The sequence below is a fragment of the Spiroplasma poulsonii genome (assembly GCF_009866525.1).
Lineage (GTDB): Bacteria > Bacillota_I > Bacilli_A > Mycoplasmatales > Mycoplasmataceae > Spiroplasma > Spiroplasma poulsonii.
This window is the reverse complement of the sequence record NZ_CM020866.1, coordinates 1,660,603-1,718,273: the sequence shown is the minus strand read 5'-3', so window position 1 is coordinate 1,718,273 and position 57,671 is coordinate 1,660,603. Positions and strand designations below refer to the sequence as shown.

At 26.7% G+C, this 57,671-nt stretch carries 67 protein-coding genes and 2 pseudogenes (2 of these 69 only partly in view); 55 read left to right on the top strand and 14 right to left on the bottom strand.

Annotated features, from left to right (window positions below; all coding sequences use genetic code 4):
* Nucleotides 1-68, bottom strand: partial view of a hypothetical protein gene (locus MSROBK_RS09740; protein ID WP_105629022.1) — the 5' end (the start) only. Its footprint begins 394 nt before the window's first position; only the first 68 of its 462 coding nucleotides appear in the window; its start codon is at nucleotides 66-68; its stop codon lies beyond the left edge, outside the window.
* 560 nt (nucleotides 69-628) lie between these two features.
* Here MSROBK_RS09740 and MSROBK_RS09735 point away from each other — a divergent pair.
* Complete coding sequence (locus MSROBK_RS09735; RefSeq protein ID WP_040094340.1) at nucleotides 629-1,636, top strand: hypothetical protein; 1,008 nt, start codon at nucleotides 629-631, stop codon at nucleotides 1,634-1,636.
* A 16-nt stretch (nucleotides 1,637-1,652) separates the two neighbouring features.
* The gene (locus MSROBK_RS09730) at nucleotides 1,653-2,192 is read left to right on the top strand and encodes a lipoprotein (protein WP_040094339.1); all 540 of its coding nucleotides are present in this window, start codon (nucleotides 1,653-1,655) and stop codon (nucleotides 2,190-2,192) included.
* A gap of 29 nt (nucleotides 2,193-2,221) precedes the next feature.
* Here MSROBK_RS09730 and MSROBK_RS09725 read toward each other — a convergent pair whose 3' ends face one another.
* Nucleotides 2,222-2,479: a hypothetical protein gene (locus MSROBK_RS09725; RefSeq protein ID WP_040094337.1), complete on the bottom strand. Its 258-nt coding sequence runs from the start codon at nucleotides 2,477-2,479 to the stop codon at nucleotides 2,222-2,224.
* A gap of 402 nt (nucleotides 2,480-2,881) precedes the next feature.
* Here MSROBK_RS09725 and MSROBK_RS09720 point away from each other — a divergent pair, with 402 nt between their 5' ends.
* The 41 genes and pseudogenes from MSROBK_RS09720 (at nucleotide 2,882) to MSROBK_RS09530 (ending at nucleotide 38,066) form a co-directional block, all read left to right on the top strand.
* A complete protein-coding gene (locus MSROBK_RS09720) occupies nucleotides 2,882-3,121 on the top strand; it encodes a hypothetical protein (RefSeq protein ID WP_040092486.1) in 240 nt (79 codons plus the stop codon).
* A gap of 690 nt (nucleotides 3,122-3,811) precedes the next feature.
* Complete coding sequence (locus MSROBK_RS09715) at nucleotides 3,812-4,000, top strand: hypothetical protein (protein WP_133165036.1); 189 nt, start codon at nucleotides 3,812-3,814, stop codon at nucleotides 3,998-4,000.
* Nucleotides 4,001-4,002: 2 nt separating this feature from the next.
* Entirely contained in the window at nucleotides 4,003-4,140 is a 138-nt protein-coding gene (locus MSROBK_RS09710; protein WP_157944213.1) for a hypothetical protein, read from the top strand.
* Nucleotides 4,141-4,142: 2 nt separating this feature from the next.
* Nucleotides 4,143-4,844, top strand: a complete 702-nt coding sequence (locus tag MSROBK_RS09705) for a hypothetical protein (protein WP_040092600.1) — start codon at nucleotides 4,143-4,145, stop codon at nucleotides 4,842-4,844.
* A gap of 1 nt (nucleotide 4,845) precedes the next feature.
* Entirely contained in the window at nucleotides 4,846-5,682 is an 837-nt protein-coding gene (locus tag MSROBK_RS09700; protein ID WP_052443554.1) for a recombinase RecT, read from the top strand.
* A gap of 26 nt (nucleotides 5,683-5,708) precedes the next feature.
* The gene (locus tag MSROBK_RS14255; protein ID WP_040092446.1) at nucleotides 5,709-6,161 is read left to right on the top strand and encodes an IS5 family transposase; all 453 of its coding nucleotides are present in this window, start codon (nucleotides 5,709-5,711) and stop codon (nucleotides 6,159-6,161) included.
* Entirely contained in the window at nucleotides 6,146-6,526 is a 381-nt protein-coding gene (locus MSROBK_RS14250; protein WP_416375054.1) for a transposase family protein, read from the top strand. Before MSROBK_RS14255 ends, MSROBK_RS14250 begins: the two co-directional genes overlap by 16 nt.
* Before the next feature lie 247 nt (nucleotides 6,527-6,773).
* Nucleotides 6,774-7,397, top strand: coding sequence for a uracil phosphoribosyltransferase (gene upp, locus MSROBK_RS09690; protein WP_040094332.1), 624 nt, complete (start codon nucleotides 6,774-6,776; stop codon nucleotides 7,395-7,397).
* The gene (locus MSROBK_RS12405) at nucleotides 7,366-7,827 is read left to right on the top strand and encodes an MG406 family protein (protein ID WP_133165081.1); all 462 of its coding nucleotides are present in this window, start codon (nucleotides 7,366-7,368) and stop codon (nucleotides 7,825-7,827) included. The genes upp and MSROBK_RS12405 overlap by 32 nt, the downstream gene beginning before the upstream one ends.
* The gene (locus MSROBK_RS09680) at nucleotides 7,817-8,638 is read left to right on the top strand and encodes a F0F1 ATP synthase subunit A (RefSeq protein WP_084218053.1); all 822 of its coding nucleotides are present in this window, start codon (nucleotides 7,817-7,819) and stop codon (nucleotides 8,636-8,638) included. The genes MSROBK_RS12405 and MSROBK_RS09680 overlap by 11 nt, the downstream gene beginning before the upstream one ends.
* Nucleotides 8,639-8,689: 51 nt before the next feature.
* Nucleotides 8,690-8,977, top strand: a complete 288-nt coding sequence (atpE, locus tag MSROBK_RS09675) for an ATP synthase F0 subunit C (RefSeq protein WP_040094327.1) — start codon at nucleotides 8,690-8,692, stop codon at nucleotides 8,975-8,977.
* Between the two features lie 61 nt (nucleotides 8,978-9,038).
* Nucleotides 9,039-9,554 (top strand): F0F1 ATP synthase subunit B, encoded by a 516-nt coding sequence (gene atpF, locus MSROBK_RS09670; protein ID WP_227991256.1) that lies wholly within the window; start codon nucleotides 9,039-9,041, stop codon nucleotides 9,552-9,554.
* Nucleotides 9,555-9,560: 6 nt separating this feature from the next.
* Nucleotides 9,561-10,106 (top strand): F0F1 ATP synthase subunit delta, encoded by a 546-nt coding sequence (locus MSROBK_RS09665; protein WP_040094323.1) that lies wholly within the window; start codon nucleotides 9,561-9,563, stop codon nucleotides 10,104-10,106.
* A 17-nt stretch (nucleotides 10,107-10,123) separates the two neighbouring features.
* On the top strand, nucleotides 10,124-11,695 hold the full coding sequence (atpA, locus tag MSROBK_RS09660) for a F0F1 ATP synthase subunit alpha (RefSeq protein WP_040094320.1): 1,572 nt from the start codon (nucleotides 10,124-10,126) through the stop codon (nucleotides 11,693-11,695).
* A 15-nt stretch (nucleotides 11,696-11,710) separates the two neighbouring features.
* The gene (gene atpG / locus MSROBK_RS09655) at nucleotides 11,711-12,568 is read left to right on the top strand and encodes an ATP synthase F1 subunit gamma (RefSeq protein ID WP_040094318.1); all 858 of its coding nucleotides are present in this window, start codon (nucleotides 11,711-11,713) and stop codon (nucleotides 12,566-12,568) included.
* Nucleotides 12,569-12,583: 15 nt separating this feature from the next.
* Entirely contained in the window at nucleotides 12,584-13,981 is a 1,398-nt protein-coding gene (gene atpD / locus MSROBK_RS09650; protein WP_040094317.1) for a F0F1 ATP synthase subunit beta, read from the top strand.
* A gap of 1 nt (nucleotide 13,982) precedes the next feature.
* Nucleotides 13,983-14,246 (top strand): FoF1 ATP synthase subunit delta/epsilon, encoded by a 264-nt coding sequence (locus tag MSROBK_RS09645; protein WP_040094315.1) that lies wholly within the window; start codon nucleotides 13,983-13,985, stop codon nucleotides 14,244-14,246.
* Between the two features lie 106 nt (nucleotides 14,247-14,352).
* Nucleotides 14,353-15,183: a Cof-type HAD-IIB family hydrolase gene (locus tag MSROBK_RS09640; RefSeq protein ID WP_040094314.1), complete on the top strand. Its 831-nt coding sequence runs from the start codon at nucleotides 14,353-14,355 to the stop codon at nucleotides 15,181-15,183.
* A gap of 146 nt (nucleotides 15,184-15,329) precedes the next feature.
* A pseudogene (locus tag MSROBK_RS09635) lies at nucleotides 15,330-16,049 on the top strand (HAD-IIB family hydrolase); the annotation flags it as partial.
* Between the two features lie 84 nt (nucleotides 16,050-16,133).
* Nucleotides 16,134-16,430 (top strand): preprotein translocase subunit SecG, encoded by a 297-nt coding sequence (gene secG, locus MSROBK_RS09630; RefSeq protein ID WP_040094313.1) that lies wholly within the window; start codon nucleotides 16,134-16,136, stop codon nucleotides 16,428-16,430.
* A 79-nt stretch (nucleotides 16,431-16,509) separates the two neighbouring features.
* The gene (rnr, locus tag MSROBK_RS09625) at nucleotides 16,510-18,627 is read left to right on the top strand and encodes a ribonuclease R (RefSeq protein ID WP_040094310.1); all 2,118 of its coding nucleotides are present in this window, start codon (nucleotides 16,510-16,512) and stop codon (nucleotides 18,625-18,627) included.
* Entirely contained in the window at nucleotides 18,624-19,076 is a 453-nt protein-coding gene (gene smpB / locus MSROBK_RS09620) for an SsrA-binding protein SmpB (protein ID WP_416375053.1), read from the top strand. Before rnr ends, smpB begins: the two co-directional genes overlap by 4 nt.
* A 117-nt stretch (nucleotides 19,077-19,193) precedes the next feature.
* Entirely contained in the window at nucleotides 19,194-19,961 is a 768-nt protein-coding gene (locus MSROBK_RS09615) for a hypothetical protein (RefSeq protein WP_040094306.1), read from the top strand.
* A gap of 102 nt (nucleotides 19,962-20,063) precedes the next feature.
* Nucleotides 20,064-21,065 carry an alcohol dehydrogenase catalytic domain-containing protein gene (locus MSROBK_RS09610; RefSeq protein ID WP_040094304.1) on the top strand — a complete coding sequence of 334 codons (1,002 nt, stop codon included), beginning with the start codon at nucleotides 20,064-20,066 and terminating at the stop codon, nucleotides 21,063-21,065.
* Between the two features lie 28 nt (nucleotides 21,066-21,093).
* A complete protein-coding gene (gene ftsY / locus MSROBK_RS09605) occupies nucleotides 21,094-22,080 on the top strand; it encodes a signal recognition particle-docking protein FtsY (protein WP_040094302.1) in 987 nt (328 codons plus the stop codon).
* Nucleotides 22,080-22,400 (top strand): YlxM family DNA-binding protein, encoded by a 321-nt coding sequence (gene ylxM, locus MSROBK_RS09600; protein ID WP_040094300.1) that lies wholly within the window; start codon nucleotides 22,080-22,082, stop codon nucleotides 22,398-22,400. The genes ftsY and ylxM overlap by 1 nt, the downstream gene beginning before the upstream one ends.
* Nucleotides 22,401-22,412: 12 nt before the next feature.
* Nucleotides 22,413-23,213 (top strand): TIGR00282 family metallophosphoesterase, encoded by an 801-nt coding sequence (locus MSROBK_RS09595; protein WP_040094297.1) that lies wholly within the window; start codon nucleotides 22,413-22,415, stop codon nucleotides 23,211-23,213.
* 16 nt (nucleotides 23,214-23,229) lie between these two features.
* The gene (locus tag MSROBK_RS09590) at nucleotides 23,230-24,171 is read left to right on the top strand and encodes an alpha/beta fold hydrolase domain-containing protein (protein WP_040094294.1); all 942 of its coding nucleotides are present in this window, start codon (nucleotides 23,230-23,232) and stop codon (nucleotides 24,169-24,171) included.
* A gap of 256 nt (nucleotides 24,172-24,427) precedes the next feature.
* Nucleotides 24,428-25,579: a methionine adenosyltransferase gene (metK, locus tag MSROBK_RS09585; RefSeq protein WP_040094292.1), complete on the top strand. Its 1,152-nt coding sequence runs from the start codon at nucleotides 24,428-24,430 to the stop codon at nucleotides 25,577-25,579.
* A 44-nt stretch (nucleotides 25,580-25,623) separates the two neighbouring features.
* Entirely contained in the window at nucleotides 25,624-26,445 is an 822-nt protein-coding gene (locus MSROBK_RS09580; RefSeq protein ID WP_040094290.1) for a Cof-type HAD-IIB family hydrolase, read from the top strand.
* Between the two features lie 115 nt (nucleotides 26,446-26,560).
* The gene (locus MSROBK_RS09575; protein ID WP_040094289.1) at nucleotides 26,561-27,094 is read left to right on the top strand and encodes a helix-turn-helix domain-containing protein; all 534 of its coding nucleotides are present in this window, start codon (nucleotides 26,561-26,563) and stop codon (nucleotides 27,092-27,094) included.
* Nucleotides 27,095-27,114: 20 nt separating this feature from the next.
* On the top strand, nucleotides 27,115-28,167 hold the full coding sequence (potA, locus tag MSROBK_RS09570; RefSeq protein ID WP_040094286.1) for a spermidine/putrescine ABC transporter ATP-binding protein: 1,053 nt from the start codon (nucleotides 27,115-27,117) through the stop codon (nucleotides 28,165-28,167).
* 12 nt (nucleotides 28,168-28,179) lie between these two features.
* Complete coding sequence (gene potB / locus MSROBK_RS09565; RefSeq protein WP_040094284.1) at nucleotides 28,180-29,148, top strand: spermidine/putrescine ABC transporter permease; 969 nt, start codon at nucleotides 28,180-28,182, stop codon at nucleotides 29,146-29,148.
* 85 nt (nucleotides 29,149-29,233) lie between these two features.
* Complete coding sequence (locus MSROBK_RS09560) at nucleotides 29,234-31,744, top strand: ABC transporter permease subunit (protein WP_227991253.1); 2,511 nt, start codon at nucleotides 29,234-29,236, stop codon at nucleotides 31,742-31,744.
* Nucleotides 31,745-32,033: 289 nt separating this feature from the next.
* Nucleotides 32,034-32,372 (top strand): hypothetical protein, encoded by a 339-nt coding sequence (locus tag MSROBK_RS11905; protein WP_227991251.1) that lies wholly within the window; start codon nucleotides 32,034-32,036, stop codon nucleotides 32,370-32,372.
* A gap of 422 nt (nucleotides 32,373-32,794) precedes the next feature.
* Nucleotides 32,795-33,643: a ComEC/Rec2 family competence protein gene (locus MSROBK_RS11900; RefSeq protein WP_052443552.1), complete on the top strand. Its 849-nt coding sequence runs from the start codon at nucleotides 32,795-32,797 to the stop codon at nucleotides 33,641-33,643.
* A gap of 66 nt (nucleotides 33,644-33,709) precedes the next feature.
* Nucleotides 33,710-34,162, top strand: a complete 453-nt coding sequence (locus MSROBK_RS14245) for an IS5 family transposase (RefSeq protein WP_040092446.1) — start codon at nucleotides 33,710-33,712, stop codon at nucleotides 34,160-34,162.
* Nucleotides 34,147-34,545 (top strand): transposase, encoded by a 399-nt coding sequence (locus MSROBK_RS14240; protein WP_416375030.1) that lies wholly within the window; start codon nucleotides 34,147-34,149, stop codon nucleotides 34,543-34,545. The genes MSROBK_RS14245 and MSROBK_RS14240 overlap by 16 nt, the downstream gene beginning before the upstream one ends.
* 203 nt (nucleotides 34,546-34,748) lie before the next feature.
* Nucleotides 34,749-35,504 (top strand): ComEC/Rec2 family competence protein, encoded by a 756-nt coding sequence (locus MSROBK_RS09540; RefSeq protein WP_105629020.1) that lies wholly within the window; start codon nucleotides 34,749-34,751, stop codon nucleotides 35,502-35,504.
* A gap of 79 nt (nucleotides 35,505-35,583) precedes the next feature.
* Nucleotides 35,584-36,549, top strand: coding sequence for a DNA polymerase III subunit delta (gene holA / locus MSROBK_RS09535; RefSeq protein WP_040094278.1), 966 nt, complete (start codon nucleotides 35,584-35,586; stop codon nucleotides 36,547-36,549).
* A gap of 29 nt (nucleotides 36,550-36,578) precedes the next feature.
* Nucleotides 36,579-38,066 carry a hypothetical protein gene (locus MSROBK_RS09530; protein WP_040094276.1) on the top strand — a complete coding sequence of 496 codons (1,488 nt, stop codon included), beginning with the start codon at nucleotides 36,579-36,581 and terminating at the stop codon, nucleotides 38,064-38,066.
* Between the two features lie 77 nt (nucleotides 38,067-38,143).
* Here the strand turns inward: MSROBK_RS09530 and rpsT are convergent, their stop codons facing one another.
* On the bottom strand, nucleotides 38,144-38,395 hold the full coding sequence (rpsT, locus tag MSROBK_RS09525; protein ID WP_040094274.1) for a 30S ribosomal protein S20: 252 nt from the start codon (nucleotides 38,393-38,395) through the stop codon (nucleotides 38,144-38,146).
* 382 nt (nucleotides 38,396-38,777) lie between these two features.
* Here rpsT and MSROBK_RS09515 point away from each other — a divergent pair.
* From MSROBK_RS09515 to MSROBK_RS11890, 4 genes and pseudogenes are all read left to right on the top strand, one after another.
* A pseudogene (locus MSROBK_RS09515) lies at nucleotides 38,778-39,613 on the top strand (IS5 family transposase).
* Between the two features lie 348 nt (nucleotides 39,614-39,961).
* The gene (rpiB, locus tag MSROBK_RS09510; RefSeq protein WP_040094269.1) at nucleotides 39,962-40,393 is read left to right on the top strand and encodes a ribose 5-phosphate isomerase B; all 432 of its coding nucleotides are present in this window, start codon (nucleotides 39,962-39,964) and stop codon (nucleotides 40,391-40,393) included.
* Between the two features lie 8 nt (nucleotides 40,394-40,401).
* Nucleotides 40,402-41,118 (top strand): MFS transporter, encoded by a 717-nt coding sequence (locus MSROBK_RS11895; RefSeq protein WP_227991249.1) that lies wholly within the window; start codon nucleotides 40,402-40,404, stop codon nucleotides 41,116-41,118.
* A gap of 437 nt (nucleotides 41,119-41,555) precedes the next feature.
* Nucleotides 41,556-41,897, top strand: a complete 342-nt coding sequence (locus MSROBK_RS11890; RefSeq protein ID WP_227991243.1) for a hypothetical protein — start codon at nucleotides 41,556-41,558, stop codon at nucleotides 41,895-41,897.
* Here MSROBK_RS11890 and MSROBK_RS09500 read toward each other — a convergent pair.
* Complete coding sequence (locus MSROBK_RS09500; RefSeq protein WP_040094267.1) at nucleotides 41,890-42,117, bottom strand: NifU family protein; 228 nt, start codon at nucleotides 42,115-42,117, stop codon at nucleotides 41,890-41,892. The two genes, MSROBK_RS11890 and MSROBK_RS09500, sit on opposite strands and share 8 nt — an antisense overlap.
* Before the next feature lie 136 nt (nucleotides 42,118-42,253).
* Between MSROBK_RS09500 and MSROBK_RS09495 the strand changes: the two genes are divergently transcribed.
* On the top strand, nucleotides 42,254-43,282 hold the full coding sequence (locus MSROBK_RS09495; protein WP_040094265.1) for a ribose-phosphate diphosphokinase: 1,029 nt from the start codon (nucleotides 42,254-42,256) through the stop codon (nucleotides 43,280-43,282).
* A gap of 130 nt (nucleotides 43,283-43,412) precedes the next feature.
* Here the strand turns inward: MSROBK_RS09495 and MSROBK_RS09490 are convergent, their stop codons facing one another.
* Entirely contained in the window at nucleotides 43,413-43,973 is a 561-nt protein-coding gene (locus MSROBK_RS09490) for a hypothetical protein (RefSeq protein WP_040094262.1), read from the bottom strand.
* Between the two features lie 373 nt (nucleotides 43,974-44,346).
* Between MSROBK_RS09490 and MSROBK_RS09485 the strand changes: the two genes are divergently transcribed.
* The 5 genes from MSROBK_RS09485 to MSROBK_RS09470 all read left to right on the top strand — a co-directional run bounded on the left by MSROBK_RS09485 (nucleotide 44,347) and on the right by MSROBK_RS09470 (nucleotide 47,929).
* On the top strand, nucleotides 44,347-44,934 hold the full coding sequence (locus MSROBK_RS09485) for a YhgE/Pip domain-containing protein (RefSeq protein ID WP_040094260.1): 588 nt from the start codon (nucleotides 44,347-44,349) through the stop codon (nucleotides 44,932-44,934).
* A 66-nt stretch (nucleotides 44,935-45,000) separates the two neighbouring features.
* Entirely contained in the window at nucleotides 45,001-45,453 is a 453-nt protein-coding gene (locus MSROBK_RS14235; protein WP_040092446.1) for an IS5 family transposase, read from the top strand.
* Nucleotides 45,438-45,836 (top strand): transposase, encoded by a 399-nt coding sequence (locus tag MSROBK_RS14230; protein WP_416375030.1) that lies wholly within the window; start codon nucleotides 45,438-45,440, stop codon nucleotides 45,834-45,836. Before MSROBK_RS14235 ends, MSROBK_RS14230 begins: the two co-directional genes overlap by 16 nt.
* Nucleotides 45,837-46,125: 289 nt before the next feature.
* Nucleotides 46,126-47,046 carry a hypothetical protein gene (locus MSROBK_RS09475; RefSeq protein WP_040094257.1) on the top strand — a complete coding sequence of 307 codons (921 nt, stop codon included), beginning with the start codon at nucleotides 46,126-46,128 and terminating at the stop codon, nucleotides 47,044-47,046.
* Entirely contained in the window at nucleotides 46,997-47,929 is a 933-nt protein-coding gene (locus tag MSROBK_RS09470) for a DUF3688 family protein (RefSeq protein WP_040094255.1), read from the top strand. The genes MSROBK_RS09475 and MSROBK_RS09470 overlap by 50 nt, the downstream gene beginning before the upstream one ends.
* A 14-nt stretch (nucleotides 47,930-47,943) precedes the next feature.
* Here the strand turns inward: MSROBK_RS09470 and MSROBK_RS09465 are convergent, their stop codons facing one another.
* The 3 genes from MSROBK_RS09465 to MSROBK_RS09455 all read right to left on the bottom strand — a co-directional run bounded on the left by MSROBK_RS09465 (nucleotide 47,944) and on the right by MSROBK_RS09455 (nucleotide 50,530).
* Nucleotides 47,944-48,423, bottom strand: coding sequence for a lipoprotein (locus MSROBK_RS09465; protein ID WP_133165080.1), 480 nt, complete (start codon nucleotides 48,421-48,423; stop codon nucleotides 47,944-47,946).
* A 10-nt stretch (nucleotides 48,424-48,433) separates the two neighbouring features.
* Nucleotides 48,434-49,795 (bottom strand): hypothetical protein, encoded by a 1,362-nt coding sequence (locus MSROBK_RS09460; RefSeq protein WP_040094250.1) that lies wholly within the window; start codon nucleotides 49,793-49,795, stop codon nucleotides 48,434-48,436.
* Between the two features lie 69 nt (nucleotides 49,796-49,864).
* Nucleotides 49,865-50,530, bottom strand: a complete 666-nt coding sequence (locus MSROBK_RS09455) for an outer membrane protein assembly factor BamB family protein (RefSeq protein ID WP_040094248.1) — start codon at nucleotides 50,528-50,530, stop codon at nucleotides 49,865-49,867.
* Between the two features lie 442 nt (nucleotides 50,531-50,972).
* Here MSROBK_RS09455 and MSROBK_RS09450 point away from each other — a divergent pair, with 442 nt between their 5' ends.
* Nucleotides 50,973-51,299: a S1 RNA-binding domain-containing protein gene (locus MSROBK_RS09450; RefSeq protein ID WP_040092749.1), complete on the top strand. Its 327-nt coding sequence runs from the start codon at nucleotides 50,973-50,975 to the stop codon at nucleotides 51,297-51,299.
* Nucleotides 51,300-51,338: 39 nt separating this feature from the next.
* Here the strand turns inward: MSROBK_RS09450 and MSROBK_RS09445 are convergent, their stop codons facing one another.
* Nucleotides 51,339-53,075, bottom strand: coding sequence for a hypothetical protein (locus tag MSROBK_RS09445; protein WP_040094169.1), 1,737 nt, complete (start codon nucleotides 53,073-53,075; stop codon nucleotides 51,339-51,341).
* Between the two features lie 107 nt (nucleotides 53,076-53,182).
* Between MSROBK_RS09445 and MSROBK_RS09440 the strand changes: the two genes are divergently transcribed.
* Nucleotides 53,183-54,505 carry an Mbov_0401 family ICE element transposase-like protein gene (locus MSROBK_RS09440; protein ID WP_040094247.1) on the top strand — a complete coding sequence of 441 codons (1,323 nt, stop codon included), beginning with the start codon at nucleotides 53,183-53,185 and terminating at the stop codon, nucleotides 54,503-54,505.
* 353 nt (nucleotides 54,506-54,858) lie between these two features.
* On the opposite strand, the gene MSROBK_RS09435 is transcribed toward MSROBK_RS09440, so the two are convergent.
* The 5 genes from MSROBK_RS09435 to MSROBK_RS09415 all read right to left on the bottom strand — a co-directional run.
* Nucleotides 54,859-55,872, bottom strand: coding sequence for a hypothetical protein (locus MSROBK_RS09435; protein ID WP_040094245.1), 1,014 nt, complete (start codon nucleotides 55,870-55,872; stop codon nucleotides 54,859-54,861).
* A gap of 373 nt (nucleotides 55,873-56,245) precedes the next feature.
* On the bottom strand, nucleotides 56,246-56,449 hold the full coding sequence (locus tag MSROBK_RS09430) for a DUF2649 family protein (RefSeq protein WP_040092609.1): 204 nt from the start codon (nucleotides 56,447-56,449) through the stop codon (nucleotides 56,246-56,248).
* A gap of 152 nt (nucleotides 56,450-56,601) precedes the next feature.
* On the bottom strand, nucleotides 56,602-57,036 hold the full coding sequence (locus MSROBK_RS09425) for a DUF3627 domain-containing protein (RefSeq protein WP_040094240.1): 435 nt from the start codon (nucleotides 57,034-57,036) through the stop codon (nucleotides 56,602-56,604).
* A gap of 242 nt (nucleotides 57,037-57,278) precedes the next feature.
* A complete protein-coding gene (locus MSROBK_RS09420) occupies nucleotides 57,279-57,527 on the bottom strand; it encodes a hypothetical protein (protein ID WP_040092611.1) in 249 nt (82 codons plus the stop codon).
* Nucleotides 57,527-57,671: the 3' portion of a hypothetical protein gene (locus tag MSROBK_RS09415; protein WP_084217950.1), read on the bottom strand. 5 nt of this gene lie beyond the right edge of the window; only the last 145 of its 150 coding nucleotides appear in the window; the start codon falls outside the window, past its right edge — the gene reads right to left on this strand; its stop codon occupies nucleotides 57,527-57,529. Before MSROBK_RS09415 ends, MSROBK_RS09420 begins: the two co-directional genes overlap by 1 nt.

Below are 57,671 nucleotides of genomic sequence, written 5' to 3'. Positions count from 1 at the left end.
TTTAAGATATTTTCAGTATTCTCTTCACTTAAACCTTGTTCTATTAATTGTTCTTTTGTAAGTGCCATTTTATAAACCTCTCTTTTTTTATTCTTGTCCGATTAACAAGTCAGCATAAACTCTTTTTTAATATAAAAAGATTAAAACGTACTTTAATTGTATCCCAATAGTTTACAAATGCAATATATTTTGTATAAAAATACTAAACAAATAATAAAAAGTGTTATAATAAAATTGAAATAATTATTTATTGATATATAATATAAAGCAAGAATGATGTGTGGTCATTCTCTTTTTTATTTAACTAAAGTAATAATATTATACTATTTTACCAATACAATATGTTTTGTATATACAAATCTAAACTTAATATATTTTATTGCTAATATAGCCCTTAAAACAAGTAATAAAAGTATATAATTCATCTAAGTAATTTATTAAATAAATTACTTATCCTTCTTGTAAAATATTTGTAGTAATCTTTTCTATGAATAATTATTTATCAAAATATCAACAAAAGTCCTTATTACTAGCACTTTTTTTATTAGTTAATTTACCCTTGTATATATATGATGTCAATAAGATCTTGATAAAAAGTTTCAAGATAAGAAAAGGAGAAATACAAGTAATGAAAAAATTACTAAGTTTATTAAGTGTATTAGCAATTAGTGGAAGTGCAGTACCAACAACAATTGCCGCCAGCCCTTATCAAAAAAAACAAAGTATAAGAGTAAAAAGACAAACACAAAGTCCTATTTTTAAAACTAATGGAGATGACAAACCAACAGAACAACAAATCAAAGATAAATTAATTAATAAATATCCACACATAGCGGCTGAACAAATTAAAGTCAAAAATATTACTAGTACTTCTGTAAATATTACTATAGATGGATTTTCTGGAGAAACAACACTTACTTTTACAGTTGATAAATCTGTACCAATAAACGACGTTATTAAAATTACTCATTTAGGAGAAATAGATTTTACAAAACATGGCTATAATGAAATACAAATAATTAAAGACTTATTAAAACATTTTAATCCACAATTAGATATTTCAAAAGTTGATCTTAAAGGTTTTTCTATAAATAGGTCCACAATTAAATCAACCGATACAAGTATTTATACTGGTGAAATAGATGTTAATTATTCTAGACCATTAAAATCAGTTATTACAGTGATTGAATTAGGTTCAATTAGAAATAATGGTTTAAATTTACCAACAGAACAAGAAATTAAAAATAAATTAAAAGAATTAAATAAAAGTTTAGAAAATAATATAAATTATTTTGAAGTTAGCGATATAACTCCTACAAATGCAAAAATAAGTTATAAAAGACAAGATATTTTAAGTGGTGAAGTTATAGTTAAATTTATATCTAATATTAATTTAAATAAAATTATTAAAAATAATAATTTAGGTGAATTTAAAACTGAAAATTTATCTAATCCAACAAAAGAACAAATTAAAAATAAACTAAAAGAAATGTATACCGACTTAGATATTACAAAAATTAACGTTGAGAATATTACTAATAGTAGTGCAAAAATCACTTCCGCTGATGAAAATGTTTATACTAATAATGTAAATGTTAACTATACTGTTTCAATAGATTCACTTAATTGAGAATAAAAGAGGAAATAATCAAATGAAAAAAATATTAAGCCTTTTAGGAACAATCACTTGCATTGGCACAAGTACAACTAGTTTAGTTGCTTGTAATACACCACAAGAATATACACCACAAGAATTAACAAAATTAAAAGAACAAAACAATATAAAAACAAAAGATGGTATTTTAGAATGAATAACACCTCAAGAAAAACAATTTAATAAAGTTGATGATAAATGATATTATGTTATATGGCGTGGTAATTCAAGTGAAAATTGAAGAATTACAGATTTTAAAAATGATACAAAAACATCAAAAGAAAATGGAAAAAGAACAATTGTTAACGAACATGGTGTAGAAAAATTATTTTTACTTATGGAAACAGAAGGTTTAATTAAAAATAAAGAAGTAAAATTTCCAAAAGATATAGCAGTTCAATGAAATTCTTCATTTTCTTGAAAATTTAGTCAACCGAATAGTGAAACAGTTTTTAAATCAGTTTATTGTTGAAATGGTGAAGAACAAAATTTGCCTAAATTATATATTGATAAAAATGGTAATATAAAAGTTAAATAAAAATAGATAATTAAATCTATTTTTTTTGTTTATCTTGGTTTAATTGTGATTTTAACTGGGTTATTATTTTTATTTCTAATACCTAAAACAATTGGATTATTAACATCTATTTTAATATCCTTGTCATTGCCAAAATATTTATAAAATTTCATACTACTATGATTTAAAAAAGATAGTGATAATTCTAAGTATAATACTTTTGAAAATCTAATTTTTAATTTTAAGTCATTAGTATAATATGCTTGTAAATATGTTTCTTTAATTTTATCACCAACTTTATTGTACAAAGATGTTATTTGTAATAAAAATAATAAAGTAGCACCATAAGCTTCATAAGTGCTTTCATATAAATCTTTTTGGTCGTATAAAAAATATTGGGGTTTTGGAAAAAAACTCGGAAATTGAATAAGAATAATAAATTAAACCATTTACTAAAATGGTTTTTTTATTTGTAAAACCAAAATTATTAATTGATTCAGAGAAAGGACAGCATCTTAAATTCTTAAAATAGAAACTTTTTACACAACTTTCTGATACCCTCTTTAAGTTGTTTACACATTTATAAATATCTTAGAAATTTTTACAAAGTGTACCTGTTTTTTCTCCTAATTTAAGGTGTTGTCTTTTCTTTGTTTCAGTTAATTAGTTTGTTAATAAATAAAAAAACTTAATAAAAGAAGGAGTAAGTAATGGAAATTAATAAACAACAAAAAATATGTGATGTTATTGATTGCTATAAATCAATATCATTCATTACCAAAGAATTTTTATCAAATAAAGTTTTATGAACTTGTGAAAAACATAAAAATTTATTAAATCATACAAAAGATAAAAACCAAGAGTGGTTTTATAAACGTTTAGAAAATTCAAAAATTATCTTTGATTATAAAACTGGTTTTTTAAAACTTTGATTTTATAAAACAACTTAATGCAGAGTGGAACGGCTATTTTAAATAACTAAGTGTTTTTATTCCACAGGAGGCGGTCTAGCACAGCGGTAATCAGTCCGGAAATAATAGACGCTTTAACAAGCGATAGTGGTGATAAGTGCGCGGTCAACATCGAACCACAATAAACAAAAGAGATGGTCACTTTATAAATAAATTTGCGATAGATATTACTTCTTAGAAGTGACAGCGGTTTAAAAACCACAAAGTCAGCATTAGGCTCTTCAAGGTGCAAGTAGATTTATTTTAAAAACTGAACGCTTTGACCTGAAATGGTGCGGGTGAAGAGAGAGAAAACTCTCTGGCTACAAAAACAAAAAACAACTGTCGATTATTTAACTAACAACATACCGCCACGGCTCACCCACAGCGAAGCGGATGGCGTAGTAAATAAAATAGATAAATACAATACTTATATAACTAATTCTCGCTTTGGCACTTTCACTTGGTAGTGAGTGCCAGCGAGTTAAAAAATAGGAAAAATAATTTAGGAGGTAAATATGAAAAAGTTAAATAAAATTTGTCTTAAACAAAAATATTGAGGATATTGCTCAAAATGCAATCAAGAAAACAAATTACAAGAATTAATGTTTAAAAGTTATTCAGTATCATTTTAAGATATGACTGATGAACATTGAGCATTAGGGAAACAAAATTAGGAGGAATTAAATTATGAATAAAAGATACGTATTAATAATGAAATATAATAATTTGTTTGATAAAACAACTATTTTTAAAACAGATTTTTTTTATACATTAGAAGAAGCGAGGATTACTGCTAATGTTGAAAATGAAAATCATTGATTAACAACTATTATTGATTTAGAAGATAGCAATATTAAATGACAAGGAGATAAATAATTATGTGAAAAGATGAAAATGGTTATGTTTATACAGAAGAAGATTTATTTAATTTAGCATTAGATGAATGTTATTCAGAAGAAAGTGCTTATGAATATATTGATAATTTAATTAATGAAATGGAATTAGAGGAAATTTAATTATGGAAGATTTAAAATTAAATAATGAAGTTAAAAATATTACTTATCCGTTTTATTTAAAAGGAAATAATTTTAAAGAATTAAGCTTAAAAGCATTAACAATTAAAAAGTGAATTGATGAAAATGGACAAGAATTAGCAGAATTTATATATCGACAACAAGCTTGATTAATAAATGGAGAATATAAATCACAATCACTAAAAGATTTAAAATTAGTAGTTTCAAAAATTGATTATATTTTTAGAGAACCATTAGAAATAATAAAATCTTTTAAAGATGAATTAAATTTTATTAGAAAAGATATTTTAAATTTAGAAAATAATATTAAGAATAATCATGATTCTTTAAAAAATAGTGTCATTAATATTCAATTTCAAAAACAAAATAAAATTATTGAAACTCATAAAAAAGAGCAATTTTTAGAAATTAAAAGTATAGCAAAACAAGAACAAGAATTAAAAATTATTACTAGTAATTTTCGGAAAGAAAAATTATTAATTAAAGATATTGAGGTTATTGGTATTAATGATGATTTTTTACAAAATGCTGATAAATTAGAACTTATTAATCTTATTAAAAATTATTTAACTGTTGATGAACAAATTGTTAAAAATGAAATTAAAGATCAATGAGATAGTAATAAAGATATTAATTTAATTGGGGTTAAAGGTATTAATTTTAAAATAAATAAAGGAGAAAAATAACATGACAAATATTGTAGAATTTTTAAGAACAGATAAGGTAACTGATTGAATAAAAAGTAAATTTTCTAATGAAAATGAAATTGCAAGATTTAAAAGTAATATAATTGCAATATCAAATAGTAATGAATTATTACAAAAAGCAGATCCAAAAACAATTATGACTGCTTGTTATCAAGGTGTTTTATTAAATTTACCAATGGAAAAACAATTCGGTTATGCTTATGTAGTACCATATAATACAAAAATAACAAGAATTATTAATGGTCGTGAAATCCAAGAATGAATTAATCAAGCCCAATTTCAAATGGGTTATAAAGGTTATATTCAATTAGCCCAAAGAAGTGGCCAATATTTAGATATGTCAGTATCAGATGTTAGAGCAAATGAATTAATAAATTATGATCGTTTAAAAGGTACTGCTTTTAATTGAAATCAAAATGAAGATGAACGAGAAAAATTATCAATTATAGGTTATGTAGCATATTTTAAAATGGTTAATGGTTTTGAAAAAACTTTATATATGACAAAAGAGCAAATGGAAAATCATTTTATGAAATATTCTAAAACTTATGCTAAAAATAAATCATTTTATATTGCTAGTTTTGATGAAATGGCCCTTAAAACAGTATTAACATCATTATTAAGAAAATGAGGTATTATGTCAGTTGAATTACAACAAGCATATAAATCAGATCAAGCAGTTATTACAACTAATGATGAAAAGATTTATATTGATAATGATGCTACTTTCATCAAAAATAATGGGCATATTAACGATGAAACTTTATCAAATAATAGACTTCTTGCGATACCCTTTTTTATTAAAATATTATTATAAAATATAATTTATGAGGACATAAAAATATGAACAATAATAAATTTAATACTCTTAATGATAGAGAATGGTTAAGATTAACAGGAATAAAAAAATCCACTTTTAATAAAATGTTAGATATTTTAAAAGTTGCTGAAATAGAAAAATTTAAAAAAGGTGGTAAAACTAATAAATTATCATTAGAAAATAGATTATTGATGACTTTATTATATTGACGAGAATATCAGACTTATTTTCATCTTGGTAAAAGTTTTGATATTAGTGAGGCTAATTGTTATCGTAATATTAAGTGAATTGAAGATATTTTAATTAAAAACTCTGATTTTCAACAACTTGCTGGTAAAAAAGCACTAATAAATGATTATTTTAATGATAAAACTATTATTATTGATGCTACCGAAACTCCAATCCAACGCCCAAAAAAAGACAAAAACAATCTTATTCTGGTAAAAAGAAAAAACACACGATCAAAACACAAGTAATTATCGAACAAGAAACCAAAAAAATTATTGCAACAAGTTTTTCGCTCGGAAAAAAACATGATTATGCTTTATTTAAAGAATCAAAAATCCCAATTTTAAAAAATACCAAATTAATAGTTGATAGTGGTTATCAAGGAATACAAAAAAATCACAATAATGTTCTAATACCTACAAAGAAAACAAAGAAAAACCCTTTAAACAAAGAACAAAAGCAATATAATAGACTAGTTTCAAAAATGAGAATTATTATTGAAAATATTTTTGCTATTCTTAAAAAATTTAAAATTATTACAGAAAAATATCGTAATCGAAGAAAAAGATTTGGTTTAAGATTTAATTTAATTGCCTCAATTTATAATTTATAATTATTATATTTAACATAAAATATTTATTTAAAATTAAATAATTTAAATAATAAATTAATTTTTCGTTGTGGAAAAATATTAAATTTTTAAATAAAAAACATAATTAATTAAAATTATATTTTTCTATTAGTATCTTTTTTACAAATATTTGCAATTTTTTAACAAGTAATTCAAGAAGTCTATTAAATCTTGGTATCTTTTCTTTATTTATGTTAAAATCTAATAAATTAAGGAGGAAAAATAATTAATGTCATTTACGGTAATAAAACATCCCCTAATTTTAGATAAATTAACAAGGATGCGTAAGAAAGAAAGTAACTCAAAGGTGTTTAAGGAAAATCTAGATGAAATTGCCCAATTAATGGCTTACGAAATATTTCGTGAGATTGAATTAAAGGAATTTAAAATTGATACACCAGTAGCAAAAACAAAAGGATATAAAATTGCGAATGATATTGTTTTGTTTCCAATTTTAAGAGCCGGTTTAGGAATGGTTGATGGAATTATTAATTTAGTTCCAAATGCTAAAATTGGTCACATTGGATTATATCGTGATGAAAAAACACTAGAACCTCATGAGTATTTTGCTAAAAAACCAGAAAATATTATCAAGGCAAATGTTTTAGTTTTAGATCCAATGTTAGCAACAGGAGGTAGTGCTAATCTTGCAATTCAAAAGGTAAAAGAATGAGGAGCAACTAATATTAAACTAGTATGTTTAGTTGTTGCACCAGAAGGTAAAGCATATATTGAAAAACATCATCCTGATATTGATATTTATGTTGCTGCTTTAGATGAACGATTAGATGAACATGGTTATATTATTCCCGGTCTAGGTGATGCAGGAGACCGTATTTTTGGAACTAAATAAAAAGAATAAATTACATTGAAAAAAACATTTTAAAGGTGTAGAATATAAAATGTCAATAATAAGTTTAATTATGTTTTTGGGAATATTTGCGATATTGACGATTATATATTTGACTTTAAAACAGGACTGAACTTTATACTCGGGATTAGTCTTAGGGTATTTGTTTTCTCTTATAGGTTTCTTAATCATTTGCTTTTCGGGATGATTGTTAAGTATAAGTTTAAATAAGTACTTTTTTATCTTATTGTACCTAGTTCGCTTAGTTATTTATGCTATACCAATAGTTATTTATGCTAAGAATACTAGTTTTTTTAGTATATATACGGTAATTGTGGGTATTAGTCTTTGTCCTTTATCGTCATTATTTGTTAATATTAAATTTTCAAGTCATAAGCACAGAAAGGAAGGGATAAATGGTGATGAAAGTTAATTTTTGTCAACTTTTTGTAATGGATTTAATTCCTGATCCAAATAAAACTGGAATGGACGCATGAAGTTATACAATTTTATTACCGCAACTAGTAACGATAGTATTAACTACTTTTATTATTATGCTTTTATCAATTGGTTATTATAAACGGTTAAAAAAAATTGGTCCAACTGATGTTCCAACAGGCTTAGTACTTTTTGCTGAAATTGCAATTAAATGAGTTGAAAAGCAAGTTGTGGACTTAATGGGACCAAAATATAAATTCTTAACAGTTTATGTTATGTACTTATTATTGTATGTTGGTATTGGTAATTTAATGAGTGTTGTTGGATTTGATTCACTGGCAACAGCTTATACAGTGCCACTATCAATGGGGTTAGTTACTTTTATTGGAATATATTATTTTGGGATTAAATATCAAAAACTAATGTATTTTAAAAAATTTATTGTTAACCCATTAGAATTATTAACGCAATTTGTGCCGTTAATTTCAATTTCATTTCGTCTATTTGGAAACATTTTAGGGGGAACGGTTATTATTGCTTTATTTACCGCTTTAATGAGCTTTATTTGAGGACAAATTCCTTATATTGGGCCAGTTGATTTATTAGCGGGAGTATTTTTACCATTTTTAAGTATTTATTTTGATGTTTTTGATGGTCTAATCCAAGCGTATATTTTTTCTATCTTAACAATTGCGTATTGGGCGATAGAAATGCATACTGATGAAAAAACCGATAAAGAAAAAACAATTAAATTAAAAAAACATAAAAAAATAAAAAATGTTCAAAATGTCCACTTAAATAGGTAAAAAAGTATTAAAATAAAATTATATATTTTTAAAGAAGAGGAGAATTACAATATGTTAGATTTAATGTCAAATATGATTGGCGTATGATTAATGGCAGGAATTAATGATGGGTTTACCAAAGGAATGTCTTTATTAGGAGCAGGATTAGCTGCGATTGGATGTTGTGGTTCAGGAATTGGGCAAGGATACACTGGGGGGAAAGCAGTTGAAGCGATTGCTCGTAATCCAGAAGTTGAGGGGAAAGTTCGTACCCAATATATTATTGCTGCTGCTATTACTGAATCAGGTTCAATTTATGCATTAGTTATTGCGATTATTTTAGCATTTGTTACTGGTTAATAATTAATAATATTAAAAGAATTTTAAAACAGAAAGGTTTGGATGTCTTATGTTATGATTAATGTCAAAACCAATTGAGCCAGCAGAAATTATTAATCAACTATTTCCAAATTTATGAATTTTTATTGCTCATGTTATTGCAACAATTATTTTACTAATTTTATTATCAAAATGAGTATATAATCCATTTCGTAAAGCAATGCGTGCTCGTCGTAATAAAATTCGTGAATTAATTCAAGATGCTGCTGATAAACAAGCAAAAGCAACAATTGATCAGAAAGAAGCATCAAAATTGCTGACAACAGCAAAAGTAGAAGCTAATGGGATTCTTGCTGATGCGCGGACTGAAGCAGAAACAAAACAACATCAAGTGTTAGAAACAGCAAAAGCGGAAGTAGTTCGTTTAAATGAACAAGCACATAAAGAAATACAAAAAGAAAAAGAACAATATAAAGATGATATTCGAAAATCAATTATTAATATTGCGTTTAATGCAGCTGAACAATTATTAGAAAACGAAATCACAAAAGAAAAAAATGAAAAATTAGTAGAAGATTTTATTAAGGATTTAGACTAGAACATTATGTTAGTTAGTGAAAAATTTATTGATAATTACGCTGCTGCTTTAATGGATTTAGCGCTTGAAACAAAAAAATTTGATCATTATTTAGAAGTAAGTAATATGATTGTTGAATTATTTAAACAAGATCCAGAATATGTTAAATTAATGATGAATGCTGATATTACTAAAGAAGAACGCAAAAAAATATTAGCGAAACCATTTCAGAAGGCGGTTGATCCGTTAATTCTAAATGCGCTTTTTTTATTAATTGACCGAGAAGCCTTTTGTTATGTTCGAAGAATTTTTAAGCGTTTGCGAAAAATTATTAATATTAGTTATGATGTTCAATATGGTAATATTTTTTCAATACAACCGTTAACAAAAAAACAAATTGAAATAATTGAGAATAAATTAAGTAAAAAATTTGGATATCATATTGAATTAGTTAATAAAATTGACCCATCATTACTTGGCGGTGTTCGCGTTAAAATTAAACATGAAATTATTGATGGTTCGATTGCGGGCCAATTAGAAACAATGCGCCAAAAAGCAATACATAATAAATAGAAGATGGGGTGGAAAAAGTGGCTTTAAATATAAATGAAATTTCTGAAATAATTAAAAAACAGATTAAAGAATATGGAAAGAAAATTGAAATTCATGAAGAAGGAACTGTTGTTACCGTTGGCGATGGAATTGCTTTAATTGATGGACTTGATAATGCGATGATGAGTGAGTTATTAATTTTTCCAAACGAAATTTATGGGATGGTGCTAAATTTAGAAGAAGGTGCTGTTGGTGCTGTATTAATGGGAGATGATACAACTGTCCGTGAAGGTGACAAAGTTCGTCGTTCAGGAAAAATTGTTGAAACACCTGTTGACGATGCTCTATTGGGTCGTGTTGTTAATGCTTTAGGTCAACCAATTGATGGAAAAGGACCATTGAAAGCAACAAAAACAAGACCAGTTGAAAGAATTGCGCCAGGAGTTATGACTAGAAAATCAGTTGACCAACCGATGGAAACAGGAATTATTACAATTGACGCGATGATTCCAATTGGAAAAGGGCAACGGGAATTAATTATTGGTGATCGTCAAACCGGAAAAACAGCAATTGGAATTTATACAATCTTAAATCAAAAAGGAAAACATGTAAAATGTATTTATGTTGCAATCGGACAAAAAGCATCAACTGTTGCTCAAATTGTTGAAAAACTGCGTGCAGCAGGGGCAATGGAATATACGACTGTTGTTTCAGCAACAGCAAGTGAATTAGCACCATTGCAATATTTAGCGCCTTATACTGGTGTGACAATTGGAGAAGAATGAATGGAATCAGGCGATAATGTTATTATTATTTATGATGATCTTTCCAAACATGCTGTTGCTTATCGAACAATGGCTTTGTTATTACACCGCCCACCAGGTCGTGAAGCGTATCCGGGGGATGTTTTCTATTTGCATAGTCGTTTATTAGAACGAGCAGCGCGAGTAACAAAAGAATATGGGGGTGGGAGTATTACCGCCTTGCCAATTGTTGAAACACAAGCTGGTGATATTTCTGCTTATATTCCAACAAATGTTATTTCAATTACCGATGGTCAAATATTTTTAAATAATGATCAGTTTAATGCTGGAATTCGTCCTGCTGTTGATGCTGGGTTATCAGTGTCACGGGTAGGATCAGCGGCACAAATTAAAGCAATGAAACAAGTAGCGGGTTCTTTAAAATTAGAATTAGCACAATATCGTGAACTGCAAGCTTTTGCTCAATTTGGTTCGGATTTAGATGATACAACGAAAGAAGTATTAGAGCACGGAAAACGGGTAATTGAAATTTTAAAACAAAAACAATATGCCCCGCTTTCACAAATTGACCAAGCAATTATTTTATTAGCAGTTAATAAAAAAAGAATTCGTTGAGTTCCAGTTGATAAAATTCAGGAGTTTAAGGAAGAAATTATTGAACATTTTGATACAAAAGCAAAAAAATATTATGATGAATTAGCACAAGAAAAAGCTTATAGCGAAACTTTAATGACAAATATTGATCGTGAAATTATTAGTGTTGTGAAAAAAGTTACTAACAAAATTGCAGATTATAATCCAGAACGATTTGGGCGAATTGAAGAATGAAATAAACTAGGACGATAAAAAAGGTTATTAAAAATGGCAGTCGGAACAGGTTTAAAAAAACAAATTACTTCAATTAATTCAACTTCAAAAATAACACAGGCAATGAAGTTAGTCGCTACCGCAAAATTAAAAAAAGTTGGAAAACGAATTTCTAATGCAAAACCATATTTTGCTGAAGTTTATACCGTTTTTAACGATATCATTAGTAAAGCGGATGATTCAATTTATCAGAAAAAAGGCCCAACTAAGGCTAGTATTAAAACTTGTTGAATTATTGTTAATTCAAATCTTGGTTTATGTGGTGGTTATAATATTAATATTAATAAATTAGTTTTAAAAGAATTGCGTCCAAATGATTGTATTATTGCAATTGGGTCAAAAGCAGAATCATTTTATCTTCATAAAGGTTTTAAAATTATGCATACGAAAAAAGACATTGATATTAATTTTTCATATGATGATGCTCGTGAATTTGCTCAAGAAATTCTATCTGGTTTTAATAGTAACACTTATGATGAAATTAAAATTGCTTATACAAAATTTATTAATAATGTTACTTTTGAACCAACCATCTTACAATTGTTGCCAATTGTTAAAGCAAGTAGTAAAGAAGAAACTAAACACCTACATGTTATTACTGAATTTGAACCAGACCCAGCAACAATTTTGGAAAATGCAGTACCAATGTATTTAAATACAATTTTATTTTCAACAATTGTTGAGTCACAAGTTTCTGAACAAGCATCACGAAGAGTAGCAATGGAAAATGCAACCGATAATGCTAACGCAATGTTAGAAAAGTTATCATTATTATATAATCGTAAGCGTCAAGCAGCAATTACTCAAGAAATTATGGAAATTGTTGCTGGAGCAGGCGCACAAGAAAATTAAGAGGTGATTAGAAAAATGGAGAAAAATGGAAAAGTAGTACAGGTATTAGGACCTGTTGTTGATGTACGGTTTGCCGAAGAATATTTACCTGAATTGTACAATGCGATTATGGTTGATAATAATGGAACTAAATTAGTTTTAGAAGTTGTTCAACACATTGGTGATGATACTGTTCGGACAATTGCGTTAGGACCAACCGAAGGAATGGTCCGGGGAATGGAAGTTATTGATACCAAAGCCCCAATTACAGTTCCTGTTGGTGAAGAAGTGCTGGGAAGAATGTTTAATGTGCTTGGGGAAGCAATTGATGAAAAACCGCAACCAAAAACAAAATTAATGCGACCAATTCACCGTGAGGCACCATCCTATGAAGAACAACAAACAACTGCTGAGATTTTAGAAACAGGAATTAAAGTTGTTGATTTATTAGTACCTTTTGCAAAGGGAGGAAAAATTGGATTGTTTGGAGGAGCCGGAGTTGGAAAAACTGTTTTAGTACAAGAATTAATTAATAACGTTGCAAAAGCACACGGAGGAATCTCTGTCTTTGCCGGTGTTGGTGAACGAACTCGTGAAGGTAATGATTTGTATTATGAAATGATTGAAGCTGGTGTTATTGACAAAACAGCATTAGTGTTTGGACAAATGAATGAAACACCAGGTGCTCGTATGCGGGTTGCTTTAACGGGATTAACAATTGCGGAATATTTCCGTGATGATAAAAACCAAGATGTTTTATTATTTATTGATAATATTTTCCGTTTTACGCAAGCTGGTTCTGAAGTTTCAGCCTTATTAGGTCGTATGCCTTCAGCAGTTGGTTATCAACCAACATTAGCAACAGAAATGGGAGCATTGCAAGAACGAATTACTTCCACTAAAAAAGGAAGTATTACTTCCGTTCAAGCCGTTTATGTTCCAGCGGATGATTTAACTGATCCCGCACCAGCAACAACGTTTGCTCACTTAGATGCTAAAGTTGTTTTAGATCGTGAAATTGCGGCATTAGGAATTTATCCGGCGGTTGATCCACTAGGAAGTTCATCACGATTGTTAGATCCATTAATAGTTGGTGAAGAACATTACGAAGTTGCACAGGGTGTCCAAGAGATTCTACAAAAATTTAAAGAGTTACAATCAATTATTGCCATTTTAGGAATGGATGAGTTATCAGATGAAGATAAGTTAGCTGTTGCCCGTGCAAGAAAAATTCGAAACTTTTTATCACAACCGTTCTTTGTTGCTGAGAAATTTTCAGGAAAACAAGGAAAGTATGTTCCTGTTGTTGAAACAATTCGTGCTTTTAAAGAAATTTTAGCGGGAAAATATGATGATTTACCAGAGCAACCGTTTTTATATGTTGGAACAATTGATGAGGTTATTAAAGCAGCAACTGCTTTAAAACATAATTAAAATGGCTAATCAAATTGCTTTAAAAATTATTACTACACAAGGGGTAATTGTTGATAATCCAGTTGATATTGTGACAGTAAGAACAATTACTGGTTATATGGGAATTTTGTATGGTCATATTCCGCTTGTTTCAACGCTTACTCCATCAGAAATGTCATATAAAATTAATAATCAAGAGCACAAGTTAAACATTGGGGGAGGAATTTTACAAGTTGAACAAGAATTTGTTAAAATTCTAACTGATGAAGTTGAAGTTATTAATTAAATAAGAAAAAATAAAATCTCTTTTTGAGATTTTTTATGTTAATTATAGTAAAAACACGATAAGATAATAAGTAATAAGTAATAGGTAGTAGAAAGTGGGAATTCCTATGGCAGTAAAAATGATTGTTTGTGATATTGATGGGACATTAGTGACAGATAAAGAAAAAGTGATTCCATTAGCTAATATTGAAGCATTAAAAAAGGCCCAAGCCGCCGGGATTTTAGTAACAATTGCATCAGGACGAGTACCAAGTAGTCTCTATGATTATGCTATGACGCTGGGGATTATTGATAATTGTCAGTATGTTGTTGGTAGTAATGGTGGTGCTGTTTTAAATTTAAAAACTAATGAGTATGTTTATGATGAAATAATTTCATATGAAGATACGTTATGAGCAATGGCAATTGTCAAAAAATTTGGTTATGATTTTTATTTAGCTCCTCTTGATGAACAAAAGGCTTTTGTTTCACGGAAAAATGTTATCACAGAAGATACTTTTTTATTTCGTAACAGTGATATAAAACCAGAACTACTTGATTGAAATAACATTCCGCAAATGTGCAAAGTTGTTATTTCTTGTCATGATGAAGAAAAACAAAATTGATTACGTCAACAAGTTGCTGTTAGTGCCACGTTACGTACGGAGGTTACTGGCTATGGTTTTATTGAAATTATTCCAAAGAATGTTAATAAATGGCAAGGAATCTTGCGATTAACGGCGGCGTTGAAAGATAATGCAAATATTCACATTGACTGAGATGAAATTATGTGTTTTGGTGACCAAATGAATGATTATGAAATGATTAAAAATGCAAAATATGGCATCGCGTTAGCTAATGCGACACAACAATTAAAAGAAGTTGCAACAGCTGTTACGAGTAAAGATAATAATGCGGCAGGAATTGCAGATTACCTTTATCAAACTATTTTAAAATAGAAAATGAGGTCCAAATGTTAAAAATTAATGATCACGAAATTAAGTTAATTGTAACTGATGTTGATGGAACATTAATTACCGATCACCAAGAGTTACCCGTTCTTGTTCAAAATAAATTAATTGTTTTGCAATAACAAGGGGTTTATGTTTCAATCGCTTCAGGACGAATGCCGTTGGGATTTGATAATTATACAACAGCATTAAAAATTAAGGATTATTCACAATATGTCATTGGAGCAAATGGATCATTAGTTTACAATGCGAAAAATAACAAAATTGTTTATAGTAATTTATTGACTGTTGATGATGTTCGTGCTGTTGTTACAATTTTATTAGAATACCAGTGTGAGTTTACTATTTCATATGAAAATGATAATACTTTGTATTGTGCTGGTGAAGTCCTTTTAAAAGCGAAGTCCGAGCCAGACGCTTTTTTAGATGGAATGAAAATAGCAAAACCATTTCAGTTTGATGAAATTAAACGCGCAAATAAAATTGTTGCAAAACATCTGTCGCGAACAGTTTTTCACGAAATGTTTCAGGTGTTGAAGCAAATGCAAAATATTAATGTTGAGCAATTATCAGATTATGGTTGTGATATTGTTCATGTTCAATCAAACAAAGGTGAAGCAATTTTGCATTTAGTTGATATTTTAAACCAGACCCAAAAGACAAATATTAAAATTGAAAATGTTTTATACTTTGGTGATAATTATAATGACCGTTCTGCTTTTGAAGTTTTGCCCTATGCTATTGCAATGGAACATACCCCAACGGAAGTATTAAAACTAGCTTTTGATGTTGCTGGTAGTAATAATGCCGGTGGAATTTATCATTATTTAAATAAACTTGAACAAAATAATTAAAAATTACCGTTAAAATGCTATAATTTTCTTGATATTATAGTATGATTAATAAGGACATAAATTAAGTTAGAGAGGACGGTTTTAATGAGCCTATCAAGTATGATGCTTTTAGCAATTGATTCACAAACAGCTAATACGGTTATCTATGTTTTTGAAATTGTGGCATTAATTGTTTCAATTATTATGATTATCATTGGGTTGCTGCAAAACAAAAAAGCCCAAACTGGTTTAAGCGCTTTGAACGGTGGTAATGATGAATTATTTGCTAATAGTAAAGAAAGAGGATTAGACCGTACATTATCAATTTTTATGTTAAGCTTTGGATCAACATTATTAATTGTTACATTGTTGATAAGTTTATTGACCAAAGTGTTATTTTAAAAAAGTAGATTACTAATAATGGCATTAATTTTAAAGAGATTTAAAAATGTCTCTTTTTTCATTTAGGGGGGAAAGTTGTATGTATGATCAAATCATTGCGATTTTAAAAAAACAAGCAAAGCCGCTTGATACAATTGAATTAGCACAACTATTGGCAATTAATAATATTGATGATAATAAGATGATGTTAAAAACTTTAGTTGAACTAGAAAATTATAATATTATTGCGGTTGCAAACCATAATCGTTTTTACTATTTAGATCCAAAAGTTTATTTACAAGGAGTTGTAAGTGTTAATAAAAAAGGATTTGGTTTTGTTAAAATTGGCGAAGGCCAAGAAGAGTATTTTATTACGCAAGATGATTTAAATAATGCATTAGATCAAGATTCTGTTTTATTTGTTTTAAAAAAACATAAACCTAATAATAATGCCAGAAAAATTGAAGCACAAGTTATTAAAGTTGTTAAACGAAATAATGAATATGTTGTTGGAGTTGTTAAAAAAAATCGTAATAATCAAAAATATCTAGAAATTTTAAATAATAAATTAACACAGTATCGTGCTGAAATTATTGATTTTAAAGAAGCAATTGAAAATACAATTATTAAAGGGAGCATTGTCAATATTAATAGTAAGACCAATTTAATGCAAGTTAAGATTGCTGAAATTATTGGCAATGCTAATCAAGTTGGTGTTGATGTTTTAGCAGTCTTACATGAATTCAATATTCCCACTAAATTTAATGAGCAAGTCTTACGTGAGGCCAACCAAATTAAACAAGAGCTTAATGTAACAGAAGCATTAAAAAATAAATTACGTCGTGATTTACAAAATGAAATGTTTGTAACAATTGACGGTAATGATTCAAAAGACTTCGATGATGCAATTTTAGTTAAGAAAAATGCGAACGGGAATTACTTACTATCAGTTGCAATTGCTGATGTTGCACACTATGTTCCCTCGAATAGTGCCCTTGATAAAGAAGCCTTTGACCGGGGGTGTTCAATTTATCTAATTGATCGGGTTGTGCCAATGTTACCAGAAAAATTAAGTAACGGTATTTGTTCGTTAAATCCGTTTGAACCACGTTTAACATTAACTTGTGAAATGGAAATTGATGGACAAGGGCATGTTGTTACTTCAAGTATTTATGAATCTGTTATAATTTCAAAAGCACGGTTAACTTATGATGAGGTTAATAAATTTTTTCAAAATGAAAAAAACCAAATTCCTCTTGCGTTAATAGAGATGCTTTCTTTGGCCCATCAGTTGTACCAAATTTTAGCAAGAAAAAAACAACAAGATGGTGTTGTTGATTTTGATTTAGATGAACCGAAATTTATTGTTGATAAAAATGGTAAAATTAAAGATATCATTACTCGTGAACGTGCGGATGCTGAAAAGTTAATTGAAAGTTTTATGATTCGTGCAAACGAAACTGTTGCTGAAACAATTCACTGAATGGATTTACCATTTGTTTATCGTATCCATAATAAACCAAAACCAAAAAAATTATTTGATTTGTATACCCAGTTGTCTTATTTAGGATTAAATATTAAAGGTAAAATGGAAAATATTCATTCTAAAGATTTACAACAAATTTTAAATAAATTAAAAGACAAAGAAAACTTTAAAGTTATTTCAGCATTAGTTTTACGCAGTATGGAAAAAGCTAAGTATAGTCCAATTAATGATGGCCACTTTGGATTAGCGTCGTGGTGTTACACGCATTTTACTTCTCCAATTCGGCGTTATCCCGATTTAATTGTTCATCGATTATTAAAAGAATATTTGTTTCAGGCAAAAGTTAAAGTTACTGATTTGGAACAAACACGCGCTTTGGTTGGCCATGCCAGTCAGCAATCATCATTAGCAGAGTTACGAGCAATGGAATGTGAACGAGAAGTTGATAAGATGAAAGAAGCAGAGTATATGGAAAGCAAAATTGGTTATCAATATGATGGAATTGTGGCTGGTGTAACAGCATTTGGAATTTTTGTTGAGTTACCAAATACGATTGAAGGATTGGTTCACATTACTGATTTAAATGATGACTATTATCTTTTTGATGAAAAAAGTTTAAAATTAGTTGGAGAACGAAAACGAAAAGAATATTTTTTAGGAAAAAAAGTTCGGATAAGAGTTAAAAAAGCAAGCAAGAAATTACGACAAATTGATTTTGAATTAGTTAATTAAGCAAGGAGTTGATCATAATGTTAATAATTACAATTAATAAGCGTGCACGGTATAATTATGAAATTATTGAAACTTATGAAGCGGGCCTTGCTTTAACAGGAAGTGAAATTAAATCAATTCGAAATAATGATGTTTCAATTAATGAAGCATTTGTTATTATTCGTAAAAAGGAAGCATTTATTATTAATATGGTGATTGCACAATATAAATTTTCAACAGCTTATGTTCCTGATGCTGATCGTACCAGAAAACTACTTTTACATAAATCTGAAATTAAAAAGATTTTGCAACGAATTAAATTAGAACGACTAACAATGGTTCCATTAAAGTTGTATTTAAAAAATAATTATGCTAAATTGGAAATTGCTCTAGTTCGTGGGAAGAAGAATTATGATAAACGAGAACTAATTAAGCAACGTGATAATGAACGTTTACGTCAAAAGCGTTAATAAATAAAATAAAAAGTTGGGAAGGTTAGGGTTTGCGGGAGCTAGTGCCTTCCTTTTTATTGCGGTTTGTAGTATAATTAATATGGTAATTTTTTTTAACTAAAAGGGGTAAATAATATGAAATGAGATCCACAGCAAACGATTGAAATATTAAAGGAATATGTTTATAGTAAAAATCGAATTGATGAATATCGTAATCGAGTTGCCTTATCAAATTTACAATTGCCACCTTTTTATGTCAAAGAAAATAATAATCAGTCAATGTCATCAGTTGTTGTGCGCTTCATTAATGAAAAAGAAATTAAAAAAACATATGATAAGGAAACTTATCAATGAATTGTGACAAGTTTAGAAGAAACAATTTTAAATTCACTAAAAATGGCAGAAAATATTGTTGGTATTCATCGTCATGAAGATATTTATTTAGCATTATATGAAGATGATGGTGATTTAGATTATTTAATTGAAATTGCTAATTATATTAATACAACTGTTAAAATTATTGATTATACGTTATATGAAAAATATCAAACGGTAAAAGAAGTAAAAGAAGTAAAAGTTGGAATTGGAATTGCAAATGATCCTTCCGAAGAAAAAATTTATGATTTAGAAGATAGTTTTTTAGTTCCCTTTGATGATGGCACAAAAGATAGTGTCCAGTTAGCAGAGATGTATGCAGCAGAAGTTATTATTTTTAATAACTTACCAGTTTGTACTGATGCATGAGTTTTTGTGAATTTAAATGATGAGAATCAGGAATTAATTCGAAAAAATTCTCGCCAATATTTTAATACTAAAATGCCACACCAACGATTATTTACTGATTTAGTTGATCCTAAGATTGGACTAGAAATTGAACAGGGAACATTACAAGTTTCAGAATAAGTTAAAACAATGTTATTTAAAGTTGTTCTAGCTTATTCTTTTTTATTTGATATTGTTATTATTTGGGTATAATCATAGGTAGAAGGAAAAGAGGGCAAAAATATGAAAGCATTAATTTTTAAAGGAAAAAATAAAATTGAATGAACAGAAACGACGGAACCAGTTATTGTCGAACCGACAGATATTATTGTAAAAATTGAAGGGTTTACTTTTTCACATGCCTATTATCGTCCTTATTTGGGCCAAGACGATAGTGTTGCTCTAAATACAATTATGGGACACGAAGGGGTTGGTATTGTGACTGCTGTTGGTGGCAGTGTTATTAATCTTAGGGTTGGTGATCGTGTCGCAATTGGTTGTATTACGCATTGCAACATTTGCCAGTGGTGTCTTCGAAAAGCTTTTGCAAAATGTGTTAATGGTGGTTTTATTTTGGGAACAAAAATTAATGGAACACATGCTGAATATGTTCGCATCCCATATGGTGACAATAGTGTAATCAAAATCTCTTCTACAATAAAGTTAGCTGATGCATTAATGCTTAGTGATGTTTTACCAACGGCTTATGAGAATGTTATTAAAAAAGTTGATTTTCAAAATATTAATAATATTGCAATTATTGGTGATGGTCCAATCGGCCTTGCAGTTCTTTTGTTAATAAATAAATATCATAAAGAAGTTGATGTCTATGGTCATCATAGTCGAAAATTAGATTATTTTGAAAAACTTGGAGCACATAAGGGATATGATAGTACTAAAACTAGTCTTAATATTAAATACGATTTAGTAATTGAATGTGTTGGGCATGATCGGGGAACCTTTGAACAAGCTCAACAAATGGTTAATTTTAATGGTACAATTATTACAATCGGTGTTTTTAATAAATCTGTTGTTTTTAATTTACAACAATTATGATACCAAAATATTACTGTTCACACTGGGATCTTAAATGTTTATACTCTTGATGAATTAGTTACAAAAATTGAAGCAAAGGAAATTTCACCAATGCAGTTAGTAACAAAAGCTTTTAATAAAAATCAAGTCTTACAAGCTTATGAAGCTTTTATGGACAAAGATATATTTAAAGTTGTGGTGAAATTATAGTACGAAATAGAATAGGGTGAAGTTAAAAATGGGTTTTTTCCAAAGATTAAAAGCAAAGCGAGAAGAAAAAAAACAAGTTAAATTAGAAAAAGCATTACGTAAAACAAGATTAACTTTTTCAAATGATATTAAAAAATTAGCAAATAAATATAAAGAATATGATGATGAATATTTAGAAGATTTAGAAGCAATTTTGATTGCTAGTGATATGGGAATGAATATGGTTTTGCAAATTACCGATCAAATTCGAAAAAAAGTGCAAAAAGGATGAAGCATTGATGATACTAATGATTATTTGGTCGAAGTAATTATGGATTTATATAATGATCCCAAAAGTAAACAAAACCAATTAAATTTAAAAGATAACCGTTTAAATGTTATTTTAATGGTTGGTGTTAATGGGGCTGGAAAGACAACAACACTTGCCAAATTAGCTAAACAATTTCTTGACCAAGGGAAAACTGTTTTATTGGTTGCGGGCGATACGTTCCGAGCTGGAGCTGTTGAGCAATTAAACCAATGAGCAATGCGATTAAAAGTTAATATTGTCAAACCAGTTAAAGAAGGACAAGACCCCGCCAGTGTAATTTATGATGGTTTAATAAAAGCAAAAAACGAACAAGTTGATGTCGTTATAATTGATACGGCGGGGCGTTTACAAAATAAAGTCAATTTAATGAATGAATTAGATAAAATTAATCGCATTATTAAACGAGAAATTTTTGATGCTCCGCATGAAACATTATTAGTAATTGATGGGGTGACTGGTCAAAATGGGATTTCACAAGCAAAGAATTTTTCAGAAGTGACAAATGTGACCGGGATTGTCTTAACGAAAATGGATGGAACTGCTAAGGGTGGTGTTGTTTTATCAATTAAAGATCAGTTAAATATTCCAGTTAAATTAATTGGTCTTGGTGAACAACCAGAAGATTTACAAGAGTTTGATATAGAACAATATATTTATAATTTGACAAAAGATTTATTTAATCATGATGAAGTGGATGAAGCATAATGAAAGATTTAGAAAAATCAAATGAATTAATTATTTTATATGATTTATATAATTCGTTATTAACACCTAAGCAAGTTAAGTATTTTGAATTATATTTTTTTGATGATTATTCTTTAAGTGAAATCGCTGGGCAAAAAAACGTTTCTCGTAATGCAGTTTATGATTCATTATTAAAAATTACAAACGCATTGCACAAATTTGAAAATAACCTACAATTAAGTTATAAACAACAACAACGCGAAGTTGTTTGTCAACAGTTTGATAAAATTGATGAATGTGTTCCATTAATAAAAAAATTAAAAGAAATTGATAATGATTAAGGAGAGGCTCGAATGAATATTTTAATGATTGGTGATATTTATGCTAAGACTGGTCGGATAGCAGTTAATAAGTATTTACCTTTACTAGTAAAAAAATACAACCTACATTTAGTTATTGCTAATGGTGAAAATACAACCCATGGGAAATCTATTTCAAAGCACCATTACAATGAATTAAAATCATATGGTATTAATATTATTACTTCTGGTAATCATATTTTTCGTAATCCTGAAGTATTAAATTATATTGAGGAAATTAATGACTTATTGAAGCCAGCAAATATGAATTCATTTACGCCGGGGAACGGTACTGTTAAAATTAAAATTAATAATAAGAAAATCCGGATAACTAATTTAATGGGACGCAGTTTTATGGACCCAGTTGATAATCCCTATGCTGTTTTTGAAGAAATTCTGGTAAATGATGATAGTGATTTACATTTTGTTGATTTTCATGCAGAAGCTAGTGCTGAAAAATTAGCATTTGCTTGAAATTATGATGGCATAATTACTGGTTTTTTTGGAACACATACGCATGTGCAAACAGCAGATAACCGGTTATTACCACGAGGAACAGGATATATTACTGATGTTGGAATGTGTGGAAGTTATAATTCAATCATTGGGGCTAATCCCACTGAAATTATTATTAAAGAAAAAATGGGGTTACCATTACGATTTGAACCAGCAGAAAATGATGATCAATTAATTTTTTCTGCTGCGTTATTAGAAGTTGATGATAAGACAAATAAAGCAGTTAAAATTGAACGAATTTTAATTCGCCCGGAAAATGAAGCAGACTTTTTGGAATAAAAGAAGGAGAAGTTAAATGACTAGTTTTATTAAAACAGATCTTATTATTGTTATTTGTGCCATCGTAGGGATTTTTCTTTGCTGTTATTTGCTTTTTCGATTTTACCGTCTTTTTAATAAAAAAGCCAAACCAGGACAAATTCAACTACCAGAATATATTGAAAATAAACATTTTCTTACTACTGATCAGTATGAATTAACAACATTGGGAACAGTTAATAAGGATAGTGAATATATTCTTTTGGCAGTGCATGACTTATATGGAGCGAAAGAGAATTTTATGGGATTAGTTAATAATGATGAGCTATTAAAAAACAAAATAAGTGTTATTACTTTTAACCAACGAAATGTCAAGGATAATGTTTCAGCGCGCATCAAAAATGTTGGGGTTTTAGTTAACGACATTTTTGATGTCATTACGGCATTAAAAAATAAATACGAACAGCAAAAGATTATTTTGTTATTAGAAGGTTTTTCGATTAGTTTAATTGGTTTATTGTTAAAAAAGCAACCATTAGTTGAAAAGGTTATTTTAGTTAATCCAGTTACTAATCATAAAGGAATTCGTTTTTCAATTACTAGTAAAATTGGTATTGGTATTGGTTTTATTTTTAACTTAGATAAGTTACTTAAAATCCACATTGATTATCAAGTTTTAAGTCAAAATGAAAGTTATAGTCAATTAATGTTGCAAAAAGAACAGACGTATTTTTTAAATCAAATTTTACAATTTAATTATTTAAATAAAAAACTTCTTAAACAACTTAATAAAATAAAACTAACCACTTTAATTGTTCAAGCAGAAAATGATAAATTTTATAATAATAAAAAAGTAAACTTAATTAACAATAAAATGATTAACATTGTCAAAGTTTCAGTAGCAAAGCATTATCTTTTTACTGATAAAAATATTGATCATAAAATTTTTACAGAAATTATTAATTTAAAACAAAATTAATTAATTTTTAAGTTATAATAAATATGTTGTCAAGTAACAACATAAAACTTATTTTGAAGTGGTTAGTAGGCTAAACAATGATCCACTAGCAACCCTATATTTAATTAGAAGGTGCTTTTAGCAGGGCAAGATGATATGCTACCAATAAGATTTATTAGTTATTGAATAAAGTTAACTATTAATTTAAGTGTAAACATATTATTATTAATACCACATTATTATGATGTGGTTTTATTTATGATTAAGGAGAAAAGGTATGAAGAAAGAGAAAATTTTATTTACTTCTGAATCAGTTTCAGAGGGACATCCTGATAAAATTTGTGATCAAATTTCTGATGCTGTTTTAGATGCTTGTTTACGAGAAGACCCGTTTTCACGAGTTGCTTGTGAGTGTTTTGTTACAACGAACCGTGTTATTATTGGCGGTGAAATTACAACAAAAACAAACATTGACTATGCAGCAGTAGCGCGAAAAGTGTTAAAAGAAATTGGTTATAATAATGCTGAATGAGGAATTGACTGAGAAACTTGCGAGATTGAAGTTTTAATTAAAACACAATCACCAGATATTTCCCAAGGGGTTGATAATTTTGGCGCTGGTGATCAAGGGATTATGTTTGGTTATGCGACAAACGAATCAGATAATTATATGCCATTAGCCATTTCGTTAGCCCATGCATTAGTTAAAAGAGCAAGTATTTTACGAAAAGAAGGAATTTTTCACGGAGCTCGTCCGGATATGAAATCACAAGTGACATTAGATTTAACAAATTCTAAAAATATTTTTATTGATACAATTTTAATGTCAATTCAACATGATGAAGATATTGATGAAAAGAAATTTAAAGGATTCGTTATTACCGAAATTATGGAACCAGTTGTGAAAGAATTTAAAATGAATTTAGATTTTAAAGTATTGATTAATTCAACTGGACGTTTTGTAATTGGAGGACCAAGGGGAGATGCTGGATTAACTGGCCGGAAAATTATTGTTGATACATATGGTGGTTATGCTCGCCATGGCGGGGGTGCTTTTTCTGGTAAGGATGGAACAAAAGTTGATCGTTCGGCGGCTTATATGGCACGCTATGTTGCCAAAAATATTGTTGCAGCAGGATTAACTGAACGTTGTGAGATTCAATTATCTTATGCAATTGGTGTTGCAGAACCAATTTCAATTTTTGTTGAAACCTTTGGAACAAATCTGGTTTCTAATGATGTAATTTTAACGGCTATTAAAGAGAACTTTGATTTTCAACCACAAGCAATGATTGCAAAATTAGAATTACAAAAACCAATTTATCAACAAACAGCAACTTATGGTCATTTTGGTCGTTATCATAGTGAATTACCATGAGAGAAATTAGATAAAGTCCAAAGTTTAGTCAAATATCTGTTGGTTTCTTAAATTTTAGATATAATTAAAAGAAAGGAAATAAGGAGAAAGAACTAATGGAATATAAGTTAATTGCGCTTGATTTGGATGGAACAACAGCTCATCGAAATCAAATTTCAAAACAAAACATTGCTGCAATTAAATGAGCGTTAGCAAATGATATTAAAGTAATTATTGCCACTGGGCGTAGTATTGGAGCAATTCGAAAAGTGACAAAAAAATTAGGAATTATTGAAAAACAAATTCCAGTGATTGGTTTTAATGGTGGAATTATTTATGATTTTGCTAAGGAAAAGATTATTCAACAAAATGCTTTTACAAATGAAGAATTAATTACTGTTTTTAATATTGCTAATGAATATCGTATTCAATTATGAGCTTATTCTGTTGCTAATGATCATTTAGCCTATGTTAATACTAACCATGGTTTTATGGTGAAATGAATGAGTATTCATACAAAACGAAAAAGAATTTTAGTTAAAAATAGTAATACTTTGCACGACCAAGCATATAAGTTTGTTGTTAGTGGTAAAAAGGAAGCTGTTTTAAAATTTAAAGCAAAAATTTTAGTGAAATACGAGTTTAATGTTTTTGATTCATCATATTTAACAAATCAGAGTTTAAATTTAGAAATTAGTCCAAAAAATAGTGATAAAAAAGATGCTTTAGAGTATTTGACAAAGATATATAATATTCAGCCTGCGGAAGTTATTGCCATGGGTGATGGTTCAAATGATTATGCAATGTTAAAATGAGCAGGTGTTGGAATTGCAATGGGAAATGCAACAGATGATATCAAGGGTATTTCTGATGATACAACAGCCCATTATCGTCGTTCTGGAGTTGCTAAAGCAATTGATAAGTATTTTAAAAAGTAAAAAATATCAAAAAAGTATTGATATTTTTTTTGTTTTCCCTATAATTAATGTGGTTGTAATTTTAAAACAAAAAGTTTAGTATAACTAAACACAATTACAAAAAGGAGGGGTGCATATGTTACTGGGTGAGAAGATTAAGTTGTTACGTCAAAAAAGCAATTTAACAATTGAAGAATTAGCTAATCGCTGTGAATTAACAAAAGGTTTTATTAGTCAACTTGAACGAGATATTTCTTCGCCTAGTATTGTAACACTTCAAAATATTTTAGAAGTGTTAGGCACCAACTTAGCAGATTTTTTTAAACAAGAAAAAAATAAAAAGTTTGTTTATCAAGCAGATGATCATTATGAAGTTAAACAAGATAATTATCGCATTGAGTGATTAGTTCCGAATGCACAAGCAAACGAATTAGAACCAATTTTAATTCAGATTAAACCACATTGTGAATCCGAACGGATTTTACCATTTGAAGGTGAAATTTTTGGATATGTTTTAAAGGGGACAGTAATGGTTTATTCTGGACCAAAAGCACAAAAAGCACAAGCAAAAGATAGTTTTTATTTATATGGGAACAATCAACATTATTTAAAAAATGAAACAGCTGACATCGTTGAAGTATTATGAATATCAACGCCACCAACATTTTAAGTTGTTAGAAAGGAAAAAAATTGGAAAAAAATATTTTAGAGTTACGTAACATTTCAAAACAATATGATGGGAAAGTTGTTTTAAAAGGGATTAACTTAAACATTAAAGAAGGAGAATTTGTTACATTATTAGGTCCATCTGGATGTGGAAAAACAACAACATTAAGAATTATTGCTGGTTTTGAGCAACCAAATAGTGGTGAATTATTATTTTTAGGAAAAGATTATCTTAAAATTCCGGTTCATAAACGAGAGGTTAATACTGTTTTTCAAAACTATGCTTTATTTCCCCATCTAACTGTTTTTGATAACATTGCTTATGGTTTGAAAATTAAACGAATTAAATATGATGTTTTGGAAGCAGAAGTTAAAAAATTTCTTTTTTTAGTCGGACTAGAAGGTTTTGAAGATAAGTCAGTTGAATTATTATCAGGGGGGCAACGTCAGCGCGTAGCTTTAGCGCGTGCCTTAATTAATAAACCAAAGGTTTTATTATTAGATGAACCAATGGCGGCGTTAGATGTAAAATTACGGAAAAAAATGCAAGCTGAACTAAAAGCTTTACAAGGGGAGATTGGTATTACGTTTATTTTAGTAACGCACGACCAAGAAGAAGCACTAACAATGTCTGATCGAATTATTGTAATGAATGATGGTGCAATCCAGCAAGTTGGAACCCCAACTGAAATTTATAATGAACCAGAAAATATTTGAACCGCACAATTTATTGGTGATTCAAATATTATTTCAAATGCTATTTTCTTAAAAGATAATTGTGTTCAATTTGATGGAAAGAAATTTGAATGTTTTGATCGTGGTTTTGGTGAAAAAGAGGATCAAATTGATATTATGATTCGCCCCGAAGATATTGATATTGTTCCAGTCGGAAAAGGATTTTTTACCGGTGTAGTAACTAGTGTTAATTTTAAAGGTGTTCATTGAGAAATTATTGTTAAATGTAAAGATCGCAAATACTTAATTCATTCAACTGATAAAGTTGAAGAACATGACACAGTTGATATTTCATGACATGTTGAAGATATTCATGTTATGTGAAAAGAGATTGATGATTAAGAGGAGGGTATAATGGCAAACAAAGAAAAACCACCAGGGAAAGTTAAAACTTGATTTAAAAAACAAACTAGTCGTGCTAAATCACGTAGACAACATTTTGCTGCTTGATGTCGAACAAAATATCTCAACATTTCTTATCAGGCAAAACAAAGTAAATGATTTAAACGAGGGTTAAATCCAATTTTATGACCATACATTATTATTATGATTTTATTAATTGTTGTTCCGTTACTAATTATTTTATTATATTCATTTATTCAACCAACCGGAAATAGTTTAGTTTTTGAAATTAATTTTAAAAATTTTGTAACTTTTTTATCAGAACGAAAATTTGTAATTGCATTGCTCTTAGCACTAGGTTATTCATTTATTGCGGCTTTAATTGCAATTGTAATTGCATATCCAGTTGCTTATGTAATGGCCTTTTGTAAGTCAAAACTATTATCAAAAAATATTTGAATTCTTGTAACTTTACCGATTTGAATTAATATGTTATTAAAAATTATTGGATTACAAACCTTATTTAATATTATTGCGCCAGGATTATTGGGGACCACAATTTCAGTTGTAATTGGGATGGTATATGCTTTTTTACCATTTGTGATTTTACCAATTTATAATAGTTTAGATAAAATTGATAAATCATTAATTGAAGCTTCAAAAGATTTGGGTGCAAATGGTTTTAAAACATTTTGAAAAGTTGTTTTTCGTCAATCAATTCCAGGAATTATTGCTGGAGGAACTTTATTGTTAGTTCAAGCAGCAACTTCTTTAATTATTGTTAAGTTTATGGGGAATGGTCGCATTAATTTAATTGTTGATGTAATTGAATCATATTTCTTTAAAGGCGAAAACTTTGGAATTGGAGCAGCAATCTCAGTTATTTTAGCAATTATTGTCTTTCTGATTATTGTATTATCAAACTTATTATCAAGATATTTTGAAACAAGAAAGGGGCGTCGTAATGAAAAGATTTCTTAAATCATCTTACATGGCATTAATCATGTTGTTTATTTATGTTCCAATTATGATTCTAATTTTGTTCTCATTTAACAGTGGGGAGAGTATGAGTATCTTTAATGACTTTTCTGATCGTTGATATAAACAACTTGCTAATGAACAACCATTTCTACAAAGTATTATTGTTTCTGTTTTTACCGCCCTTATTGCAACAGTTATTTCGGTTATAATTGGAACATTAGCAGCGATTGGTTTAAGTCGTGCCCGTAAGATTACACAAAAAATGACATTATCAATTACTAATATTCCGTTAATTAATGCCGATATTATTACGGCGGTTTCGTTAATGATGTTATTTATTGCCCTGGGAGCTAACTTTGGAATGCTTACCTTAGTACTGGCCCATATTTCGTTTGATGTACCTTATGTAATTATTACTGTTTTACCAAGGTTACGAAAAGTTGATCCAAAATTACTTGAAGCATCATTAGATTTAGGAGCAAAACCATCACAAACCTTACGTAAAATTATTTTACCAATTTTAAAACCAGCAATTATCGCTGCTGCTGCAATTGCTTTTGCAATGAGTTTCGATGATTTCATTATTTCATATTTCACCGGGGGTGATGATGTTAACGTTGCAACATTTATTTACACAATGAAACGAATCAAACCATTCATTAATGCATTTGGAACAATTTGTATTGCAATTATTGCTTTTGTTATTATTGGTTGAAATGGCTGAAATATTTATAAAATTAATTACAATCGTTTACGCCGCGAAATGTTAAAAGGAACATATAAAGATAAAGACATTATGCGTTATGAAATGAAATTAGCATTGCTTTATCATCAACTTAATACTAAAAAATTCCAAAGTGAAAACCAAAAAGAACGTTTACGTTGAAAAATTATTAAATTAGAAAAAAAATATGAAAAAACCTTAGTATGAATTAAAAATAAAAAACAAACTTTTATTGAACGCCAAGAAACTAAAGAGAACATTAACAAAATGTCACGAAAAAAATTTCGTTGATTTTTACGGAGTTGAAAACCATTATTATTAGCAGTCATTTCAGTTGGTTCCGTTGGATTATTAACGGGGGTTTATATTAGTAATAACATTTATGATTTGGCCGTTGCCAATTGAGGTGGTTATATTACTTCTGATTTAATTAGTAATTTTGAGAAAAAATATAATGTTAAAGTTAAATATAGTGTTTATGATAGCAATGAAACATTGTACAATAAATTATATACAACGCATTATGATGTTATGGTTCCAAGTGATTATATGGTCAATAAATTAGCCCAAGAAGGGCGCTTAGAAGAAATTGATTATCAAAAACTAAATGATGTTGATAAAAGTTTTAATATTATTAAACCTAATCCAACATATAATGAAAATAATTCAGGTAAATGAACAATTGGTAATCAGTATTTTAATGATTTAAATATTGATATTACTGCAGTAAAAGAAATTAATCCAGATTTTTATCAAAACTGTGTTGTTTCAACTATTGACCCAACACAATCAAAGTGTTTTGATAAAACATATGCGGCATCATTAAATAATGGTTTGTTAAATATCTTAAATGAAAATAAAATTAAAGGGACTGATAAGTTGGCAGGGCAACCTAATGCTGATGTTAAAACAATTGTAAATTATAGTTTACCATACTTTTGAGGAGAAGTTTCATTAGTTATTAATCCAACAAAAAGTAACTTAGATTTTTTACAAGATATTTTTGCTAAAGCAAATACTAACCTACCAGCACCAGCAAAAGGAAAATTTGGTTATAAACGTGAACAATGAGATCCTGCAACAAATCGTGATCAAATTGCTATTAATGAAGTAACTCACAATAATATTTATTCAAATGGTATTTCATGAGATATTCTTTGGCAAGCAGCAGCTAAAAAACGAGTTTTAGTAAATAATGATCCACGAAATTTATTTATGCTAGCAAATGAAAAAAATTATTTTAGACTAATTCCAAAAACACAAAGCCAAGTTGATGTTGATTATAATCAATTAACAACATTATTAAAAAACAATAATGTTGCTTTGATGAATGATGAATTACTTAATGCTGTTGGTGATGGAAACTTTGATTTTGCATTTATGTATAATGGTGATGCGATTTATGCTGACACATTATTTGCAAATAGTAGAAAAGAAGCCAGCGGTACAAAATTAATTATTACTCGTCCCCGTGCAACAACCCAGTGAACATCACAAACAACTGAAGGAACTAATATTTGAAGTGATAATATGGTATTAGCAAAAGATGCTAAACACAAAGATTTAACTTATAAGTTTATGAATTATGTTGTTCAAAATGCAACAGCACTAACAGAAGAAGCAAATTATACTTCACCTTATCAACAAGTTATGGATTATGAAAATAATTACAACTATTATAGTAATGTTCATGATCCCGAATCAGGAACAATGGTTAACTATCGTCGTGATTATGTACCGGCGGCAAGATTTGATGAGACGCTTCAACAGTATATTGCTAAACCACAAATTTCCGACGGTCCATTTATGTTGACTGACTTAGATACTTATCTTTTAGATAAATATAATATTTTAATTGCTGGGAAGAATTAGAGATGTATCATCTCTTTTTTTCTTGCAAGGAAAATGAAAAGACAATGATTATATCATAAGTTGAAAGCGGGTGGTTTTTGTTAAAAAGAAGGGATATTTTATTTTTACAATATTATTTGGTATTTTAGTTACTTTAATTTATTTTTTATTTTTTTGACGAATAAATGTTAATAATTTTGTATAAAAAGACCTCCGAAAATATGATTACAAAATAATTTTTACAAATAAATATAATTTACCATTAGCACAACCAAAAGTAATTCCAACTCCTGTTTGAATTTCTGCGGAAATGGTTGGTTGAACAATTGAAACAATTTTATTAAATTATCAGTTTGATTTTAATGTTTTTGCTCCAATTCATAAAAATATTTTGCAAAAAAAATATCAGCAAATATCAACAATTGGACTAATTCCAACAGCACAATATATTAAATGATATCCACGGCAATTATTAACAAAACAACTTTTAAAACAAGTTTTAATTCCAAATTTTCTGCAATCAAAAGTTATCAAAATTTTGCAAGATAAAGTAAATTCTTCTAAGATTATCATTACTAAATTACAACAATATTTAAGTGGTAGTTATTTAAAATATTTTAATATTATTAGGTTGTTTTGTGTTTTTTAATCTAAAACAGATGTATTGTTTTTTTAAAAAAGCAGATTTTATTTTACTTGGAGGAATAATTCTTTTTAATTATTTACTTTTGATAAATAGTTATTATGCTATTTTAGTTATTTTTATTTTAGGTTTTGTTTTAATTTGACAACAACGAAGAATTCATTTATGAATATTAATTTTAGCGATTATTGTGTCAGCAATTTTATCTTATTATTTAAAGCAACCAAATTTTTATCACAATCAAATTGTTACTGGGCAGATTCAAAAGAAGGGGGTAGGTTATTATTATTTGCAAATTGGTTGAAAACAATATTTTTTGAAAACAACGCTTAATTTTGAGGTGCATAATCAAGTTCGTTTACAAGGATATTATTCGGCAATTATCTCATCATCTAATATTTATGAATTAAATCGCCACTCTTGATTAAATGCGAACAATATTTTTTTATCAATTTAACTTAACAAAAATAATAGAAGTTAAAACAGGAACTAGTATTCTTGCCAAAATAACAAATTTCTTTAATAATTATGATGATTTAACAAAGGATACAATTTATTTTATTTTGTTTGGTCAGAAAGCAAAAACAACACTTAATTTGTATAACGATTTTGTCAAAATAGGGGTCATTCATTTATTAATTGTTTCGGGATATCATATTAATATTTTATTTTGTTTTTTAGATAAATTATTTCAGCAAATTTTTCGAAAAAAAATTTATTATTATTTCATTTATGGTTTCTTACTTTTTTATTTATATCTTTTAAACTACTCTTTTGCAAGCGTTAAAGCTGTTATTTTATTAACCCTTTCATTGTTTAACACTCATTTTTTACAAAAAAAATTATCGTTGCACAAAATATGAGGATTAAATGTTTTCTTAGTATTATTATTTTTTCCGTATAGTTTTTTATCAAGTAGTTTCTGGTATAGTTTTACAGTAACATTATTTATTTTTACTTTTCAAACAAGGACAAAGCACTTTACTTTTTATCAAAAATTATTTTATTATAATTTTATGATTTTTGTTGTATTACTTGGTTGGACAATGTATTTTAATTATCATTTAAATTTTTCTAGTATGTTGTTTAATTTGTTATTAACACCAATTTTAGTGTTAATTTATTTCCTTTCATTTCTAATTATTTGCTTACCACCTTGTTATTTTGTTTACCAATATTTTTATTTGTTATTAAGGAACTATGTTATTCTTTGTACAAAAATTAATTTAGTATGAAATATTGGTGCTGTTAATATTGGTTATATTGTTTTATATTAGACTTCTTGCGATACCCTTTTTTATTAAAATATTATTATAAAATATAATTTATGAGGACATAAAAATATGAACAATAATAAATTTAATACTCTTAATGATAGAGAATGGTTAAGATTAACAGGAATAAAAAAATCCACTTTTAATAAAATGTTAGATATTTTAAAAGTTGCTGAAATAGAAAAATTTAAAAAAGGTGGTAAAACTAATAAATTATCATTAGAAAATAGATTATTGATGACTTTATTATATTGACGAGAATATCAGACTTATTTTCATCTTGGTAAAAGTTTTGATATTAGTGAGGCTAATTGTTATCGTAATATTAAGTGAATTGAAGATATTTTAATTAAAAACTCTGATTTTCAACAACTTGCTGGTAAAAAAGCACTAATAAATGATTATTTTAATGATAAAACTATTATTATTGATGCTACCGAAACTCCAATCCAACGCCCAAAAAAAGACAAAAACAATCTTATTCTGGTAAAAAGAAAAAACACACGATCAAAACACAAGTAATTATCGAACAAGAAACCAAAAAAATTATTGCAACAAGTTTTTCGCTCGGAAAAAAACATGATTATGCTTTATTTAAAGAATCAAAAATCCCAATTTTAAAAAATACCAAATTAATAGTTGATAGTGGTTATCAAGGAATACAAAAAAATCACAATAATGTTCTAATACCTACAAAGAAAACAAAGAAAAACCCTTTAAACAAAGAACAAAAGCAATATAATAGACTAGTTTCAAAAATGAGAATTATTATTGAAAATATTTTTGCTATTCTTAAAAAATTTAAAATTATTACAGAAAAATATCGTAATCTAAGAAAAAGATTTGGTTTAAGATTTAATTTAATTGCCTCAATTTATAATTTACAATTATTATATTTAACATAAAATATTTATTTAAAATTAAATAATTTAAATAATAAATTAATTTTTCGTTGTGGAAAAATATTAAATTTTTAAATAAAAAACATAATTAATTAAAATTATATTTTTCTATTAGTATCTTTTTTACAAATATTTGCAATTTTTTAACAAGTAATGCAAGAAGTCTATTATCTTATTTTATTAAGTGTTATTAATAGTATTGGATTATGAAAAAAGATCCTTGCTTTTGGGTTAATACTTTTTTACTTTGTAGTAGTTTTCAAAATACTTTGTTTAATGCTAATTATTCTATGACAATGCTAAATGTTGGTAATGGTCAAACAATTGTTTTTCAAGATAACCGAACTTTAAGAACTGTTCTGTATGATGCTGGTGTGGATAGGGGTCGGTCAAAACAATTAGTAAGTAATTATTTACGATGAGCAGGAGTTAATTGAGTTGATGCTGTTTTTATTTCACATCAACATGATGATCATTATAATAATTTATTAGGAGTGCAAAATTATTTTTTAGTTAAACAAATTATTTATAATAATACTAAGTTAACAAGGATTAGATTTGGAGGAATGAAATTTACGGTTTTACATCGGTGGATTAATGACTCTGATGAAAATAATAATAGTTTAGTTGTTTTAGTTGAAATTAATAATACTAAAATTTTATTAACAGGAGATATTACTCAAAAAATTGAACTTAATTTATTAGAACAAGATTTGACAACAGCTACTTTATTGCAAGTTGCTCATCATGGCTCGGTGACAAGTTCTAATCTACTTTTTTTGCAAAGAATAAAACCAATGTTTTGTTTTATTTCTGGTGAAAAAACAAAACAACAAAAGTATCCTGCTGCAACAGTTTTACAAAATTTGCAAGCTGTTAATTGCCAAATTTATTTTACTGGTGGTAAAAGAAATCTTCAGTTTCATATTATTGATAAAAAAACAGTTCTCAAATTATTTTAAGTTAACATTTTAATTATTTGCTTTTATGATAAGATTACTTTAACATAGTTTTTAGCACAGTTTAAAGGAGTTTTAAAAGATGTTTTTAATATATGGGGAAGATGCTTTTTTAATTAAAATGCAAAAAAATAAAATTCTAAAGAAAATTAATCCAGATAATGAATATGATTTGCAAGAGTATAGTTATTTAGAAGATTCTCTTTTAACAATTTTAAATGATGCTAATACGATACCATTATTTTCTGAAAAAAGAATTATCATTATTAATGATAGTTACTTTATTACCGAAGAAAAAATTAAAACAAAAGTTGATAATAAAGAATATTTAACCCATTTAATGGAATATTTGTTAACTCCCAATCCAAGTACTTTCATTATTTTTATTTGCCCAGTAAATAATATTAGTAATCGTTTAAAAATAACAAAAAAAATGTTGGAATTAACTAGTGTTTTAAAAGCAACTAATTTATCATACAATGAATTAACAAAATTTATTGATAATTATATTGTTAAAAATAATGGAACAATTAAGCAAAATTTAATTAATAAAATTGTTGAATATTTACCAAATAATTTATATATTATTAAAAATGAACTAAAAAAATTACTTTTAATTGATAAAGTGATAACCGATGATTTAATTGAAAATAATATGACAAAATATTTGGATACGGATATTTTTAAATTGGTTGATGACCTATTAAAAAATGATTTAAATAATTTTCTAATTAATTATCATTATTTGCAAGAACGGGGATTAAGTAGTATTGCTTTGTTAGCTTTAATTACTAATAGTGTTATTTTTACAAGAGATATTATTGTATTATCTGCTTTAAAGAAAACACCATCCCAAATTGCTGAAATTCTACAAATTCATCCTTTTCGGGTTAAAAAAATTGCTGAACATATGCATAATTTTAGTATCAAAAAAGCAAATAATATTATTAAGGAATTATTTTGAATTGATTATAATATAAAAAAGGGTATAATAAGGAAAGAAATTAGTAGTGATTTGTATTTAATTAAATTATTTGATATAAATTAAACTATAGCAAAGAAAGACGAGGGAAACAAATGAAAGAAAATAAATTATATTCTCATATAGTTTATACATTATACAATACATTTAATGATGACAATATAAAGGCACAAGTAATCGTTAATCCAGAGTTTAAAAAATTAGTAATTCAGCAAATTTGTAACATATTGACATTAGAAAAAGAATTTAATGCAAATTTAAATGATAATAAGTTTACTCTTTCATTTGCACAAGTCTTAGCCGATATTACCAATGAATCAGAAACAATTGAAAAAGTTGATGGGGCTACTTTTAACTCGTTAGATGAAGAATATGTTGAATTTGTACAATATATTGTTCAAAATTTTGAAGTTGAAAAAAGTTATATTACGAGAGAAAATGTGATTACAAATGAATTAATTGATGCAACAGCTGATTTTACTGATAAAAAAGCAGTTGAAAATGCACAAGATAAATTAAAAATTAAAACTAACGAAAAAGAATTAGATGAATTACGGGACCAAACAGGACCAACAATTGCTGGTGCGGGTGCTGCTGTGGGCGGGATGGGACCTAACTTTCCTGATCCAAATAATTTTGATATGTCGCAGATGATGCAACAAATTGCTAATATGCCAGTTCCACCGCGATTGGATCCTCGTTTTTACTTTTATACTTCAAAACCAAAATATATGCCGCTTTTGAAAAAAATTGTTGCTGGTATTGTAATTCTGGCGTCGGTTTTATTAGTAATTCTATGATTTTTAACTTCTTATTTAAATATCCGCTTAGATACAAAAGTAATTGTTTATACAATTCCGGAAACAAAATTATCGATTATTGTTGGTGGAGGAGCAGATTCTGCCTTACATAATGGGAATAATAATTTTAGTAAAGAAGCATTTGCTTTTGGTTCGCAGTATAACTTCTCATTAATGTTGTCCGCTGGTTTACAAACATTTTCTGGGATTCTATCAATCTTACCGGGAATTTTCTTGAGCTATGAGTTATTAGGGAAAAAACGTTTTAAACGAGATAACTATGTTGTTCGTTTTTGACCAGTTGTGTTGTCAATTGTGATTTTATTATATTCTGCGTTATCATTAATTCAAGTTTTACTACCAAATATGGTTGAGAAATATTTTAATAAAAGCTCAGTTCCTAACAATGGAGTAATTATTAAAAACGACCCCGGATTAGACATTACTGGTGGGTTATTATTGCCAGATTCTGATTTGGCTGAAACAATTAAAAGTTTAATAAATGAATTATATAATAATACAACTTATCAAGTTTTACGAATTTTTACAATTATTTCAATGATTATTGGTCTAATTGCTGGAATTATGGTTGTTATTTTAGCTGTTTTAGCACCTAAAGTAGATCGCAATAAATTGATTCGTGCTAATACAGAATATCAAAAAGCAGTGACAGCAATGATGAGTGGTCAAAAATACGAAATGGACCCAACGCTGTTTGATGATGAATTTAAAGATGACAATGTTTTTGAAAAAGATGACTCAGATCGTAAGAAAGATAATTAAAATAAAAAGTTTTCATAAATTAATTATGAAAACTTTTTATTTTAATACTGTTGTCTATTTTGAAAAAGGATGCGTAATTAATTTGCTTTAAGCATTAATTTACTTTTAACACGAGCAGCTTTATTAGCATAATAAATTCCTTTAGTAACTGCTTTATCCACTAAACTAATTGCTGTGCTAACTAGTTCTGTTGCATTTGCATCATTTGCATTGATTGCAAATTCTGCTTTTTTAATTGCAGTTTTTATTGAAGATTTAAAAGATTTATTTGCTAAATTAGCTTTTGCATTTGTTGCAACTCTTTTAATTTGTGATTTAATATTAGCCATGTTAGGTCTCCTTTCATTTTTTAAGACACAAAGGAATTATAGCAAATAGATAAAAAGGTGTAAAGAAAAGTAGTACTTTTTCTCGATAATTTATAACTTTTTTCTTGATTATATGTATAATAAAGGTAATAGGAGCTACGGGCACGGGTTATTATTATCAACATAAGTTAGGATTTTCTTTTCATGGTTTACAACGGATTCGGGAACGAATTCCACTTTTTAAGAATGAAAATGATTGAATCATTAAAGATAAAATTATTAAAATGATTGACAACTCTTCTGATCGGATTGAAACAAGGAGTAATTTATATATTAGACTTCTTGCGATACCCTTTTTTATTAAAATATTATTATAAAATATAATTTATGAGGACATAAAAATATGAACAATAATAAATTTAATACTCTTAATGATAGAGAATGGTTAAGATTAACAGGAATAAAAAAATCCACTTTTAATAAAATGTTAGATATTTTAAAAGTTGCTGAAATAGAAAAATTTAAAAAAGGTGGTAAAACTAATAAATTATCATTAGAAAATAGATTATTGATGACTTTATTATATTGACGAGAATATCAGACTTATTTTCATCTTGGTAAAAGTTTTGATATTAGTGAGGCTAATTGTTATCGTAATATTAAGTGAATTGAAGATATTTTAATTAAAAACTCTGATTTTCAACAACTTGCTGGTAAAAAAGCACTAATAAATGATTATTTTAATGATAAAACTATTATTATTGATGCTACCGAAACTCCAATCCAACGCCCAAAAAAAGACAAAAACAATCTTATTCTGGTAAAAAGAAAAAACACACGATCAAAACACAAGTAATTATCGAACAAGAAACCAAAAAAATTATTGCAACAAGTTTTTCGCTCGGAAAAAAACATGATTATGCTTTATTTAAAGAATCAAAAATCCCAATTTTAAAAAATACCAAATTAATAGTTGATAGTGGTTATCAAGGAATACAAAAAAATCACAATAATGTTCTAATACCTACAAAGAAAACAAAGAAAAACCCTTTAAACAAAGAACAAAAGCAATATAATATACTAGTTTCAAAAATGAGAATTATTATTGAAAATATTTTTGCTATTCTTAAAAAATTTAAAATTATTACAGAAAAATATCGTAATCGAAGAAAAAGATTTGGTTTAAGATTTAATTTAATTGCCTCAATTTATAATTTACAATTATTATATTTAACATAAAATATTTATTTAAAATTAAATAATTTAAATAATAAATTAATTTTTCGTTGTGGAAAAATATTAAATTTTTAAATAAAAAACATAATTAATTAAAATTATATTTTTCTATTAGTATCTTTTTTACAAATATTTGCAATTTTTTAACAAGTAATGCAAGAAGTCTATTAAATTAGATGATTTAGAGGGTAATTTATATGTTGTTGTTGAAAAACAACAGCGTTTAATTGTGACCGTAACACAAATAAGTCCAAAAAAATTACTTGATGTAATTACCCAAAATTAGGGTCTAAGTGTTTTCATGAGGAAGATGTGTTATAGTTAAAATATAGGCAAAGGAGAAAAGAAACTATGAAAGTGATTATAGGGAACGATCATACTGGTGTTGAGATGAAAAACGCAATTGTTAAATATTTAACAGATCAAAAACATCAAGTTATTAATTTAGGGACAAATAGTGATGCGGCAGTGGATTATCCAGACTTGGGTCAAGAAGTTGGTGAAAAAGTGATGCAAGAAAAAGATAGTCTTGGCATTGTCATTTGTGGAACGGGAATTGGAATTTCAATTGCAGCCAACAAAGTAAAAGGAGTAAGAGCAGCGTTGTGCAATGAAACAAATTTAGCTAAATTAGCACGTGAACACAATAATGCAAATGTTTTGGCATTAGGGGCCCGTGTTATTGCTATTCAAAATGCAATTTGAATTGTTGAAACATTTTTAAATACTAGTTTTGATGCGGGACGTCATGCGTTGCGTATTGATAAACTTAATAAACTGTAATTATTGTTATGAATAATTGAGATAGTTTAATTTTGTATCCTTTTTTAACAATATTAGTAATGATTGCTTATGTTATTGGTTTGGTTAAAAAAGGAGCAAAATCTTTTTGGCAATGAGTTTTTATTGTTCAGCATTTTTGTTTTTGATTAGCATTATCATGTACATTAACTTTAAACTATAATTTTATTATTTTTGATTTTGCAAAAAACATTACTTCAATTGCAATTTTATTTGCCGTTAGTACTTCGTTTTATGCTGCCATCTTTTTTATTCCAGGAGCATGAATTACTGCTTTGGTTCGTAGCCGGAAACTGTGATTGTGGATTTCATATGGGTTAATGCTTTTTGGAATTTTATTAGTTTTAATTTTGCCACATAATTGAGGGGCAATGATTATTTGTACCATTGCGTTTGGATTTGGTGTTTCAACCAATTCAATATGATATTTAAGTTTTAATGAAGTTTATTTATATCAAACTAATCCGTTTTTAACAATTGCTTTAAACTTACCAGTTGTATTTTTAGCTAATATGGCAGGAGCAAATTTTTTAATGTTTGTAAAAAATTTTAATCAAAATCCTTTAACATTACATTATGTTATTTTTGGAACTATTTTTGGTTTGTTAATATTTGCGATGATCTTTTGTTTTTATTTGCCAGAAATTAAGAGTAATATTGGTGAATTTCAGCCACCAGTATTAAAACAACTTCCGCCGTTTTCATAATGAAAAGTTGTTATTATTTTTGTTTTGTTATTTTTTGTCGCAATATTAAGAGAACTAAGTCAAGGTGATTTTTTAAACTTATTATTAGCTCAAGAAGCTTGGGTTAAGTACCATAACAAAATAATTGTCAAACAATATCTTCATTCTGTGCAAGAAATTTGGTGAATTGCACAAATTGTTGGTGCCGCATTAATATATCATTTTTTTTGTTAAAAAGGTTGGAATTAAAAATTCACTAATATTAGCATTTGCTATTTGAGGAGTATATTTCATTTTAGCCGCAACAATTTCAGTGCCAGAAGTTTTGTTGGGATTGCAAGTTTTAAATGGTTTTGCTTTAGGAGTATTATTTGGGTTTTTTTTCCTTAGCAATTATGTGGAATTATCGGATTCGAAACCGACCGGTAACTGGTTGTTTTTCGGCACTAAATTCTTTGATGACTTTTTTAGTTCAGTTTTTAATTCGTGTTTTTGCTGACAATCATTTTGGTATTTTTATTAATTTAGCGATAAATTGAAATTTACCATTTGTTGAAAACGATGCATTTTTAAAAACACTAAAAACTGTTATTTTATTTTTATATTTAGGATGTGCCCTTAGTTGTTTTGGATTAATTATTCTTGTTTATTTTACTGCTAAATTTATTAGTGGTGAGTATTATTATCCAAAACAAGTGGAAGTAAAATTAGCGGAATTAGTAGGAATGGTTGTTCCAGAACGGGTTGATCAAAAAATTGTCTTACAAGAATATTTACAAACAAAAAAAGAAGTTACATAATAACTTCCACTGCTTTAATGTCAGGCATTTCTTGTTTAACAATTTGTTCAACGCCATCTTTAATTGTTGAATCAATTAATTCGCAGCCAACACATGCCCCAGCTATTCGAACATAAACAACATTATCTTTAACTTCGACAAATTCAATGTCCCCACCATCTTGGTTAATATAGGGGCGAAGATTATCGATAATATCTTTTGCTTGACTTGTTTGTGTCATTTTATCACCTTCATTATTTATTATATCATTATTATTTTCTAATAAAAGATTGTTTAATTTATTATGGATAAGTATATAATTAAGTAAGGATTCAATTTGAATTTTTATCTCATACCAAAATTTTATAGGAGGACTAATGGAAGAAAAGAGTTTTAGTATATATGGCCTGTCTGCTGGAGTTAAGTTAGCAGATGAAATTTGTAATATGTTAGGTGTTAAAAGAGAAGAAATAGAAACTATTCGTTTTGCTGATGGAGAAATTCTAGTACGAGCAATGAATTCAGTTCGTGGCAAAGATGTTTACATTATTCAATCAACATCATGGCCAGTTAATGAAAATTTGATGGAGTTATTAATTGCAATTGATGCTTTAAAACGCGGAAGTGCACAAAGCATTAATGTGATTATTCCTTATTTTGGTTATGCGCGACAAGACCGTAAAGCGCGTGGCCGTCAACCAATTACTTGTAAGTTAGTTGCTAATATGTTAACAACAGCAGGGGCAACAAGAGTGATGACTGTTGATTTACATTCACCACAATCAATGGGATTTTTTGATGTTCCTGTTGACGATTTACGTTCAACACAAGAATTAGCAACAACAATTATTCGTAAATTCGAAGAAGATCATATTACTGAAGAAGTAACAATTGTTTCACCAGACCATGGTGGATTAGTTCGTGCTCGTGACGTTGCTAATCGGTTAGGGAGTTTGGCCGGGAATATTGCGGTAATTGATAAACGTCGCCCAAAACCAAATGTTAGTGAAGTTCAATTTGTGTTGGGAGATGTTAAAGATCGAATTTGTTTTATTGTTGATGATATGATTGATACAGCAGGAACAATTTGCAATGCCGCTAAAGCTTTAAAAGAAAATTGTGCAAAAGAAGTATACTTATTAGCTTGTCATGGTGTTTTTTCACCACCAGCAAAAGAACGATTAACTGAAATCATCAATAATGGAACTGTCAAAAAAGTTATTGTTACGAATACAATTGATATTAATAGTGACCGTCTCTTTGATGGGTTAGAAGTTATTTCAATTGCTAGCTTAATTTCACAAATGATTAAAGCAATGATTGAAAAACGTAGTTTATCTGATGTTTATCTACAATGTAATGAAAAAATTAAAAAATTAGTAGAAAAAATTAAAGGAATAAAATAACAGTCATTTAATATATTAAATAAAAATAAGATACTAAAATAGTTATTAAAAAAGTTTAAGGTTAATTAAAAAATAGACCTTAAACTTTTTAATTTTAATATAGTAGTTTTCTAAAACCTACTATATTTTGTTATTTTACTTTATTTCAAGTTTTGTAATTTGCTCTAACTAAAAATGATAATGTTGTACGACTATATTGTCGCACATAACCTGGATCATAATCAAAGAAGGGGCCATTATTTGTGATTTGATATTTTTTACTATTGTTTGGTTGTTTTATTTTTACTTCCTTCTTTTTCAAATTAATGCTTTTTGCTTTGTTAGTTTCTGTTTTGTTTGGTTGTTTTGCTTCCTTTTTAGTTGGTGCTTGATGAATACTTTCTTGCTTTGAAATTGTACGACCGGCATAGTTAGTTTTTTTAATTTTTTGTGTAATTCGTTTATGTTTCTGTTCATTAATATACTCTAATTGTGAAGGCGGTTTAACTTGCTGTGATTTAATTGCAACAATTTTTCCTTCTTTTTTATTATTAGTTTTTTTGATTGTAATTTGTTTTGGTGTTTTTGGCAATTCCAAAGTTTGACCGGGAGTTAAATTTTTTGTAATTGATAAAAGGAGTTGTTTTTGATCTTGTGTTAGTCCTTTTTTAAAACGTAATAATCTTTCAATCGTTGGTGCATTTAAGCGCATTGCTAATAGTTCATTTAAAATCTTTTGATTTTCTACAGTATATTTTTTTGTTGTGATAGGGTTGAAGTTGTTGTTAATTTGTTTGTACTCATTTTGTTCCTCATTTTTTACATATATTTTTACGACACCATATTTTTTAACAATCTGGTATGCTTTATAAGAATTTTTTAAAATTGTTTTTTAAATGTTGTTACATTTAACAATGCCAAAAAAATTAAAATTTATTTACAAATTTTAAAAAATAAAAGAAAAATTTCTTGCAATTTATTTTTACATCGTGTATTATTTTAGTCAATTTTTTATATTGATTAGTACCTCCTTTTATGTTAATATTAATAAATGAGTGTAATTATTTAAGAGGGGTTATTTTAACATGAATAAAGATACTGAAAAAGATCTTAGTGAAGATATTGATCCAAACGCTTCGCCTGATCAAAATGAAATTGTTAATCCTAAATCTGAGAAAAAACAAACTACGGATAACATTAAATATGGACGTGCAACATTTGGGGGAATTTTTAAAACAGAATTATATAATTCTATTGCCCGTGATAAAAAACATTTGCTGCGATTTTTATTAATTTGTTTTATGTCTTTTTTGTATGGAATTATTTGTATTACTGGAGTTTGAGATCCAGTTGCTAATATTTCAAAAGTACCAATGGCAATTGTAAACCGTGATGATGCAACTTGTGTTGCTTATGTTAATAGTAAAGGTGGAACTGAATTTATTGACAATGCAGTTAAAGTTGGTTATTTAGAAGCAAAAAGCTCAGAAGAATGTAATGGGCAAGCAAGCAAATGATACCAAAGTGAAGGATTTGATCCAAATAAGTATGAACTTAATTATCGTTATTCTTCATTGGTTGATAGTGTTATTACTAATAATAAAAAATATGATGAAAATTCAAAAACTTTAACAACATCAATTGGTGATATTGCAACAACAATTAAATATTAGACTTCTTGCGATACCCTTTTTTATTAAAATATTATTATAAAATATAATTTATGAGGACATAAAAATATGAACAATAATAAATTTAATACTCTTAATGATAGAGAATGGTTAAGATTAACAGGAATAAAAAAATCCACTTTTAATAAAATGTTAGATATTTTAAAAGTTGCTGAAATAGAAAAATTTAAAAAAGGTGGTAAAACTAATAAATTATCATTAGAAAATAGATTATTGATGACTTTATTATATTGACGAGAATATCAGACTTATTTTCATCTTGGTAAAAGTTTTGATATTAGTGAGGCTAATTGTTATCGTAATATTAAGTGAATTGAAGATATTTTAATTAAAAACTCTGATTTTCAACAACTTGCTGGTAAAAAAGCACTAATAAATGATTATTTTAATGATAAAACTATTATTATTGATGCTACCGAAACTCCAATCCAACGCCCAAAAAAAGACAAAAACAATCTTATTCTGGTAAAAAGAAAAAACACACGATCAAAACACAAGTAATTATCGAACAAGAAACCAAAAAAATTATTGCAACAAGTTTTTCGCTCGGAAAAAAACATGATTATGCTTTATTTAAAGAATCAAAAATCCCAATTTTAAAAAATACCAAATTAATAGTTGATAGTGGTTATCAAGGAATACAAAAAAATCACAATAATGTTCTAATACCTACAAAGAAAACAAAGAAAAACCCTTTAAACAAAGAACAAAAGCAATATAATAGACTAGTTTCAAAAATGAGAATTATTATTGAAAATATTTTTGCTATTCTTAAAAAATTTAAAATTATTACAGAAAAATATCGTAATCTAAGAAAAAGATTTGGTTTAAGATTTAATTTAATTGCCTCAATTTATAATTTACAATTATTATATTTAACATAAAATATTTATTTAAAATTAAATAATTTAAATAATAAATTAATTTTTCGTTGTGGAAAAATATTAAATTTTTAAATAAAAAACATAATTAATTAAAATTATATTTTTCTATTAGTATCTTTTTTACAAATATTTGCAATTTTTTAACAAGTAATGCAAGAAGTCTATTGAAGAATACAAAAGACCCTATTCAGCTGATGGTGTTAATATTATTAAATCTACTCATTTAATTAAAATAACTGACTTTAAATGAAAAAACCAAAATAGTATTCATTTAGTATTACAAAAATCATTGCCCGAAGATACTGTTTTTACTGGAATTGAAATTAAATATCCTAAAGCGATATTATTTGGAAATATTAAGTGTTGAGGCAATATTAATGGTATTTATTCTTATCCCCCATCAAATATTGAAAATGCTAGTTTAGTGCCTTTATTATCAATGCCAATTGAAACAAACCCTAATTTAAGAATATTTCAATATTGATTTACTGAAAGTTTTTTACCATGAAGTATTGCAAAAAAGTATATTCAAGGAAATGATATTTTGGGTTTATTAGATGTTAAAGAATTAAACATTGTTTTATTGAATTATTTAACATATCGTTATAATTATGATAGAAAATTTCAAGGAGCAAAATACGATGAAAAGGGGAATCCTACTAATAAAGCGGCTGAATTACGCCAAAAATTCGAAGGACAAAAACCAGAAGATGTAAATGATGGTTTATTTGAAAACTGAAAATTAGATAATTATAAATCTTTAAATGATAATGCTGTAAAAAGATTTAAACAAATTATTTATATGTTATCAAATTATGTTTATAGCAAATATGCAATTAATAAAGGATATAATGACGATGTTAAATTATTTTCTCCTTATTATTTTGAATTAGTTTCAACGCCCAATAAAATAGAAGATGGTTATTGAGAATTTAAAGATTGTCAAGTACTGTTAAATTCATCATATTTTAATTTTTCTGGTGGACCTACTCCACCTAAAAATTATTGAAAAGAAGTTTATGCAAGTGAAAAACCATTTAATCAAGTGGATAATAAATATTATTTTGTGGTATGACGAGGTAATGAAAATAATGATTGACGCATTGTTAAATTTAAACATTTTGAACAAAAAGAAAAAATTTTAGATAAGTATGATAAATATGAACTTAAAACATCACATTTTGGTGGTGATTTATTTATTTATTTATAAAAATGGATTTGTAAGTTATGATTGAAATAAAGATAATGGAACTTATTTTAAATCAGTTTATCGTTGAAATAGTCAAAATGAGCCCAATTTACCAATTATTGATTTAAAAACAGGACAAATTACAGACTGAAATTTAAAAAATAAAAATAATATCAGCAACAATGATGATAAGATTAAAGTGGCTGTTAAAAACAAAGATATCTCAGAAAATCCTATTTATCAATTAGAAGCCAATTATTTTAATTGATTACCAATAACAAATGAATTAGAAACAAACAATATCCCTTCTCTTATTCCAGCAGAAATTAAATTATCCGATGGAGAATATGGTAAGTATTTAACTAATTTAATTATTTCTAAAAACAAAATAGAAGACTATTTAAACTATTTTTCGCAATGATATAGATTACTTTATTCTAAAGCAGTTTGAATGAATATGATTAAAAATTTAGTTGAAGATAGTATTGAAATAACTTTTCAAAAGCATGAAAAATTATTTAATTTAAATCAAATTGAAATATCTGGAATATGAAATTATGGAAACTATGATATCAGAATTTTTATTGAAAAACCAAATGAAAAAATTATTCAAGGAAAAGATATAAACTTAGAACTAATTCAAAATACTCCGATCGGAACTAAAATCAGCGGAAAAGATAGAAATACATACTTGCAATTAATAGAATTTGATATCTGATATCTTTGAAAAAATGGTGTTGAAGATGAAAAATCATATTCAAATATTGCAGTTGTTAATTTTTTAAAACAATCAAATAGTGTGATATTTTCTTATTCACCTGTAAAAGAACAAATTAATATTAATAATTTACAATTATTTAATAAGGACAATGAAAAATTATCTTTAATTGCATTAGAAGTATAAAAAGTTATTTAGATTTATAAATCTAAATAACTTTTTAATTGATTTTCGACATCTGTATTTGGTTTATCGTCACTATTTCAACGATAAACTGATTTAAAATAAGTTCCATTATCTTTATTTCAATCATAACTTACAAATCCATTTTTATAAATAAATAAATCACCACCAAAATGTGATGTTTTAAGTTCATATTTATTATACTTATCTAAAATTTTTTCTTTTTGTTCAAAATGTTTAAATTTAACAATGCGTCAATCATTATTTTCATTACCTCGTCATACAACAAAATAATATTTATTATCAACAATAATAAATGGTTTTTCTTGTGGTGCTATTCATTCTAACTTATTGCCATTTATAATTTTGCTATTTTGTTCTTTTAATCTTACTAATTCTTCGGGTGTATATTCTTGTGGTGTATTACAAGCAACTAAACTTGTTGTAATTGTTACAATTAAAGTGATTGTTGATAAAATACTTAATATTTTTTTCATGTTATTGTGATTATTCAATTATTGTTTGAATTTTAATTGCTTCTTTTGTAATTTTAACATCGTATACAAAATTAACACTACTATCATTATTATTTATCGTTATTTTTTCAGTTAATAAATTATTTTCTTGTAAAGCAGACATAATATCTTTAATTGAAATATCAATTAATTTATTATAATTTTCCTCAATTATTGTTGCACTAATTTTTCCGTAGATTTTTTGATTTAAAGATAAAGTAAATTCTGTTATTTCTTTGTTTGATTTAACATCAATACTATATGTATTATGTGGCGGTATTTTTACTGGTTGAGATGGTATTGTAATTGTTATATCCTTTGTATTTGTATGAATTTGTGTATCTGCTGAATTTGAAATATCACCAACATTAAAAGTTAATGTTTTTCCCTCATTTTCAGAATTAGTATAAGTTGTATCTTCTCCACGTGTTTCGCCTCCACCAATTTCTCCAGATAATTCAACTTCTCCTTCGGCAACTAAAGGAAGCCCAACCTTAGCTTTTGTTTTTACACCAACTTTGGCATTTCAATTTCAACTTCACGCTTTTTTATCAGCTTTCGAATTACTTGTTCCGGTAGTTGTTGAATCTGATTTTGTTTCTGTTTTTGAAAATCCATTTAATTTTTGAAATGTATTTGTTTCTACAATTTTTTCAGAACAAGAAGCTGTACTTTGTGTTTGTTCAATATTACTATTATTTGTAAATGTAGCACTAATATTTTGACAAACATTTTCTAATTTTTCATTTTTAATAAATGCTTTGTATCCATTTTCTTTTTGTTTTAAAGAGATATCAGAAACTGTTAAGCCCTCTAAATTAATATTTGATATATTTTCAATATTAAAATTAGAATTTTGTTTTAATTGAATAACATATATTCCTAATTTTACTATCTTTTCCATATTAATTATATTATAATCATATAATTCTAATGGAAGACATTCATACACTTTATGATCACCAGATCCAAAATAAACTTTGTTATTTAACACAACCCCAGAAGAATCCACAAAAGCATTTGTTGTTATGACAACTTTTTGTTGGTTTGTTAATGGGTTATATTCATAAACATTACCGTCATCCGAACCAAAATAAACTTTGTTATTTAACACAACCCCAGAAGATTTAACAAAATTATTTGTTGTTATGACAACTTTTTGTTGGTTTGTTAATGGGTCATATTCATAAACATTATGATCACCAGATCCAAAATAAACTTTGTTATTTAACACAACCCCAGAAGATTCCACAAAAGCATCTGTTGTAATTACTACTTTTTGTTGGTTTGTTAATGGGTCATATTCATAAAAATTACCGTCATCCGAACCAAAGTAAATTTTATTATTTAACACAACACCAGAAGATATAACCGGATGATTTGTTGTTATGACAACTTTTTGTTGTCCAGTTGCGGGATCATATTAATAAACATTATGATCACCAGATCCAAAATAAACTTTGTTATTTAACACAACCCCAGAAGATTCCACAAAAGCATCTGTTGTAATTACTACTTTTTGTTGGTTTGTTAATGGGTTATATTCATAAACATTACTGTCATTCGAACCAAAATACACTTCATTATTTAACACAACCCCAGAAGATTTAACCAAATAATTTGTTGTTATGACAACTTTTTGTTGTCCAGTTGCGGGATCATATTCATATACTTTATGGTCATTTGAACCAAAATAAACTTTGTTATTTAACACAACACCAGAAGATCTAACCCCATCATTTGTTGTTATGACAACTTTTTGTTGTCCAGTTGCTGGATCATATTCATATACTTTATGGTCAGTTGAACCAAAATAAACTTTGTTATTTAACACAACCCCAGAAGATATAACCCAACCATTTGTTGTTATGACAACTTTTCGAATTCCAATAATATTTTTTTTATTTACTGGTTTTCCCCTTTTAACTATATTTAAATTTTCTAAATTATTTGTATTAAATTCTTCATTATTGGCAATATTTTTTAATTTATTTTCTTCTGCTTTTTCATAATTGCTAGCGGCGGTAACTGTTGGTAAACTAGTTACGGCAATGGTTACTACACTTAATAAACTTAATAATTTTTTCATTACTGTATTTTTCCTTTTCTTAATCTTGAAACTTTTTATCAAGATCCATTGACATTATATATATATATATATATATGCAAGTCAAGCATTTTTAAATATGTTTATTTTAGAAAGGAGGTGAATATATGTTTATTATTGTGATTATACTGCATTAATCTGGGCTCGCGGTGATTTTCGATAGTTTTGTGAAAAATAACTTAAAGTTTAAAAAAACTTTTGCCGCGCTTTTCAAAATACTTGGGAAAAATTCTAAGCGTTAAGCGAAGAATTTTATAAAGGTTCCCAAATTTGTTTGAAAGAATCTCAAAAATTTTTTTAACTTGTAAGTCATTTTATCACAAAAATTTAAGAAAATCAACCGCTCGCCCAATTCCTGCAAATGATTTTTTATAGTCTTAATGATATAATTAAATTATTTAAAGAAAGGAAGTATATTTAATTTATGTATAAAAAAGGAAATAAAGTTAATGTTAAAATAACAAACGTTACACCTTATGGTGCTTTTTGTAGAGCAGAAAAGGCTGATGGTTTAATCCATATTAGTGAAGTTTCAGATTACTTTGTTAAAGATATTAAAGATTTTTTTGATATTGGTGATGAAATTGAAGTTGAGGTGTTAGATTTTAATACAGTTAGAAAACATCTTAAATTAAGTTATAAAAATTGTCATCCTGAACTATTGAAAAATGATGATGGTAATGAAATACAAGAAAAATCACCTAGTTTAGAAAAGTCATTAAATACCAATTATTTAATAAATAAAAAGTAAATAAAATTTATAAATGTTAGAAGGTTTTAAAAACCTTTTTTATATTCTCATTTTAAAACGATATGGATAAGAACCATAAAACAAAGCATCATATGGGTCATGATACATTTTACTATCGGGTGTGTTTGTTTTGGTGTCACTAAATCTTAGTTCACTAATGCATTTATCTAAAAATGGAAAGTTATCTAATGTGCCATATATTTTGCCTTGAACAAACATTTTTCTTATTCATGTTACACGATTTATTATACCTGCTTCTTTATTAAGGGATGTCTGATGTTTTTTGGCTTTAAACATTTTAATTTTATAACCCAAATAAGGATAAATATCTTCTTGTAATTTTTGCATAAAGTCGTGGGCATTAATATCATAATGAAATGTAGCATATTCAAAATCATCAAATTTATCAAATGTATTAATTATTCATTGTCCATAATATTCAACTATTTCATTTAAATTCATTGTGTTTTTAGGTGTAACAACATTTTCTTCAATTAAATATTTATCATATTCATTATTTTCATTAATTTTATAACCACTAAATAAAAACACTGTATGGTCTTCACTACCATTAGCATAATCCACACCAATTGAATAACTATCAAATTGATACTGTTTTGTATTGGAATTATAAAAATCTTGTAAATTATACTCTTTAATATATTTACGATAATTTCGTAAAACATAAATACTGGGGTCATTATCGTTATATTCAAAACCGTAGTATTCAAGTTCAAATAAATCAGGTCGCTCTTCTTTATTTGCTAAAACAAGTTTTTTAGTAATATCAGGTATTTTATTTCATACAGAACCCATTGTTAATCGTAAATTAAAAATACCCAAACCATTAAATGCTTGTTTGTTTTCTGAATATACTTGGTTATGTTCTTTTAAAATATTTTTAATTCTTTCATTTAAGGGTAAATATGGGGTTACAAATTTTTCATAAAATACATGGTATTTATCAAAAGGATTAAAAGTAAATTGATTAGAATATGTTTTATGAAAATATGTTGTTACTGTTATATGTTGTTTTGCTATGTTATCTCATTCTTGAAATGTCCAAGATAATTCTTTTACAGGAATAGAATTATCTAGATTATATTGTTCATTATTATTTTCATCGGTATATTTTTCATAAGATACTTTTAAACTTTTAGAACGAAACATTGAAACTCTTAAATTATTATATCTTTTATCTAATTCTTTATCAGTTAAGATTTCTTTTTCTTCGGCATGTATCATTTCATCTGTTCACGCCGATATAATACCGCTACCTTTACCAACTTTACCCATAATTTTATTACCATTAGCATAACCCGCAAAAGCAATGCGAACACCACTAGGAAAAACAATCTCGCCGCCTTCTTTAACATTTTTAGGTCAAACAATACCATTTTCATTGTCGGGTCCTATATCAATCCCATATTTATCATATAGATAATTACAGACATTAATTGTATCGCCAAATGTAGTATCTTCGTGGGTGTTGGCATATCTTCGTAAAATATTAGATGAAGCATCTGTAAAATTACAAGCAAAAAATAATTTTTCTGCTAAATGATTTCATGTTTTATTAGTACCACGCCCCGCTGAAACAAACTTAAAAAAAGTTGGCGAAGTAAAATATCGGGCATAACTATCACCAACAAATTCTTTAAATACTTCTCAATCAAAACCAAAATTATAGTCACTAAAATTCAAATCATATTTTTTATTTAAATGTTCATAACTAGTAATTCGTTTTTTGTTATTAATTTTTGTAAAATCCTGCATTTTTCATGTACCCCCATTTTGATAAAATAATATTAAGTATTAAATATCATAATTTATTAACTAGCATAATTTAAAATATTTTTTTAATTAAGAAAGGAAATTATAAAATGGAATTAAAACAAAATTTATTAGGAAATTATAAAGAAAATAAAATAATAGAAACAAACAATGAAACTAAAAATTTCTTGATTGAAAGAGATAATGAGATATTTAAATTATATCAACAAGGAAAAATATTACAAGGATATAAGGTTGTATCAAAAATACCAAAAACAATTAAAACAGAAGATGGAGATATAACTTTAAAAAGACGAAGATATGTTAAATATGATGAAGAAAAAAATGAATATATAAACCGCTATCCTTTGGATGAAGAATTAGGTTTAAAAAAATACCAAAGAAATGAACAAAATTTAATAAATAAAATTACTTCATTTTTAGGCGATGGAAAAAGATATAAAGATATTTTAGATACTGTCGAAAACGCTAATCTTAGTGAAAGAACAATATCTAATATTTTTAAAAATGCAGATTTAGAAGAAACCGATTACATTAGTAATAAAAATAACAATAAAATTAAAATTCCAAATAATGTTTTATATATTCAAATTGATGGGGCATTTGAACCTATGTGAGAAAATAAAAAAAGAGTTGAAAATAAAATATTTCTTTCAACTATGCATGTTGGTGTTGATGAAGAAAAATCAACAAAAAACAGAAAAAAAATGAAAAAGAAAAAAGGCGTTTTTCAAATGATGAATAAAAATCATAAGAATAAAAATGATAAATCTAATATTGATAATTTTATTGATAAAATTTTTAAATCAATGGATACTTATGATATTAATGAAGATACTAAAATATTAATATTAAGTGATGGTGAAAAACAAATTAAAAAAATTTATATAGCAATAAAAGCAAAAAATAAAAAAAACACCGTATCATATAGTTTAGATAAATTTCATTTAGTAAAAAGATTTAAAGAATTATTCCCAAATCGTAAGAAAAACCAAATTCATAGATTAAAATATAAATTATCAAAAATATATTTTTTTACTGGAAATTATGAAGTATTATTAGATTTTTTAATGTTTCATTTGCCCTATGTTATTGATAATAAAAAGAAAATTTTATTAGAAACTATTGAATTAATTAAAAATAATAAAGAAGGAATTGAAAATCAAGCATTAGAATATAATATTGGTTGTCACATGGAAGGTGATATATCACACTACATTAAGGCAGTTAAGGGGCGTGGCGCGAAAATATATTGTAAAGAAACATTTATCAATATGTTAATTGCTTCAATGTTAAGACTTAATAGTAAAACAAATGAAGAAAAAATTGATAAAACTAATAAAAATAAAGAAAAAATTGAATTTAATATATTTAATTTAAATCAATCTAAAAAGCAATTTTTATCTTTATAAAAAATAAAAAACCTTTTAAAATTAGTAATAACTTTAAAAAGTATTTTTTAGTGTATCAAAATTCATAAATTTATAAATTATTTATTCAAATAAAAATTATGTTTTTAAAAAAGTTGAATTTTTTATAAATTTTGTTATCATTTAATTATAAGCGAAACTTAATTTGTTTCTAATTACTTAATTTTATTAAAAACCTCAAAATAATGTATACTACCATAAAAAAGATAATAAAATAAGCAATTGTTGTATTTGTCATTGGCAATTTAGTATTTCAAATTACATCAAAAATAAACAAAAATACATCAAAAATAAAACTAAAAATTTTATCTCAATTACTACTTTCTGATAATAAATTAATCATCTTTACCACTTCCTTTTTCTTTTTTAGGTTTTAAATTCTTTTTCAAAATATCAATATCAAACAATGTTAAACGCTCTTTAACACTTAATTTAGTAATTTCTGACCAATAATATTCTTTTTTATTAACTATTTCATCATTTTTTAAATCACGAACAAACTTTAATCATTGACTATCATATTTCTGTGCAAATTCTAACGGAATAATTATCTTAAAAAACCTGATTCCTAAACCAACATCAGATTTATGTTTTGCTCGCTTACCTTCTGCTGTTCGTTCTACTGATTTTGTCTTTCAAATTTCATAATCCGTAATATCTTGAAAAATACCAATTCGCATAATAAAGAAACGATTAAAAAAATTAAATCCTTTTTTAACAATAGGTTTTTTCAATGAAATTGGAATAATAATACCACTTGCTAATTGCCGAATATTGTTCCAAATCATACCCTCACGCTGAGCAGTAAACAAAGCACGATTACCAAAATGTCTTGCTAAAACAATTCACGGAATCTTACCACTATGAACTTTTTTCTCATCGTGGGGACTAGTTCTATCAATATATAAATAACTTTCATCAAATAAAATAACACTATCATCAGGAGGAACCGGTTTTGTTCTATCTGTAAAATCTAAATTTTTAAATGTTAAAACCTTAACTTTATCATCTTCTAACGGATAATTACTATAAATCTTATCTGTTAATAATTTCATAGTTTGTGATAAATAAGTTAAAAGTAAAGTTTTACCCGTTCCTAACTTACCAATAATTACCGATAACGGATTATCTCAAACAAAATTAACTAACCGAAAAGCATTCAACTGATAAAATATGTTTTTTCATACTCATCAAACAAAATAAACACATTGTAAAGCAAATAATAATCAAAATATTAAACCAGTATAATTTAATGAAATTATCCAAAGTAATAAATCAATTAAACTAAACAAAATCATTGAACCGCTAATATAACAATAATTTTTTAAGAAAAATATGAACTTTTTCATTTTACCTCCAATAGTTATTTATAATTAAACTAGTATTATTATGGTTAAACTAGTATTATTATGGTTTTCTCTCCCCACAAATCAAAAAAGAAAGTGATAAAAATTAAGAAAATTTTAAAAATAATTTCAATATTATTGCCTATTTATTGGAATTATAAACTTTTTAATCAATCCTATCGAGAAATTAATTACTACAATTAATTTTGTAAAATGAATATTTAAAAATATTAGTCAAATAAATGCAAAAGAAATATTTTTTACAACATTATTTATATTAATAATTATTGCATTCATAATAAAAATATATATTATATTCAAAAAAAGATTTTAAAATTTTGTGGGGAGAGAAAACCATAATAATAACAAAATTTAATTATTTAAAACAACTAACTATTTTAAAAACCATTCACAATAAAAACCACGTTAAAAATAAAATTACAATTCAAATACCAATCATAAGAGTTAAATATTCATTTTGTGTTAAATTTCAAGTTGTAATACTTTCAACGTTAAATTTGTCAATAAACAAAAATATATGAATAAAAAACTCTTTTAATTTTTCTCAATCATTTTGCATTTTTAAAAACTCCACATTTTTTGAATAAGTTTAAAAAATATTCCAAAAAATAAAACAATAAATAATACAAAAGATATAACATATAAAAATTCAGGGGCATTTGAACCAATAATATAACTAACAAATTGAACTCAATAGTCATATAAACTCATTTAATTTAAACTTTCTAGGTCTTTAATTAATTGTTGTTCTTTTTCATCACTTCAATTTGTTAAATTATTGTTAGTCGTTTTTACTTTTTTAGGTTCATTTTGAAATAAAGCTTTTTTCATTTGTGTAAAATAATTTTGTTTATATTGATTGTATAAATTTATTAATTCTGTTCCAGTTAAATACTTTCATACATGACGTTTTAAATTTTCATCATATTTTACAATAGGATAAGAATTATCATAAATCAAACCGATTGCTACTTGTTCTGAGTGTTTTTCACTCGGATAAATAAACTTATTACTCAATCAAAAACCAATATGGCGATTATGATTAGATAAATTTATAAAACTTGCTTTTTCTGTTTCAAAAACTATCAATTCTTTACGAATAAAATAATTTTCTACATTTTGATTTTTCTTAACAAAATTACTCAATTTTATCAACTCCTTAATAAACATTGTTTCTAATTAACAATGTTATAAATATTGTTAAATATTGCTTATCTATTGTTAAATAAACACTGTTAATAAACATTGTTAAATATAAAAATGATAAAAATTGGCACACTGAAAAATACTATTAAGTTTAAAATAATAGTTATATAAAATAATAAATTAATAAAATATAAATAAACTAGTGTGCCTTAACTAATACAAATAATTAGTTATAATAAATATTAAAATCCTTTAACCATAACACGGAAAAAGTTTAAAATCTTAATGATAACAAAAATACCAAATGGAATTAAAATAATTCACGCATCACCTAAAAAGGTCATTAATTGTGGTAATACAGCATAAATTGCTTCTTTAACTTTCATCATTGCTTGTCCTAATCCACTTCAAATAGAACCCATTCCATCTGAAATAGTAGGAGTATCTGCTGCTAAAAAATTAACCGCTGTTGTTAAATACATACCTAACATTATTTTTTATCCTCCTTACTTTCAATTTCTTTTTTATCTTTTTTCTTTCCTCGAATTTGACGAATTTTTTGATAAATCGATAAACCAATTCAAGCAAAAATACCTAATATAATAACAACACTAAATATTGTCGTTAATCAACCT